53 protein-coding genes (2 of these 53 running past the window's edge) are annotated in these 56,441 nt (G+C 59.5%); 21 read left to right on the top strand and 32 right to left on the bottom strand.

All coding sequences use genetic code 11. The annotated features are described in order from the left end of the window. Window positions 1-164 carry the 5' portion of an NAD(P)H-dependent flavin oxidoreductase gene (locus ACTG2S_RS18100; RefSeq protein WP_274161890.1) on the bottom strand. Its footprint begins 883 nt before the window's first position, so the window shows 164 of its 1,047 coding nt (coding positions 1-164); its start codon is at window positions 162-164; the stop codon falls past the left edge of the window. A 131-nt stretch (window positions 165-295) separates the two neighbouring features. Next, window positions 296-937: a ribonuclease T2 family protein gene (locus ACTG2S_RS18105; protein WP_274161891.1), complete on the bottom strand. Its 642-nt coding sequence runs from the start codon at window positions 935-937 to the stop codon at window positions 296-298. 203 nt (window positions 938-1,140) lie between these two features. Between ACTG2S_RS18105 and ACTG2S_RS18110 the strand changes: the two genes are divergently transcribed. Then, window positions 1,141-1,701: a gamma carbonic anhydrase family protein gene (locus ACTG2S_RS18110; RefSeq protein WP_005343397.1), complete on the top strand. Its 561-nt coding sequence runs from the start codon at window positions 1,141-1,143 to the stop codon at window positions 1,699-1,701. Between the two features lie 71 nt (window positions 1,702-1,772). Here the strand turns inward: ACTG2S_RS18110 and ACTG2S_RS18115 are convergent, their stop codons facing one another. Next, window positions 1,773-4,811 (bottom strand): cytochrome c peroxidase, encoded by a 3,039-nt coding sequence (locus ACTG2S_RS18115; protein WP_274161892.1) that lies wholly within the window; start codon window positions 4,809-4,811, stop codon window positions 1,773-1,775. 191 nt (window positions 4,812-5,002) lie between these two features. Then, the gene (locus tag ACTG2S_RS18120; protein WP_429076094.1) at window positions 5,003-5,911 is read right to left on the bottom strand and encodes an SAM hydrolase/SAM-dependent halogenase family protein; all 909 of its coding nucleotides are present in this window, start codon (window positions 5,909-5,911) and stop codon (window positions 5,003-5,005) included. A gap of 198 nt (window positions 5,912-6,109) precedes the next feature. Here ACTG2S_RS18120 and ACTG2S_RS18125 point away from each other — a divergent pair, with 198 nt between their 5' ends. The 3 genes from ACTG2S_RS18125 (at window position 6,110) to ACTG2S_RS18135 (ending at window position 9,545) form a co-directional block, all read left to right on the top strand. Beyond that, on the top strand, window positions 6,110-6,574 hold the full coding sequence (locus ACTG2S_RS18125; protein ID WP_319919618.1) for a hypothetical protein: 465 nt from the start codon (window positions 6,110-6,112) through the stop codon (window positions 6,572-6,574). Window positions 6,575-6,700: 126 nt separating this feature from the next. Continuing rightward, entirely contained in the window at window positions 6,701-8,200 is a 1,500-nt protein-coding gene (locus ACTG2S_RS18130) for a GGDEF domain-containing protein (RefSeq protein ID WP_439983056.1), read from the top strand. A 97-nt stretch (window positions 8,201-8,297) separates the two neighbouring features. Beyond that, window positions 8,298-9,545 carry a DEAD/DEAH box helicase gene (locus ACTG2S_RS18135; protein WP_439983058.1) on the top strand — a complete coding sequence of 416 codons (1,248 nt, stop codon included), beginning with the start codon at window positions 8,298-8,300 and terminating at the stop codon, window positions 9,543-9,545. 84 nt (window positions 9,546-9,629) lie between these two features. Here the strand turns inward: ACTG2S_RS18135 and ACTG2S_RS18140 are convergent, their stop codons facing one another. Further along, window positions 9,630-10,901, bottom strand: a complete 1,272-nt coding sequence (locus ACTG2S_RS18140; RefSeq protein WP_274161896.1) for a hypothetical protein — start codon at window positions 10,899-10,901, stop codon at window positions 9,630-9,632. Window positions 10,902-11,189: 288 nt separating this feature from the next. Here ACTG2S_RS18140 and ACTG2S_RS18145 point away from each other — a divergent pair, with 288 nt between their 5' ends. Beyond that, window positions 11,190-12,614 (top strand): DASS family sodium-coupled anion symporter, encoded by a 1,425-nt coding sequence (locus ACTG2S_RS18145; RefSeq protein ID WP_274161897.1) that lies wholly within the window; start codon window positions 11,190-11,192, stop codon window positions 12,612-12,614. A 104-nt stretch (window positions 12,615-12,718) separates the two neighbouring features. Here ACTG2S_RS18145 and cphA read toward each other — a convergent pair whose 3' ends face one another. Continuing rightward, the gene (gene cphA, locus ACTG2S_RS18150) at window positions 12,719-13,483 is read right to left on the bottom strand and encodes a CphA family subclass B2 metallo-beta-lactamase (RefSeq protein ID WP_439983060.1); all 765 of its coding nucleotides are present in this window, start codon (window positions 13,481-13,483) and stop codon (window positions 12,719-12,721) included. A gap of 583 nt (window positions 13,484-14,066) precedes the next feature. Here cphA and ACTG2S_RS18155 point away from each other — a divergent pair. Beyond that, the gene (locus ACTG2S_RS18155) at window positions 14,067-14,900 is read left to right on the top strand and encodes a DUF2971 domain-containing protein (protein ID WP_234916198.1); all 834 of its coding nucleotides are present in this window, start codon (window positions 14,067-14,069) and stop codon (window positions 14,898-14,900) included. Between the two features lie 231 nt (window positions 14,901-15,131). On the opposite strand, the gene ACTG2S_RS18160 is transcribed toward ACTG2S_RS18155, so the two are convergent. Next, on the bottom strand, window positions 15,132-16,835 hold the full coding sequence (locus ACTG2S_RS18160) for an amidase (protein ID WP_274160881.1): 1,704 nt from the start codon (window positions 16,833-16,835) through the stop codon (window positions 15,132-15,134). Window positions 16,836-16,972: 137 nt separating this feature from the next. Beyond that, window positions 16,973-18,070, bottom strand: coding sequence for an agmatine deiminase (gene aguA, locus ACTG2S_RS18165; RefSeq protein WP_201973491.1), 1,098 nt, complete (start codon window positions 18,068-18,070; stop codon window positions 16,973-16,975). A gap of 155 nt (window positions 18,071-18,225) precedes the next feature. On the opposite strand from aguA, the gene ACTG2S_RS18170 reads away from it, so the two are divergent. Further along, window positions 18,226-19,179 (top strand): LysR family transcriptional regulator, encoded by a 954-nt coding sequence (locus tag ACTG2S_RS18170; protein ID WP_274160880.1) that lies wholly within the window; start codon window positions 18,226-18,228, stop codon window positions 19,177-19,179. A 106-nt stretch (window positions 19,180-19,285) separates the two neighbouring features. Here ACTG2S_RS18170 and ACTG2S_RS18175 read toward each other — a convergent pair whose 3' ends face one another. Beyond that, the gene (locus tag ACTG2S_RS18175; RefSeq protein ID WP_005335495.1) at window positions 19,286-19,852 is read right to left on the bottom strand and encodes a TetR/AcrR family transcriptional regulator; all 567 of its coding nucleotides are present in this window, start codon (window positions 19,850-19,852) and stop codon (window positions 19,286-19,288) included. A 199-nt stretch (window positions 19,853-20,051) separates the two neighbouring features. On the opposite strand from ACTG2S_RS18175, the gene ACTG2S_RS18180 reads away from it, so the two are divergent. Further along, the gene (locus ACTG2S_RS18180; RefSeq protein WP_439983063.1) at window positions 20,052-21,089 is read left to right on the top strand and encodes an alkene reductase; all 1,038 of its coding nucleotides are present in this window, start codon (window positions 20,052-20,054) and stop codon (window positions 21,087-21,089) included. 114 nt (window positions 21,090-21,203) lie between these two features. On the opposite strand, the gene rpoS is transcribed toward ACTG2S_RS18180, so the two are convergent. The 10 genes from rpoS to putP form a co-directional block, all read right to left on the bottom strand. Then, window positions 21,204-22,187, bottom strand: coding sequence for an RNA polymerase sigma factor RpoS (gene rpoS, locus ACTG2S_RS18185; RefSeq protein ID WP_005362773.1), 984 nt, complete (start codon window positions 22,185-22,187; stop codon window positions 21,204-21,206). A gap of 45 nt (window positions 22,188-22,232) precedes the next feature. Next, window positions 22,233-23,303 (bottom strand): LysM peptidoglycan-binding domain-containing protein, encoded by a 1,071-nt coding sequence (locus tag ACTG2S_RS18190; RefSeq protein WP_279498699.1) that lies wholly within the window; start codon window positions 23,301-23,303, stop codon window positions 22,233-22,235. A gap of 9 nt (window positions 23,304-23,312) precedes the next feature. Next, a complete protein-coding gene (locus ACTG2S_RS18195) occupies window positions 23,313-23,894 on the bottom strand; it encodes a YqaA family protein (protein WP_021229508.1) in 582 nt (193 codons plus the stop codon). Continuing rightward, window positions 23,891-24,508 (bottom strand): protein-L-isoaspartate(D-aspartate) O-methyltransferase, encoded by a 618-nt coding sequence (locus tag ACTG2S_RS18200; RefSeq protein WP_033138377.1) that lies wholly within the window; start codon window positions 24,506-24,508, stop codon window positions 23,891-23,893. Before ACTG2S_RS18200 ends, ACTG2S_RS18195 begins: the two co-directional genes overlap by 4 nt. A gap of 7 nt (window positions 24,509-24,515) precedes the next feature. Next, window positions 24,516-25,277 (bottom strand): 5'/3'-nucleotidase SurE, encoded by a 762-nt coding sequence (gene surE, locus ACTG2S_RS18205; protein ID WP_040068372.1) that lies wholly within the window; start codon window positions 25,275-25,277, stop codon window positions 24,516-24,518. Further along, window positions 25,258-26,316 (bottom strand): tRNA pseudouridine(13) synthase TruD, encoded by a 1,059-nt coding sequence (gene truD / locus ACTG2S_RS18210; protein ID WP_274160877.1) that lies wholly within the window; start codon window positions 26,314-26,316, stop codon window positions 25,258-25,260. The genes surE and truD overlap by 20 nt, the downstream gene beginning before the upstream one ends. Then, complete coding sequence (ispF, locus tag ACTG2S_RS18215; protein ID WP_005335518.1) at window positions 26,316-26,792, bottom strand: 2-C-methyl-D-erythritol 2,4-cyclodiphosphate synthase; 477 nt, start codon at window positions 26,790-26,792, stop codon at window positions 26,316-26,318. The genes truD and ispF overlap by 1 nt, the downstream gene beginning before the upstream one ends. Before the next feature lie 146 nt (window positions 26,793-26,938). Continuing rightward, on the bottom strand, window positions 26,939-27,631 hold the full coding sequence (gene ispD, locus ACTG2S_RS18220) for a 2-C-methyl-D-erythritol 4-phosphate cytidylyltransferase (RefSeq protein ID WP_274160876.1): 693 nt from the start codon (window positions 27,629-27,631) through the stop codon (window positions 26,939-26,941). Then, a complete protein-coding gene (ftsB, locus tag ACTG2S_RS18225; protein ID WP_005335520.1) occupies window positions 27,624-27,941 on the bottom strand; it encodes a cell division protein FtsB in 318 nt (105 codons plus the stop codon). Before ftsB ends, ispD begins: the two co-directional genes overlap by 8 nt. 208 nt (window positions 27,942-28,149) lie before the next feature. Continuing rightward, window positions 28,150-29,667: a sodium/proline symporter PutP gene (gene putP, locus ACTG2S_RS18230; protein WP_144714152.1), complete on the bottom strand. Its 1,518-nt coding sequence runs from the start codon at window positions 29,665-29,667 to the stop codon at window positions 28,150-28,152. Between the two features lie 326 nt (window positions 29,668-29,993). Here putP and ACTG2S_RS18235 point away from each other — a divergent pair, with 326 nt between their 5' ends. Beyond that, window positions 29,994-30,887, top strand: coding sequence for a VirK/YbjX family protein (locus tag ACTG2S_RS18235; RefSeq protein WP_201946614.1), 894 nt, complete (start codon window positions 29,994-29,996; stop codon window positions 30,885-30,887). A gap of 69 nt (window positions 30,888-30,956) precedes the next feature. Here ACTG2S_RS18235 and ACTG2S_RS18240 read toward each other — a convergent pair whose 3' ends face one another. From ACTG2S_RS18240 to ACTG2S_RS18275, 8 genes are all read right to left on the bottom strand, one after another. Then, window positions 30,957-31,883, bottom strand: a complete 927-nt coding sequence (locus ACTG2S_RS18240; protein WP_005354531.1) for a L,D-transpeptidase family protein — start codon at window positions 31,881-31,883, stop codon at window positions 30,957-30,959. 187 nt (window positions 31,884-32,070) lie between these two features. Further along, window positions 32,071-33,312, bottom strand: a complete 1,242-nt coding sequence (locus ACTG2S_RS18245) for a mechanosensitive ion channel family protein (protein ID WP_076492576.1) — start codon at window positions 33,310-33,312, stop codon at window positions 32,071-32,073. A gap of 143 nt (window positions 33,313-33,455) precedes the next feature. Beyond that, window positions 33,456-34,655: an acetate kinase gene (locus ACTG2S_RS18250; protein WP_274160875.1), complete on the bottom strand. Its 1,200-nt coding sequence runs from the start codon at window positions 34,653-34,655 to the stop codon at window positions 33,456-33,458. A gap of 221 nt (window positions 34,656-34,876) precedes the next feature. Then, window positions 34,877-35,347 (bottom strand): YhcH/YjgK/YiaL family protein, encoded by a 471-nt coding sequence (locus ACTG2S_RS18255; protein WP_274160874.1) that lies wholly within the window; start codon window positions 35,345-35,347, stop codon window positions 34,877-34,879. A gap of 314 nt (window positions 35,348-35,661) precedes the next feature. After that, a complete protein-coding gene (locus tag ACTG2S_RS18260; RefSeq protein WP_005362790.1) occupies window positions 35,662-36,768 on the bottom strand; it encodes a 1-acyl-sn-glycerol-3-phosphate acyltransferase in 1,107 nt (368 codons plus the stop codon). A 150-nt stretch (window positions 36,769-36,918) separates the two neighbouring features. Then, window positions 36,919-37,617, bottom strand: a complete 699-nt coding sequence (locus ACTG2S_RS18265) for an aspartate/glutamate racemase family protein (RefSeq protein WP_274160873.1) — start codon at window positions 37,615-37,617, stop codon at window positions 36,919-36,921. 126 nt (window positions 37,618-37,743) lie between these two features. Beyond that, window positions 37,744-38,334 carry a LysE family translocator gene (locus ACTG2S_RS18270; RefSeq protein ID WP_005335534.1) on the bottom strand — a complete coding sequence of 197 codons (591 nt, stop codon included), beginning with the start codon at window positions 38,332-38,334 and terminating at the stop codon, window positions 37,744-37,746. A gap of 125 nt (window positions 38,335-38,459) precedes the next feature. Next, window positions 38,460-39,056 (bottom strand): LysE family translocator, encoded by a 597-nt coding sequence (locus ACTG2S_RS18275; RefSeq protein ID WP_005335536.1) that lies wholly within the window; start codon window positions 39,054-39,056, stop codon window positions 38,460-38,462. Between the two features lie 116 nt (window positions 39,057-39,172). Here ACTG2S_RS18275 and ACTG2S_RS18280 point away from each other — a divergent pair, with 116 nt between their 5' ends. The 3 genes from ACTG2S_RS18280 to ACTG2S_RS18290 all read left to right on the top strand — a co-directional run bounded on the left by ACTG2S_RS18280 (window position 39,173) and on the right by ACTG2S_RS18290 (window position 42,901). Continuing rightward, window positions 39,173-40,549 carry a PLP-dependent aminotransferase family protein gene (locus ACTG2S_RS18280; protein ID WP_439983064.1) on the top strand — a complete coding sequence of 459 codons (1,377 nt, stop codon included), beginning with the start codon at window positions 39,173-39,175 and terminating at the stop codon, window positions 40,547-40,549. A gap of 54 nt (window positions 40,550-40,603) precedes the next feature. Further along, entirely contained in the window at window positions 40,604-41,071 is a 468-nt protein-coding gene (locus ACTG2S_RS18285) for a hypothetical protein (protein ID WP_439983065.1), read from the top strand. Window positions 41,072-41,239: 168 nt separating this feature from the next. Beyond that, window positions 41,240-42,901, top strand: a complete 1,662-nt coding sequence (locus ACTG2S_RS18290; RefSeq protein WP_421299492.1) for a hypothetical protein — start codon at window positions 41,240-41,242, stop codon at window positions 42,899-42,901. A gap of 117 nt (window positions 42,902-43,018) precedes the next feature. Here ACTG2S_RS18290 and ACTG2S_RS18295 read toward each other — a convergent pair whose 3' ends face one another. Then, window positions 43,019-43,432 (bottom strand): CBS domain-containing protein, encoded by a 414-nt coding sequence (locus tag ACTG2S_RS18295; RefSeq protein WP_439983067.1) that lies wholly within the window; start codon window positions 43,430-43,432, stop codon window positions 43,019-43,021. 154 nt (window positions 43,433-43,586) lie between these two features. Between ACTG2S_RS18295 and ACTG2S_RS18300 the strand changes: the two genes are divergently transcribed. The 5 genes from ACTG2S_RS18300 to ACTG2S_RS18320 all read left to right on the top strand — a co-directional run bounded on the left by ACTG2S_RS18300 (window position 43,587) and on the right by ACTG2S_RS18320 (window position 50,774). Next, window positions 43,587-45,497 carry an ABC transporter ATP-binding protein gene (locus ACTG2S_RS18300; protein WP_439983069.1) on the top strand — a complete coding sequence of 637 codons (1,911 nt, stop codon included), beginning with the start codon at window positions 43,587-43,589 and terminating at the stop codon, window positions 45,495-45,497. Continuing rightward, on the top strand, window positions 45,490-45,951 hold the full coding sequence (locus tag ACTG2S_RS18305; protein WP_005343337.1) for a DUF2390 domain-containing protein: 462 nt from the start codon (window positions 45,490-45,492) through the stop codon (window positions 45,949-45,951). Before ACTG2S_RS18300 ends, ACTG2S_RS18305 begins: the two co-directional genes overlap by 8 nt. Continuing rightward, window positions 45,945-46,799 carry a 23S rRNA (adenine(2030)-N(6))-methyltransferase RlmJ gene (locus ACTG2S_RS18310; protein ID WP_439983070.1) on the top strand — a complete coding sequence of 285 codons (855 nt, stop codon included), beginning with the start codon at window positions 45,945-45,947 and terminating at the stop codon, window positions 46,797-46,799. Before ACTG2S_RS18305 ends, ACTG2S_RS18310 begins: the two co-directional genes overlap by 7 nt. 711 nt (window positions 46,800-47,510) lie before the next feature. Then, a complete protein-coding gene (locus ACTG2S_RS18315; RefSeq protein ID WP_439983071.1) occupies window positions 47,511-48,140 on the top strand; it encodes a hypothetical protein in 630 nt (209 codons plus the stop codon). A gap of 150 nt (window positions 48,141-48,290) precedes the next feature. Further along, window positions 48,291-50,774 carry a hypothetical protein gene (locus ACTG2S_RS18320; protein ID WP_439983072.1) on the top strand — a complete coding sequence of 828 codons (2,484 nt, stop codon included), beginning with the start codon at window positions 48,291-48,293 and terminating at the stop codon, window positions 50,772-50,774. A gap of 262 nt (window positions 50,775-51,036) precedes the next feature. On the opposite strand, the gene ACTG2S_RS18325 is transcribed toward ACTG2S_RS18320, so the two are convergent. Then, window positions 51,037-51,243 carry a hypothetical protein gene (locus ACTG2S_RS18325; RefSeq protein WP_201995637.1) on the bottom strand — a complete coding sequence of 69 codons (207 nt, stop codon included), beginning with the start codon at window positions 51,241-51,243 and terminating at the stop codon, window positions 51,037-51,039. A 205-nt stretch (window positions 51,244-51,448) separates the two neighbouring features. Then, a complete protein-coding gene (locus ACTG2S_RS18330) occupies window positions 51,449-51,655 on the bottom strand; it encodes a hypothetical protein (RefSeq protein WP_110303509.1) in 207 nt (68 codons plus the stop codon). A 191-nt stretch (window positions 51,656-51,846) separates the two neighbouring features. On the opposite strand from ACTG2S_RS18330, the gene ACTG2S_RS18335 reads away from it, so the two are divergent. Continuing rightward, window positions 51,847-52,212 carry a DUF2061 domain-containing protein gene (locus tag ACTG2S_RS18335; RefSeq protein ID WP_042084552.1) on the top strand — a complete coding sequence of 122 codons (366 nt, stop codon included), beginning with the start codon at window positions 51,847-51,849 and terminating at the stop codon, window positions 52,210-52,212. Between the two features lie 131 nt (window positions 52,213-52,343). On the opposite strand, the gene ACTG2S_RS18340 is transcribed toward ACTG2S_RS18335, so the two are convergent. Next, window positions 52,344-52,724 carry a hypothetical protein gene (locus ACTG2S_RS18340; RefSeq protein WP_005335561.1) on the bottom strand — a complete coding sequence of 127 codons (381 nt, stop codon included), beginning with the start codon at window positions 52,722-52,724 and terminating at the stop codon, window positions 52,344-52,346. A gap of 293 nt (window positions 52,725-53,017) precedes the next feature. Here ACTG2S_RS18340 and ACTG2S_RS18345 point away from each other — a divergent pair, with 293 nt between their 5' ends. After that, window positions 53,018-53,614 (top strand): MliC family protein, encoded by a 597-nt coding sequence (locus ACTG2S_RS18345; protein ID WP_047439463.1) that lies wholly within the window; start codon window positions 53,018-53,020, stop codon window positions 53,612-53,614. Window positions 53,615-53,652: 38 nt separating this feature from the next. Here the strand turns inward: ACTG2S_RS18345 and ACTG2S_RS18350 are convergent, their stop codons facing one another. Further along, window positions 53,653-54,828, bottom strand: a complete 1,176-nt coding sequence (locus ACTG2S_RS18350) for an aspartyl protease family protein (RefSeq protein WP_439983074.1) — start codon at window positions 54,826-54,828, stop codon at window positions 53,653-53,655. Window positions 54,829-55,373: 545 nt separating this feature from the next. Here ACTG2S_RS18350 and ACTG2S_RS18355 point away from each other — a divergent pair. Continuing rightward, window positions 55,374-56,015 (top strand): hypothetical protein, encoded by a 642-nt coding sequence (locus ACTG2S_RS18355; protein ID WP_439983076.1) that lies wholly within the window; start codon window positions 55,374-55,376, stop codon window positions 56,013-56,015. A gap of 138 nt (window positions 56,016-56,153) precedes the next feature. Further along, window positions 56,154-56,441, top strand: the 5' portion of a protein-coding gene (locus ACTG2S_RS18360) for a GIY-YIG nuclease family protein (RefSeq protein ID WP_439983077.1). Its footprint extends 225 nt past the window's final position; 288 of the gene's 513 nt are visible here — the first part of the coding sequence; it begins with the start codon at window positions 56,154-56,156; the stop codon falls past the right edge of the window.

A 56,441-nucleotide genomic window follows, 5' to 3' on the forward strand; every position in this document is an offset into this window, starting at 1 on the left:
CGCCCCAGTTCGCTGCGCAGTTCCGCTGATGTGAGCATGGCGGCAGGCAAGGAGCCCAAGCCGCCCGCACGGGTCACGGCCAGCGCCAGATAGCTGCCCTGCACACCGGCCATCGGTGCCTGAATAATGGGATAACGCATCCCCAGCTCGGCAAACAGGCTCATCCGTTCACCCCGAGCAGCATTGCCCGCTCTTGCGGGCCAAACCGGTTGTTGCCATCCATCTGTCAGACTCCTTTCTGATAACCGTGGTTACACATCAGGCCCGCAAGGGGCCCGATGAAGAGAGTGGAGGCTTAACGCACGCTGCGCAGCAGGAAATCCGGCTGACCACAGGAGCGACGCTCACGCTTTTGCATCTCGGCGGAGCAGGTGACCGCATCCGTCCCCTCTTTATTGACGCAGATGTAGATCTCCCGCAGGAAGCGGCCACCATCGGCGCAAGCCACCGTGATGTTGTCGGGAGCCAGCCACTGGTTGGCGCTCGCCAGATCGGCCTTGAGCTGGAAACTGGTTTTGCGCAGAGGCTCTTCCGGGGATTGATAAGCCGCCGGGATCTTCACCTTCTGGCGCAGATCGCTCGCCAGCTGATGGAAGGCCTGCTGGCTCAAACCGGAGCAGGTACCGTGCTTCTCCCACTCATGGCGATAGAGGAAACGGCTGGGGTAGAGGTCGGCAAACTCGCTCTCCATATCGGGATTGAGCCGTTCGCGGGTGCAGCTGCTGGGATAACCGCGATCGTACTGGGGCCAAAGACCATGCAGCACGAACCCCAGCTTGCGGGAACACTGGTCCCGATCCGCCGGTTTGACGGCGCAATGCTCGGGCGACCAGGAGAGCGCCATGGCGTAATAGTCAAACTCCCCCGCCTCCCCTTTGGCCTGCACGGCCGAGGAGAGCAATAAACCACCCGCCAACAGGGCAATCATCTTCTTCATCTTTATATGTCCATCTAACGCGACTCGGGATAACAGCCATGCTCCCATATTCTGGCGACCGGAAACAGCCATGCCGAAACGGCATACGACAAGGGTCAGACCAGTCAGGGGTTTCACCAGAGGGCGAGCAGGGGTAAGCTGACCGACCGGTAGGCTCCTCGTCCACCACCAGATAATCCCTCTTGGCAACCACAGGATGTAACATGATCCGCAAGAATCCCTCCGGCCATCTGCCTGTCATCGACGAATCCGCCTATATCGACAAGACCGCCATCATCTGCGGCAAGGTGATCATCAAAGAGAATGTCTTTGTCGGCCCCTATGCGGTGATCCGCGCCGACGAAGTGGATGCCAACGGCGAGATGGAACCCATCGTCATCGGCGCCAACTCCAATATTCAGGATGGAGTGGTGATCCACTCCAAATCCGGTGCCGCCGTCACCATCGGCGAGTACACCTCCATCGCCCACCGCTCCATCGTCCACGGGCCATGCGAAGTGGGGAACCGGGTCTTTATCGGCTTCAACAGCGTGCTGTTCAACTGCCATATCGGCGATGGTGCCGTGGTGCGTCACAACTCGGTGATCGATGGCTGCGATCTGCCGCCGGAGTTCTACGTCCCCTCCACCACCCGCATCAACCAGCAGAGCGATCTGACCCATATTCCGCGGGTTTCAGTGGATGCCGCCGAATTCTCCGAAGACGTGGCCCATACCAATATCGATCTGGTCAAAGGGTACAAGGCGCTCTCCAACGAGTTCTGATCCCTTTCTTTATTACCAGAGAACAAAACGGGCGCCGAGGCGCCCGTTTTTCATCTGACTATCTATGAAGGCTAGATGGCCCTGACGCAGATGGCTGCATGAGCCTCATCCGCCAGATCCCACAGCGGATCACCAGTGCTCAGGTCGAGCAACGGCAGCTCACCATCGTCATTGGCAGTCGCATCGCTGCTCCAGTAGCGGTTGTAGAGCGGCCACCCCTGCTGCTGGAGCAACTGATCCGTCGCGCCATCCTTGTTGTAGGCGGCAAACAGCACCTCCAGCTCGGCCCGGGTCGGCAGACGCCAGTCATCATGACCGCGCGCCACCTGCTGCTGGCAGTAATCCCGCGCCCGCGCCTGACCCATGGTCACATACTCCAGCGGGAAGGGATTGTAGTCGCCATCGCTGTCACTGCTCACACCGTCATAGGAGATGGACAGACGATCCGCCTCGTCCCTGGTCAACTGGCAGACAAAGGCAAGCTTGCCCGCCACCAGCTCGGGTTGACGACAGCCCCGGGCAAAATCGGGCTGGGCATCGACCACCTGCACCGTCACGTTCAACGTGTGACGAGCCGTGGTCACCACCAGTCGTGCCGTACCGACCGCCACACCGCGCACCTCGCCCTGCGGACTCACGGTGGCGAACTCCGGCTGTTCGCTGCGCCACTCAACAGGCCCATCGAGCGGGCCGAGAGAGCCATCGCTCAGTTGCCACTGCAGTTGCAGAGGAAACGTCCGCCCCATTTCCAGCTGAGGCTGGGCAGGCAGTACCGCCAATCCGGTGATCACGGCTCCCACCGGAGTAGGGTCATCCACCTCACTCACCCCTAGCTCAGCAACCGTGGCCGGAGTGCGGCGCGGCTCGGCCGATGCGCTGCGCAAAAACTCGCCGATGGCATCCAGCTCGTCATTGCTGAGGCCAAGGGCATGCAGGTGATCGGAGGCTTTGGGGAAGAAGGGATCATATTGATCCGCACCGGTCGGGAAGCCGACCCCGCTGCTCCACTTGGTCACGCCAAAGTTGTACATGGCCACCACCCCCTGCACCGAGCTGCCGATACGCTGGGTCAGGATCGGGAAGATGCCGTTGTGCATATAGGGGCCGGTAAAGGCGACGTCCCGCAAGCTGGGGGTCTTGAAGCGACCGATATCTGCCTTATTGCGTGTCTGCAGGAAGCGCCCGCGATCTTCCAGCTTGCCACGACCGTAATAGGTGAGCCCCACACTCTCGAACCCGTACTGACTCAACAGCGGGCCGGAGTGGCAGTTCATGCAGCGGCCATCGGTGCGGTAGAGGTGCATCCCCCACAGCGCCTTGTCACTGAGTGCCTGACTATCCCCTTTGACGAAGCGCTCAAAATCGCTGTCTCGGCTGATGATGGTGCGTTCGAAGGTGGCGATCGCCTTGGCGATCCGCTCCAGCGTAATCCCCTGATCGCCAAAGGCGGTGGCAAAAGCAGCCTGATAGTCGGGGCTGGCCTGCAAGCGGGCCAGCAGTTCGTCATGACTCAGCGCCATTTCGATGGGGTTCTGGATCGGGTGAAGCGACTGCTCCTCCAGCGTGGCGACCCGCCCATCCCAGAACTGGGTCGAGCTGAAGGCGCTGTTGAGGATGGAAGGAGCGTTGCGATTCCCCTTCTGGCCCAGATGACCGACCGAGACGCTCAGGCCGTCGCTCCACCCCTTTTGCGGATCGTGGCAACTGGCACAGCTGATATCCCGCCCCTTGGAGAGCTGTTTGTCGAAAAATAGCTGCTGACCCAGCACCACCTTGGCCCGGCTATAGGGGTTGTCGGCCGGAAAGGGAACCGCCGGCAGCGGCCCCAGCTCCTGCCATTCCACCCCGTCATCCACCCGGGCGGCGGGCCATTGGGCTGACGCGCCGCTGTACTGGGCGCGCAGAACCGCCATGTCCGGCTTGCTGCTGTCGCGCACCACGGAGGGTCGCACCGGATAGGGTGCCAGCGCATACCAGAGCAGACTCCCCTCCCCCTCATCCAGCCAGGTTCGGGTCGCAAGTTGATAGAGACTAGGTTGACCCGCACCATCCTGCAGCCAGATCTGGGCGGGCAGGCCAACAGCAAAGGTATTGGGATAGCGCCATGCCGACTTGTCACTGCTCAGCAATCTCTCGAACTCGGTGAGGGTCGGCAGGCGCCAGTCGCTGCGGCCGCAAGCGGTCAGCCCCGCAGCCAGTTGTGGCTGGCTGGCAACCGCCAACGCACTGGTGTCACTGCCATAAAGCCAGTACTGGCTGCCCTTGACCCCGCCGACTGGGCGCACATCGTGCAGGCACTGCCAGGGGCCACGCACCACCAGCTGCCCCTGCTCATCGAGGCGCAGCAGATCTGCCGTCTCCGGCTCGTCCGGCTGGCTGGGGTTGGCGGGATAGAGCTGGGTGCGGGCGGACTGGATCTGGGCACTGTTGCTGCGCTGATACCAGCTGCGCGCCTGCTTGTCATCGCGCAGGGCCAACAGCATCTGCCAACTGTCGGCATAGTCGAGCACAGCGCCCGGCTGGCGCTGGGCCAGCAGGAAGGCAGCGTAATCCTCAATGGCCACCTGTTGCTGCACGCGGATCTCCTCTGCCCTGCCCCACTCGGCCTGACTGAGGGAGCCATCTCCGCTCTGATCCGCCAGCAGGAAGAGCGCCGTCTCCTCCTCGTTCAATCCCAGCCGCGGCACGCTGTTGCGGCGCGCCAGAGTGATCCCGGCCGAGAGATCCGCCACCCGCACCGATACCGCTCGCAGCAGATAGCCCTCGTCGCTGCCAAGCAGCTCCAGCGGCTGATCCAGTTGCAGACCTTCAGGCAAGGTGATGCGGGCAAGCTGGCCCGGTTCGATGGCCTGTTGCACGCGGATCCCGGTGGCGACCTGTCTCACCTCAAGCTGTGCTCCCGCCCCCAGTCGATCAGCCACATTGACCTCAATGGTCAGAGGAACCCGGGTATGAGTTTCCGGCGGCACTGTTGGCGGCGTGATGGGCGGTTCGGTCGGCTTGACGACCGGTGGGGTCACCTCGGGTGAGGGGGCCACAGACGTATTGCTGTGATTGTCATTGCATGCGGTCAGAGCCAGCAGGCTGAGCAGTAAAAGGCTGGTTTTCATTCGGTATGGTTGAGTGGTCAGACAAGTGCGCGATTATCCAGCCAAATACCAATCATTATCAATTGCATTCAATTAATATGCTTTTTGACAACAACTTCTTATCAGCAACGCCTTACCACCCGATGAGAGAGGGCAGCCTCTTTGGCTGCCCTCTCTTGCTTCAAACCCGCTTGTCGAAAGCCCGACAATCTTCAGGAGCACTTCTTCAGGCTGATATGCCAGTTGGCACCGGATTGCACCTGATGCTTGGCGGCAAAGCTGTCCATGTTCAGTGCCACCGACACCTGCAGCAGGCTGTTGAGGTAGACCAGCGGCTGACCTTCCGGCACGTCACCGAAGCTGCTGACGTAAGGGGCCTTGCCGTCATATTTGACCACATCCCCTTCGCGGATCTTGATGCAGGCGTTATCCCCCTTGTTGATCCCCGCCTTGGTCAGCAGGGCATCGTCGATATTGGTCCAGACGTTGCCGTACTGCACATCGAGGATCGGGATGGTGCCCTTGAGGGTGCCATCTTTCTCGGCGACCGCAGGCTGATAGGGGATCTTCACCACTTCGGCGGGCAGCAGCGGGCCAACCTGCTCATAGCTGATGGCACCGGAGGCGAGCCGTGCGCCAGTATAGGCGTACACATCGCGGCCGTGGAAGGTGTAGGACTTCTCGGAACCCTTGAGGCGATTGAGTTTCTCGTCAATCTGGCGCACTGCCTCGATACCAAAGTGCTCGGCCACCAGGGTCAGGGTGCCGTTGTCCGGGGTCACGATGTATTGGCCGCTCCTGGTCTTGAGCACTACTGATTTGCGCTCGGTGCCGACACCGGGATCAACCACGCTGACAAACACTGTGCCCTTGGGCCAATACTGCAAGGTCTGGTAGAGGCGGTAGGAGGCTTCCCAGATGTTGTAAGCCGGGATCTCGTGGGTCAGGTCATAGAGCGGCAGGGTGCGATCCACCCCGAAGGCAACCCCCTTCATTGCCGATACGGCACCATCTTTGAGGCCGAAATCGGTCTGGATCACCAGCGCTTCGTTGGCGGCGGCGATGCCGCTTGACAGCATGAGGGCGAGCGCGATGGCGCGGGGAGCGGTGCGAATATCCATATCTGAACTCCTGAATCATCTGAGGATAACGAAACGGCGACAGCCATTTAGACATCTAAACTGCCACCAATGGATTTTTTTGCAAGGGGTTTGCCACAAAGTGAGGGACGACTCGCAGAAATTGTGCTCGCCAAACGTCGGCGGCGGGGGTATCAAAGGCAGAATGGGAAAACGTTTACAATACAGGAGCTCAGCACCATGACACAACCCGAACCGGAGATGATGACCCTGCTGCTGGAGATTGGTGAACAGAGCAGCCAACTCTGGCTGAGCCAGCCAGATGCGGCCCCGTCACACTACCCGCTGGCCTTTGGCACCCACGCCATCCAGCCCGGGCCGTTTCGCAATGCGCCACCCACCCCGCTCGAACTGGAGCGGGCCATCATGGTGGTGGAAGATGAGCTGATGCGCATCGCCCCGCAGATCCCGCCCGGCTTGCAGCTGACCCTGCGCAGCCAGCCATCACTGGCCGAAGCGCTGGGGGACAACCAGATCGACCGGGATCTGGTGGAGCAAGCCTTTGGCCAGCTGGCCGCGATGGCGGAAGGGGATCCTCTCGCCGCCAGCTTGCTGCCCCGCGACGAGCACTTTGCCGCCGTGCTGCTGATCGTCAGGGAGTGGCTGCACCATCTGGCCAGCGAGAGCGTGCTGATCGTGGAGTAGGGATAAATAAGTGGTGAGGGCTTCAGCTTCTGGCAAGGTTTGTCGGTGGATCCTGTCGGGATTTCATTCGCGTATACTTTGCCCGTATGGCGCCCGCGCCCCTATCGGTACTGCACCCAGACACCTATGACCTTATTTTCAGGTAACCCCCCAGCCTTGCGCTGGCCACCGGCGTTTGCTCGCCAGTTCATCGTCAAAGTGGCCGGATTGGCCCTGCTCGCCCTGACCGGGTTGGGCACTGTCTTCTACTACACCTATCTCACTATCCAGCACGACATGGATCTCATCACCGCCAGACAGAAGAACGTGTTCGAGGTCTTCTACCAACGGGCCAAGATCCTCAAGGTGGAGAACATCACCAGCTATCTGGCACAACACCATCTGCTCGATCAGCCACCGCCCCCGAATAGCGTCGGCAGCGACTATCTCTACGGGTATGACCTCAAAAGCAAATACCGCTTTGCCGATATTCCGCTGCAATACCCGGCCGCCAACATCCTCAACACCTTCCGCTATGCCCTCTCCTACCCGGAGGTGATCAATATCTACACCATCTGGAATGACTACCGGCTGATCGGCATGGTGGCCGACAACAATGTGCTGCCCGCCAGACTGGCGCCGATCAAGGTGGATCTGATGACCCTACCCGCCTGGTATCACTACTTCGGTTGCGCCAGCTTTGCCCCCGGCCGCCCTTTGTGCAGCGCCGATGAGGCCTTTGTCTCCGATATCGAGATCGACAGCTTCAGCATGCGCAACACCATAGTGATGTACTTCCCCTTCATTCATCAGTCGGGGCGCGGCGGTTACAAATACGGACTGCTCGGTATCGACATCGCCGTCGATGAAGCATTTAACGATGTGCTGCGCCCCTTCGACACCATCAACCCGACCCGCACCAACATATCGTTTGAAGCCGCCGAGCCCTGCCGCCCGAGGCATCTCTGCCTGAGCAAACCCTTTATGCGCACCAAGGCGGGGGATGATCTCTATCTGAAGTGGTCCTACAGCTGGTTCGATTTCGTCAAGCTGGCCCTGCAAAGTGCGGCCTTCAAGGTCTACCTCATCGTGCTGTTGATGGGCATGGTGGCCTGGAAGCAGATCTACCTGCGGCTGCGCACCGTGGCGCACACCGACCACCTGACCCGACTGCCACGCCGGGATGTGCTCTGCCAGAGTCTGCTCCACGAGCACGACTACCTGATGATCCTCGATATCGACAACTTCAAATCGATCAACGACACCTATGGCCATGGCGTCGGGGATCTGGCACTGGTCGCCTTTGCCCGCCATCTCAGAAGCAATATCCGCAAGGTGGACAGCGCCATCCGTTGGGGCGGCGAGGAGTTTATCGTGCTGTTCAAGGGGATGGAGGATGACGAGATGATGATCCACTCCGCTGGTCGCCTGCTGGATCGGCCATTGGGGATCCCCGAGCTGCCCACCCCCATCACCTTCTCCGCCGGGGTGATCCGCATTCGAGACTACCTCACCGTCACCGAGGCGGTGCATCTGGCCGATGAGCTGCTCTACCACGTCAAACAGCACGGCAAGCACAACATTGCCTGCTACGAGGGCAAAAAGATCCGGCTGATCCGCCCGTTGCCGGACGACGAAGAGGCATAGCCGCCTTCTGCCGCTCCCCCTGCTTCTGTTACCATCGCGGCCACGATCACTCACTGCATCGTGGCCGCAGGCCGCGATAACCCCGACTGGTGCCCCTATGTCCACAGCCTCCTTTGCCGAACTGGCCCTCTCCCCCCGCTTGCAGCAGACCCTGATCGAACTGGGCTATGCCGCACCGACCCCCATTCAGGCTCGCGCCATCCCGGTCATTCTGGCGGGGCGGGATCTGATGGCGGGGGCCCAGACCGGCACCGGCAAGACCGCCGCCTTTGTGCTGCCGCTGCTGGAGCAGTTGCTACAACAGCCACAAGCAGAGCCCCGCCCGATCCGCGCGCTGGTGCTGGTGCCGACCCGCGAGCTGGCGGTGCAGGTCGCCGAGAGCGTGGCGCGCTACGGCCAGGGCACCGGTCTCACCAGCACGCAAGTCTACGGCGGGGTGAGCATCGCGGCTCAGGTAGATGCGCTGAAAAACGGCGTGGATCTGCTGATCGCCACCCCGGGCCGTCTGCTCGACCATCTGCGTCAGGGGGCCTTGAGCCTGGATAGCCTGCGCCATCTGGTGTTTGACGAAGCGGATCGCATGCTCGACATGGGCTTTATGGACGAGATCACCGCGCTGCTCAAACAGATCCCGGTGGATCGCCAGACCCTGCTCTTCTCCGCCACCTGCGACGACAACCTGTTTGCCTTGAGCAAGGTGCTGCTACGCGACCCCGAGCTGATTGAAGTGGCGCCTCGCAACACCACGGCGGCCGAGGTGGAGCAGCGGGTTTATACGGTGGACAGCGATCGCAAGCTGGCGCTGGTCGAACATATGCTGAAAGTGAAAGGGTGGGCACCGGCACTCATCTTCAGCCGCACCCGCCAAGGTGCTGACAAACTGGCCCAGCAGCTTGGCAAGGCGGGCATCAATGCGCTGGCCTTCCACGGCGATCTGTCGCAAAGCGCGCGTGAAAAAGTGCTGCAGGAGTTTCGCGCCGGCACCCTGCAGGCGCTGGTCGCCACCGACGTGGCGGCCCGCGGCCTCGATATCACGGATCTCAACTATGTGATTAACCTCGAATTCCCGTTTGTGGCTGAGGATTACGTCCACCGTATCGGTCGCACCGGCCGTGCCGGCAACAAGGGGCTCGCCATTACCCTGTTCAGCCCGGAAGATGCGCCGCTGCTGGAGAAGGTGGAAGCTGTGCTCGACACCCGTTTGCCCCAGCAGTGGTTCCCGGGCTTTGAGCCGGATCTCACCCGCTTCGAGCCCGAGCCGCGCCGCAACAGCAAGGCGGCCCAGAAGCAGCGCGCCAGAAAGCAGGCGCTCGCTGGCAACAAGGGTGGCAAGGGCAAGCGTTAAGCTTGCCCTGCACCGCCAATAAAAAAACGCCCGCATGGGCGTTTTTTGTTATCTGACAGGGGCCAGCTCTTGGCGAGTAACCCCCTAACGGGTCGCCAGCACCAGTGGCAGGGATCGCAAGATCTGCCGCTCCGCCAGGGTCGAGAGAATAAACATCACCATATAGCCGAGCCCCAGCGCCACGATAATCGCCACCACGTTGGCGGTGAACTCGGCTACCAGATAGTAGGCGGCGACCAGCGCCACTATGCCCGCCAGCCGGATCAACAAACTCCGGGTAAAGTGACCGTGAGCCTTGATATAGGCGAGCTGATAACCGTTAAGCATCATAAAGATGAAGAAGATGGAGAAGTGGAACAGTACAGGCACCGCCCCCACGTAGTCGGCGGGGAAGAACAGCAACACCAGCGGCTTGCCCGCCAGCAGCATCAAGCCAAAGAAGGCCAGACTGACGATGGCGGAGAGGCGGAAGATCCAGCGGCGAATAAGCCTTATCTGGCGATGATCGCCATTGCGCAGATTGACCGCCAGCTCCGGCAGCACAAAGCGGTAGATGGGGAAGACAAACAGGGTGGTCATATAGGTGAAGATGGGGCGCACCACCACCTGAAAATCCCCCAGCTCGTCGATGCTGAAGTGGCGGATGGTGAGCAGCACAGTGATGTAGATCATCAGGATACTGGCCCCCGCCTCCAGCGAGGCGGTAAAGCTCTTCTTCACATAGCTCACCATCTCGGGGCCGAGCGCCACCTTGGCGAGCGGCTTGGTGGCGATGGCCCGGCGGCGCGAAACATACATATAACCGGCGATGGCGAGCGACGAGAAGGTCAGCCCGTAGAAGAGCGAGGCAAGCGCATCCATCCCCAGCCCGAAATAGCAGGCCATAAACAGCAGACCGTTGGCCAGCGGCTCCAGCCAGGTGACTCGGTTGGAGAGCGCATACATCCGGTACATGGCCACCAGATTGGTGAAGTAGACCTTGAGCCCCAGCCCGAAGATGACCCCCACCAGTTGCAGATACTCCACCCGGATATGGAGCCCGTGCTTGATATAGGGGATCACCGCCCCCCAGGTGAGCAGCACGATGCCGATGAGGAAGTAGCGGAAGATATTGATGATGTCCCGATCGTTCTTGGTCTGGGAGTAGCTCACCACCATGGAGGAGCGAAAACCTGTCATCAGAATAAAGGAGAGGGAGATCAAATCCACCACGCTGTTGAACAGCGCCAGCTCCCCCTTGGCGACCCACTGCGCCAGCCACACCTTGAAGGCGAAGCCGATAATGATGCTGACCAGCGAGGCCCACATCCCGGTGATAAAGGCCTGCTTGAGGCGCGCGAGAGAGGCGTATTGCATAACGAAAATGGATAACTTTCAGGGAAAAGAGAGAGGGCCATCTTATGAAAGCCCCGCCCCCTTGAACAGCCTTAATCCCGCCAGCCCCCCAGGTCGCAACGACTCCTTCACTCACCCCCCTTCATCAACCCGAGCTCACAAAGCCAAAGACGCCGTTAAAAACAGCCGCAATTAATCGAATACTCATTTGGTGTAATTGATGGATTTGGCATCCACCATTACCCCTCTTATAGTAGGGCCGAAGCGGCCTCAATCGCTCCCTCCCCACTCATTCCGGACAGGAATCTTATGAACAAACTCACTCTCGCCCAGCTCGCCGCACTCGTGACCGTGCTGCTGGCTATCGTCTGCTGGCAGCTGCCAGCCCCAGCCGGACTGGCACCGGCGGCCTACCACACCGCCATTCTGTTTATCGCCACCATTCTGGTCATCGTCACCAACATAGCGCCGACCGGCTATATCGCCATCCTCTCCCTCGGGCTCTACGCCGTGCTCCATGCCGGTGGCGAAGCGACCCCCAAGGCGGCCATCGAAGGGGCGCTGGTCGACTTCAACCACCCGCTGATCTGGCTTATCGTCATCGCCTTCATGATTGCCAGCGCCTTTGCCAAGACCGGCCTTGGCAAGCGGATCGCCCTGCTGCTGCTCAGCCGCTTTGGCCAGTCCACCCTGCGCTCCGCCTACTGTCTGGCGGTTGCCGACTTTATTCTGGCCCCCGCCACCCCGAGCAACACGGCCCGCGCCGCCATCGTCGCCCCCATTGCCGACTCGCTGGCCAAGACCATCAACAAGGATGACCGCAAGCTGGGGCAGTTCCTGCTCTCCAGCGTCAGCGCCATGAACGACGCCTCGGCGGTCGCCTTCAGCACCGGCTTTGCCGGCAATCTGGCGCTGGTCGGCATTGCCGCCAGCGTCGCCGGGCTCACGGTCGGCTTTCGCGAATGGGCGCTCTATCTGCTGCCGCCCGCCATCGGTCTGCTGCTGATCATGCCGCTGGTGCTCTATATGGTGATCCGCCCCGAGACCCGCGACACGCCGGATGCCCCCCGCTTCGCCCGCGAGGAGCTGGCCAAAATGGGCCCCCTCTCCCGCCATGAGAAAAGCCTGCTCGGGGTCTTTGTCGGTCTGGTGGTGCTCTGGGTCGGCGGCAGCAATCTGGGGCTGGATGCCACCACGGTCGCCTTTCTCGGTCTGGCCGCCCTGCTGCTGCTCGGGGTGCTGAACTGGAACGATGCGAAGGGCAACAGCGCCGCCTTCGATACCCTGATCTGGTTCAGCGTGCTGATGGGGATGGCCGACAACCTGAAACGGGTCGGCTTTACCGGCTGGCTGGGGGATGAACTCTCCGGCTTTATGCACAGCACCCTCGGCGGGCTCGGCACCATTCCCATGCTGCTGGTGGTGATGGGGCTCTACCTCTTTACCTCCTACGCCTTCGCCTCGGCCACCGCCAAGGTGGTGGCGCTGGCACCGGTGATTGCCGGGGCCCTGCTGGCGGTCGGCGTGCCTGCCGAGCTCGCCATCTTCAGCATCGCCGCCATCACCAACGTCGGCTGCAACCTCGCCACCTACTCCCACGCCCGCATCCCGCTGCTGATGGGGATGGGCTATCACACCAGCGCAGAGTGGATGCGCATCGGTCTGGTGATCGCCATCGTGGGCTTTGCCGTGGTGATGAGCATTGGCCTCACCTGGTGGCAGTGGCTGATCTGATAACAAAAAGGGCCCGTAACGGGCCCTTTTGCATAGAGGGTGTGCAGCGTCCATACCGGCGCTGCGCTTGCCACAAGCTGCGGCATTGTTAAAAACAGCGCGGGTCAGCTCTGGGGCGCCGCCTTGATCAACTCCTCGTAGTGATCAATCAGCTCGGGGCCGTGCAGCGGTGAGTCGTGACCGCCGATCACCGTCTTGATCGGCAGCTTCATCGCCTTGAGCCGCTCGATGGTCTGCGGATACTCCTTCACATTGGCAAAGCTCAGGTTGCCCAGCTTCTCCTTGAGGATGCAGTTGCCATAGAGCACCTGCTCGTCGGGGAAGTAGACAAAGATGCCGTCCGGCGTGTGGGCCGGGCCCGCGTAGAAGGCGCGCACCTTGCCCTCTTGCACGGTGAAGTCGCCATCGTGCACCACGTTGGGCAACACCAGCGGCAGATCCGGATACTCCGGCAGCCCCTTGCGGGTAAAGGCGACAATCTCGGCCCAGTCGCTCTTCATCAGATCCCGGGTCTGGCGCGTCGCCACCACCTTGGCCCCGATGGACTTCCAGTAGGCGTTACCGCCCGCCCGATCGGTGTGGTAGTTGGTGTTGATCACCTCCAGCACCGGCTTGCTGCTGACCCGTTTGATCAGCTTGTGCAACTCGCGGGCGGTATCCGGCGTCCAGGTCGCCCCCACCACCGTCACCCCCTTGGCCCCGAAATAGACCATGGAGTTCTCTTTGACGTAGTAGTTGTCCTCCACCACATAGACAGGGCCGCTCACCTGCTTGAGGGAGATCCCCGCCGCCCGCACGCTGCCGCCCCAGAAACTCGCCATCAGCACCACGGCTCCGGCCAACCCGCATTTCATCCAACCTTTCATCATCTTGCTCCCTCGAACCAATCGCCCCCTCGCCACCCCTGTGGCAAGCCGGGCCTTTTAAGCAGTGAGCAGAAGATACGGGGGATTTGTGAGGGGAAAATGAGGTTGTGTGAAGTCTGAGTGAAGTCAGGATCAATCTGCAGCGACCCACTATTCGCGAACGTCCGAATACGCTGCGCCATTCGAACCTGTAACACAGATAGCGGCCCCTCACCCTAACCCTCTCCCGAGGGAGAGGGTTAGGCCCGTGCCAATTCCAAACTCTCATCCCCACCCGAACCTCGTACGTAAAGCACAATCAGCGGAGCCTATTTGCTCCCTTCTCCCCTTGCGGGAGAAGGGCTGGGGATGAGGGGGAGGTAACAATAAGCCACATCATGTAGGGTCGATTAGCGCAGCGTAATCGTCCGCATACCGCCACGCACCGAGTCATGGCAAGACCGCTAATAAATTCCAGATATCAGCAGCCTCTCGGCCACGACCTGTTCGCGATCGTCAGAATCCGCATCTCTAATCTACTGCCCTGCATCATTCCTGCATTATAATCCCCTTCATTAAACAATATTTGTAACTCGAAAGGCTGTATATGTTTCAACATTTGAGAGAGCATAATAAGTACTTGTATCACTACACTAGCACTCACACAGCTATAAATTACATTCTGAAAAATAAAACACTAATGTTTAACTCCCTACGAGGAACCAATGATCCCAAGGAGTCAAAAAATTGGAAATTTGATTTCCATATTTTAGAAAACATCTCGCCTTCTCATGATGAATCAATAGAGTTATGGCAAGAAATATCAAACGAGATAAAAACAAAATGTAAGGTTCTTTGCTTTACAAAAGACATGCCACATTTAGGAAAAGATTTCCTGAATGATATATACCTTAGAGGCTTTGCAAAACCAAGAATGTGGGCTCAATATGGGGATAATCATAAGGGGGTCTGTCTAATATTTGATAGGCAACGCATTGAAACTCTGTTAAAAGAACAATATAGCTCTATAGCAGATTTATATGCAAGTGACATTAAATACAAAAACACTTTATTGAAAGGGGATATATTTAAGAGCCCTTACACTTTGAACTATCCACTTCTAAAAGAGATTGGAATAACAGAGTATGTTCGTCAACACATTGACGAATACAACAACGAACTGATTTTTGAAAAATCTTTGGATTGGCGAGATGAAAATGAATTCCGCTACTTAATGTATATTGACTCTACAGAAAACCAATTCCTTAAATTTGGTAACGCTTTGAGTGGCATCGTTTTTGGCACTGATACCACTGAGGAAGATCAACGTTCAGTATTCCAGGCCACATATAAAGAGGGGATTCAATTTGAGCAAATCAGTTATTCTAACTCTACACCTTGGCTTTCGTATAAAGATTTTCGCATTTATAATAGAAAGTGAAACACCATACAAACATCGAGAGCTCAATTATCTTAAAAGCTGGATGAAATTCGTATTTCATCGTTATTTATATAAATATTGTCGGACGTTAACCATCCCGAAATTGAGCCAATTAGTCAATCACTGTCAGCTTTTAATTCTCCCTGCACTAAAAATAAAAAACCACCCGCATAACGGGTGGTTTTTTCATTATCTCAGAATGAACCCGAGAGATTTAACTCACACCAACAATCACCCCAACGGCGGCGTCCGCGGCGGCACCATACGCTTGCTGCCGGTGGACTCGAAGGCCGAGGCGAAACGCAGCAGGTTGTTGTCGTCATAGGCGCGACCGGCGAAGGTCAGACCCACCGGCATACCGATATCGGCCATCACCCCCATGGGGACGGTGACGGTCGGCACGCCGAGGTGGCGAATGGCGAGGTTGCCGTTGGCCACCCAGATGCCGTTGCTCCAGGCGATATCGGCAGAGGCCGGATTCACGTCCGCATCAGCCGGGGCGACGTCGGCGACGGTCGGGAACAGCACGGCGTCGAGCTTGAGCCCGTCCATCCAGTCCTCCAGATCCAGCTTGCGGGTCTTCTCCAGACCGCGCAGGCCGTCCGGCACTGTGGGGATCTCGTCAAAGCGCTTGATGCCGCGCTTGGCCATATTGACATACTCGTCCATGCCCGCCGCCAGATCGCCCTCGCGGTTAGGCAGGGTGCCCGGATCGTGGGGGAAGATCTTCGGCCCATCAACATCGGCCAGCTTGTTGAGCTTGGGATCGCCATTGGCGCGCAGGAAGTCGTCAAACGCCCAGCCGGATAGCTCCCACAGCTCGTCGTTGAGAAACTCCGGGCTCACGATGCCGCGATTGAACACGGTCGGCGCGCCGGGTCGATCCCCTTCGCAGTTGGAGACCAGCGGGAAGTCCACTTCGATAACTTCGGCGCCAGCGGCTTCCAGCGCCTTGCGCGCATCTTCCCAGAGGGCGATCACGGTCTCGCGGGTATGGATGCGCTGACCGGTCGGGCCGCCGATGCCGGGATTTTCGCTGGTGCCGGCCAGTTCATCCTTGTTGATAAACATGCGCGGCACGCCGAGGCGCTTACCCTTGAGGGCATCGGCCTTGGCAGCCAGCTCCAGATAGGAAGCCGGACGCACTTCGGACGCCTTGGGCAGCTGCACCCAGGGCTGCATGCGCCACAGATCGCCACGGGTATCGGCATCGTCAGCCACTACCACGTCGAGCACTTCCAAGAGGTCGTTCATGGTGCGGGCATAGGGCACCACCACATCCATGGTCGGGGTCAGCGGCCAGTTGCCGCGCACAGAGATGACGCCACGGGACGGGGTGTAGGCGCACAGGCCGTTGTTGGAGGCAGGACCACGGCCGCTCGACCAGGTCTCTTCCGCCAGACCAAAGGCAGAGAAGCTGGCGGCGGTGGCGGTACCGGCGCCGTTGGAAGAGCCGGAGGCAAACGGCGCGGTCAGGTAGTCGGCATTGTAGGGGCTCTCGGCACGGCCATAGACGCCGCGCTGCATACCGCCATTGGCCATCGGCGGCATATTGGTTTTGCCAAGGCAGATGGCACCGGCGGCGCGCAGCCGCTCAACGGTAAAGGCATCGCGTTGGGCCACCAGATCCTTGAAGGCCGGGCTGCCGGAGGCGGCTGTCAGCCCCTTGACCAGATAGCTGTCTTTGGCGGTGTAGGGGATGCCGTCGAGCGGCCCCAGGGTCTCGCCACGGGCGCGGCGGGCATCGGAAGCCTCGGCCTCTTTCAGTGCATCGGGATTGGCGACCACCACGGCGTTGAGTTTGGTGGCAGTCTCGGGGCCGTTGTAGGCCTCGATACGGGCCAGATAGGCCTTGACCAGTTCGACCGCGGTGGTGCGGCCTGATTCGAGCGCGGCACGCAGCTCGGCAATGGAAACCTCGGTCACTTCGATCATTTAGGATCTCCTGTAAAAGGGTGACTGTTTATCATGATGATCGCCGCATCTGCGCTGGCGCTCATCACACTATCAAGCGATAAAACCCCACTGAGTGGGGTTTTGAATACCAACCTCAGCTGGCTTGGAACAGGTTCTTATTTCCCTGAGGGGATTTGCTGAGTAATGCAGTGAATATTGCCACCGCCCAGCAGGATCTCGCGGGCCGGTACGCCGATCACGGTGTGCTCCGGGAAGATCTCTTCCAGAATGCGCTGGGCTTCGCCATCGGTGGCGGCATCCAGCAGCGGGTAGACGATGCGGTCGTTGGTGATCAGGAAGTTCACGTAGGAACCGGCCAGACGGCCTTCTGCCTCGCGCGGCACACCGCTGCCGCTCTCGACACCGGCAGACTCCTCTTCAGTGCAGAACAGCGGGCCCGGCTGGGGCAGCTTCCACACTTTCAGCTTGCGACCCTTGGCATCGACCGCCGCTTCCAGCACCTTGAGGGCGGCCACGGAGCGGGCGTACTGGGGATCGTTCTGGTCGTCAGTCCAGTGCAGGGCCACTTCACCCGGACGCACGAAGCAGCACATGTTGTCGATGTGGCCGTCGGTTTCATCCATGTAGACGCCTTCGTCCAGCCAGATAAAGCTGGTGACGCCCAGATAGTCGCGCAGGTGCGCTTCGATCTGCGCTTTGGTCAGGTGCGGGTTGCGGTTTTCGTTGAGCAGGCACTCGGCGGTGGTCAGGCAGGTGCCTTCGCCATCGACGTGGATGGAGCCCCCTTCCAGGATCAGCGGCGCATCGTAGCGAGCCATGCCGTGCTGGGCCAGCATCTGGGCAGCGACCTCTTCATCCTGATTCCACGGGTAGTAGAGACCACCCTTGTGACCACCCCAGGCGTTGAAGCCCCAATCCACCCCGCGGCACTCGCCGGCAGCGTTGGTAACGATGGTGGGGCCGGTATCGCGGGCCCAGCAGTCATCGCTGTTCATCTCAACCAGAGTGACGTGAGCGGGCATGATGGCGCGGGCCTGCTCCATAAACTGGGCCGGAACCCCCATAAAGACAGGAGTCGCGCCACCGATGGCATCGGCCACCTTGGCGAAGGTCTCTTGCGCGAAGCGACCAGCTACGCGCCAGTTGTCCGGACGAAACGGCCAGATCATCCAGACGGCCTGCTGGTGCGCCCACTCGGCGGGCATGGTGAAGCCGTCGGCGGCCGGCGTGGAGTTAATGGTCTTGATGCTCATCGCAAGGCTCCTTGCATGGATTGAGGCCCCCGTTTACGCCAGATACGGCGCGGGAACCCGGAAAAATAAGAGTGGGTCGCAGATTAAGACGTTGCGACCCCATCCATCAAATGAATAGGATGGATTGTCCCATAAACACGGCGAATAATCCCCCCATGAAACTGCACCAGCTCGACCTCAATCTGCTGCTCGCTTTTGACGCCCTGATGACGCAGGGCAGCGTCACCCGCGCCGCCGAAGCGCTCTTTATCAGCCAGCCCGCCATGAGCCACGCCCTTAACCGGCTGCGCACCTTTCTCGGCGACCCGCTCTTGGTGCGCACCCCGCAGGGGATGCTGCCGACCCCGCGCGCCCAACGGCTGCATCTCGGGGTGCAGCAGGCGCTGCGGCTGCTGGAGCAGCAGCTCAGCGAGGAAGAAGAGTTCGAGCCGAGCCAGTCGAAGCGACGCTTCGTGCTCTGCACCACAGATTACGTGGAGTGTGTGCTGATCCCGCCGCTTATTCAGCGGCTCAGACGGCTGGCGCCCGGGGTCACCATCGAGATCCGCATCCTGCGCGATACCCTGCCCGAAGCCGAGCTGGCGAGCGGCGAGATCGATCTGGTGCTGGGCTTTGACGAGTACATGCAGGTGCCGGGGTATCTCGGCAAGGAGACCTGGCTCACCGAGCCGCTGGCCGGGCTGGTGCGCGCCGATCTGCCGATTGCCAAATCGGCCCCCGCCGGCGCCGAGGATGACCCCTCCCAGTGGATGGAGCGCATCACCTTGCAGCAGCTGATCGCCATGCCCCATGTGTTCCACTCGCCCCTTGGCACCTCGGAGGCGAGCCTCGACCGCTATCTGAAGAGTCAGGGCTTTAGCCGCACCATCTCGGTCAACAGCCAGAGTTATATGTCCGCCGCCGCCATCGTCAGCCAGAGCGATCACCTGCTGGTGCTGCCCAGCATGGTGGCCGAGCTGCTCGCCACCCACTGGCCGCTGAAAAGCCTGCCGCTGCCCGCAGACGTGCCGGATTATCACCTCAACTGCGTCTGGCACCCCGTGCATGCCCAGCAACCGGCACTGGTATGGCTGAAAGATTTGATGAAAGAGCTGGTGGGGCCGAGATGAGGCCGCGGCGTCTGGCATCAGAGATTGATGGAAAAGCCGAGGAAGGGCTGAGACCAGAAACAACAGTGGCTCCCGAGGGAGCCACTGTTGTTTCTGCGGTATCGCGTTACGCCCGCAAGGCCCGCATCAGCTGGGCGACCACGTCGTCGAGCAGGGGGCGATCGGGGCGGCACTGGGCGAAGGTGACCAGCCCTTGCAGGTTGATCAGCAGCAGTGCAGTGAGGGTGTGGATATTGCTATCCGGGGCCAGTTCACCCTTCGCCTGCGCCTGTGTCAGCAACTCGGCCAGATCCTGCTCCAGCTCGCCATAGATCCCCTTGACCCGCTGGGTCAGCTCCTCATCCTGCTCGCTCAGCTCCATCATGGTGCGGGTCACCAGACAGGAGCCGCAGAGCGCCTCACCCACAATCCGGTCGAGATAGGCCGCAAGGCCCGCCAGCGGGCTCGGGTTGTCGAGCAATGAGCGGCGCAGGGTGCGTTTGCCCTCGACATAGTGATCCACCGCAGCCAGCAGCAGGCCTCGCTTGTTACCAAAGGCGCCGTAAATGCTGCCCGGGTGCAGGCCGGTGGCAGCCACCAGCTCCTGCATGGTGGTTTTGGCATATCCCTTGGCGCGAAACGCTTCCATGGCATTTCGCAGTACCTCGTCCCGATCAAACTCGGCTATGCGCATGGTTCCTCCCGTGGGAAATGGTTCACCGGCAAGGAGCAACAGGGCCCGCCGATAAAGAGTGGCTGGAAAGGGCGGCAAGTTTACCCCAGCCGCCCGCTCGGGCCAACCTTCTTGAACGTGCATTCAAAAAAAGCTTGCGCCCGACGCAAAAAACGTCTTGAATGCACGTTCAAGAATAACCCGTTCAGGACAACCTATCATGAATACCCTGTTTCAGCCGTATCGACTCAATGACACTCTGACCCTTGCCAACCGTTTCATGATGGCCCCGCTCACCCGCTGCATGGCAGGCCCAGGTCTGGTGCCGACCGAGCAGATGGCAGCCTATTACGGCCGCCGCGCCGACATCGGCCTGATTGTTTCCGAGGACGTCATCATCCGCCCCGACGCGCAGGGCTACCCCAATACCCCTGGCCTCTTCACCCAGGCGCAGATCGATGGCTGGAAGAAAGTGACCAGCGCCGTACACACCAAGGGCGGCAAGATCTTCGCCCAGCTGTGGCACGTCGGCCGCCTCTCCCACCCCTTCTTCCATCAGGCGGAAGTGCTGGCCCCCTCTGCCGTGGCGCACGAGGGCACTGTGCCCCGCATGCGCGAGCTGACCTATCAGGTGCCGCGCGCCCTGACCGAGGCCGAAATCGCCCAGCTGGTGCTGGATTACGCCCAGGCCGCAGCCAACGCCATCGAGGCGGGCTTTGACGGGGTGGAGATCCACGGTGCCAACGGCTACCTGATCGACCAGTTCCTGCACCACTCCACCAACCTGCGCAGCGACAACTACGGTGGCAGCCCGGAAAAGATGAGCCGCTTCGCACTGGAAGTGGTCGATGCCATCAGCGCCCGCATCGGCGGTGATCGGGTAGGTATTCGCCTCTCTCCGGGTGCCTATGTCCATCTGGCGGGCAGCCCGGAAGATCGCGCCGTGTTCGACTATCTGCTGGGCAAGCTCAACGATCGCCCGCTGGCCTATATCCACCTCGGCATCTTCGATGACAACCTCACCTTCGATTATCTGGGTGGCCGCGCCTCCGACTATCTGCGCGCCCACTACAAGGGCAATCTGGTCGGCGTGGGCAACTACGACGCCGAGCGCGCCGCCGCAGCCATCGAGGCCAACCGCTTCGATCTGGTGGCCATCGGCCGTCCGCTTATCGCCAACCCGGACTATCTCGCCAAGGTGAAGAAGGGCGAAGCACTGGTGCCCTACGCCGACACCATGCTGGCTGAGCTGGTATAACCACGAAGCCATCGCCAGACGACAGGCAATAAAAAACGAGGGGAGCTGTTGCTCCCCTCGTGCTATCTGGCTGATGCGCTGATCAGTTGGTGCGGGCTTAATTGGTGCGGATGCTTAATTGGTACGAAATAGCGCCTCGATGGAGAGCCCCTGGCTCAGCAGGATCTCCCGCAGACGGCGCAGCCCCTCCACCTGGATCTGGCGTACTCGCTCGCGGGTCAGGCCAATCTCGGCCCCCACATCCTCGAGGGTGGCTGGCTCGTAGCCCAGCAGACCAAAACGACGGGCCAGCACTTCCCGCTGCTTGGGATTGAGCTCCTCCAGCCAGTGCACGATACTGCTACGCATATCATCTTCCTGTGACTCCAGCTCAGGCCCCATGCCGCGCTCGTCGGAGAGCACATCCAGCAACGCCTTGTCGCGATCGCCGCCGATGGGGGTGTCCACCGAGGTGATCTTCTCGTTGAGCTTGAGCATGCGATTCACATCGTCCACCGAACGATCCAGTGCGAAGGCGATATCCTCGGCGGTCGGTTCATGATCGAGACGATGAGAGAGTTCGCGCGCGGTGCGCAGGTAAACGTTTAACTCTTTGACCACATGAATGGGCAGACGGATGGTGCGGGTCTGGTTCATGATGGCCCGCTCGATGGTCTGGCGGATCCACCAGGTAGCATAGGTGGAGAAACGGAAGCCGCGCTCGGGGTCGAACTTCTCGACCGCACGGATAAGACCGAGGTTGCCCTCTTCGATAAGATCCAGCAGCACCAGGCCGCGGTTGTTGTAACGGCGGGCGATTTTCACCACCAGTCGCAGGTTGGACTCGATCATGCGCTTGCGGGCGGCTTTGTCACCGCGCAAGGCACGACGGGCGTAGTAGACTTCCTCTTCGGCAGTGAGCAGCGGGGAGAAACCTATCTCCCCCAGATAGAGTTGCGTGGCATCCATCACCTTGTTCAGCTCAGGTGCCAGCAACTCATCGGAGATAATATCTTCCGCCTCGGCGGCTACCTCCTGCAGCTCTTCTACCTCGTGAGATTCGGGTTCAGCGTCAAACTCTAACTCTGCATCCTGCATTACCAGTTGTTCTTGGCTCATGGTGTGTCTCCCTGACGTTACCAGAGTAAGACGGTCTCTCTGGGGTTAACGCTTTGGCAAATAGCTCATCGGATTGATCGACTTGCCTCTGTACCGGATCTCGAAATGCAATCGCACATCCGGCGCGTCCGTGCTACCCATGTTGGCAATGACCGAGCCCCCCTTGACGCTGTCCCCTTCCTTCACCCGCAACTCGTCGTTGTGTGCGTAAGCGGAGAGATAGTCATCATCATGCTTGAGGATAATCAGCTTGCCGTACCCCCTTAAAGCACTGCCAGCGTATACCACTTTACCGCTGCTGGCGGCATAGACGGGTTGCCCCTTCTGGCCGGCTATGTCGATCCCCTTGTTACCCTGTTCTGCAACAGAGAACCCCTCGACAATCCGGCCTTTTGCGGGCCAGTGCCAAGCGAGTCTCGACCGGGGGTTGTTTGTTTTTTGTTCTTTGGACTGAGCGTATTCCTTCGGTGCTGCCGGAGCAACGGATTTCTGAGAGATGAACGGCGTGGTCTGACCAGATCCACTCGGCTCGGCCAACGGACGCGGACCGCTGCTCGGACGACTCACGGCCACCGGCGTCACGGTTGCCGGACGAGTCGCAGCCACCATCTGGGTCGAACCGCCGCCTGCGGTCTGGACATTGAGCACCTGACCCGGTTGCAGCGCATAGGGGGCACTCAGGTTGTTGCTCTGGGCCAGCGCCTGCGGCGTCATGCCGAACTGGCGGCCGATGCTGCTCAGGGTATCGCCGCGGCGCACCTCATAGGTACCGGCACTGCGGCTGCTGCCAACACTGGCGCTGGAACCATCGAGTCGCAGTCGCTGCCCCGGATAGATGTTGTAGGGCGGACTGATGTTGTTGAGGCTGGCCAGCGACGGCACGTCGTTGCCGGAGTTGAAGGCGATAGAGTAGAGGGTATCGCCCCGCTTCACCACATAGCTGCCGCCCTGAATGGGGGCGCTGACCTGGGCACCACTCTGGCGAGCCGGAATGGTCGAGACAAACTGCCCCTCATCAACACCATCTACCGGAGCTGCATTTTTACTGGAGGAGCAGGCAAGCAGCAGCCATGACAACACCACGACACTGCTTCCTTGCCAAATACGCGAACGCATAATGGATCCTTAACGACTAAACCAGAAATAGGCCACCACGGCCAGACCAATACAGAGCCAACCGAGCACATCTACGTAGTGCATCAGTTTGCGTTCCATCTTCTCGCCACCCCAGCGCATCAGGCCCGCAACCAGGAAAAAGCGCATGCCACGACCGATGAGGGAGGTGATGATGAAGGGCAGCAGAGCCATTTGCAACAACCCTGCCGTCACGGTAAACACCTTGTAGGGGATAGGGGTGAAGCTGGCAATGAAAATGACCCAGATCCCCCACTGCTCAAACCAGTTGCGAGCAATCTCGATCTTGTCCTGATAGCCCACAGACTCCACCAGTGGCAGCACGACCGGATCCCACAGGGCATAGCCAAGGGCGTAGCCAAACAGGGCGCCCAGCACAGAGAAAAGGGTGGCCAGCGTGGCGTAGTGCCACGCCTTGTGGGGCTTGGCGAGCGCCATCGGTGCCAGCATCACGTCCACCGGGATCGGCCAGAATACCGACTCGATGAAAGCGGTGATGGAGAGATACCAGGGGGCATGCTTGTGGCGAGCCCACTGCATCACCAGTACGTACAAACGGGAAAACAACTTCACTCAACATCTCCGTCAATCAGGGGAACAAAACGTACCGGCTCCAGAATACGGCTGGTCAGCTGGGAGCCGGATCGTTCGATCAGCTGCAGGGTCTGCTGACTGTCACCCACGGGCAACACCAGTCGGCCCCCTTCGGCCAGCTGATCGGTCAGTGCCGTAGGGATCTCGCTCGCCGCCGCCGTCACCAGAATCGCGTCATAAGGCCCCTTGTTGGGCCACCCCAGCCAGCCGTTGCCGTGCTTGGCCGAGACATTGTGCAGATCGAGCTGGCGCAGTCGGCGTCTGGCCTGGAACTGCAGCGACTTGATCCGCTCCACGGTATACACATGCTCCACCAGATGGGCGAGGATCGCCGTCTGGTAGCCCGAGCCAGTGCCAATCTCCAGCACATGGGCAGGATCATTTTGCATCAGCAACTCGGTCATTCGCGCCACCATATAGGGCTGCGAAATGGTCTGGCCGTGGCCAATGGGCAGGGCGGTGTTGTCCCACGCCTTGTGCGCCATGGCCTCGTCCACGAACAACTGGCGCGGCACTTTCGCGATGGTCGCCAGCACGCGAAAATCGCGAATATCCTGCGCAATGAGCTGATTTAACAGGCGCTGTACTATCACACCACCCTCATCCCTGCAGATCTAACCAGGCCCCCAGACCGGCGAGACTGTCATAGGCAGTCATATCGATGGTCAGGGGGGTAATCGAGACATAGCCCTGCTCGATGGCAGCAAAATCGGTACCGTCACCGGCATCCTGCTGGCTACCGGGGGGGCCGATCCAGTAGATGGGCTGGCCACGGGGATCCTCGGTGCAGATCACCGACTCCGCCCGGTGGCGATTGCCAAGGCGGGTGGTCTTGATCCCCTTGATCTGCTCGAGGGGCAAGTCCGGCACGTTGACGTTGAGGATCTGATCGGCAGGCAGGGGGTGTTTCATCAACCCCTTCACCAGCAGGGCCGCATAGTGGGCCGCCGTGGCGAAGTGGGTCTTGCCCACCAGCGAGATGGCGATGGAGGGGTAGCCAAGATGGCGCCCCTCGGTGGCCGCGGCGACCGTGCCCGAGTAGATGACATCATCCCCCAGGTTGGCGCCGTGGTTGATGCCGGCCACCACCATGTCGGGTTCAGGGCGCACCAGCTCGTTGACCGCCAGATGCACGCAGTCGGTCGGCGTCCCCTTCACCGCATAGCTCTCGCACCCATTAAAGCCGTTTTCTGCAATACGGGTAACCCGCAGCGGTACTTCCAGCGTCAGGGAGTGACTCGCGCCGCTACGGTTGCGATCCGGCGCCACCACAATGACCTCGCCGCAGGCGCGCAGCGCCTCGCTGAGGGCACGAATGCCCTCGGCATGCACACCATCATCATTACTGACCAGAATTCGCATCGGTCTGATTCCTGAAACCGTGATCGGCCTCTTCGGCCTGCAATAACTCGCGCACCACGCTGGTGGCAAACGCGCCCGCCGGCAGGAAGAAGGAGAGGGTCAGCGCCTCGCCGTCCAGCTGCCAGCTCATCTGCTCCGGCTTGAGCAGCAGGGGGCGCCTGTCCTGATCCAGCCCGGCTTTCTCCAGCCCGTCACACCAATCGCTGTAAGGAGCCAGCACGCCCTGTTCGAACTCGGCAGCGGCACCCTGACTGGCCAAGCGGCCACGGCCCCACTGGGGCGCGGTGAGCTGCACGTCGCCGGAGGCAAGACGCGCTTCCAGCTCGGGGGTCACGCTCTCTTCGCTGAAGATGGAGTGGCTGCCCTTGAGCATCACGCAATCACCGGCCAGCAGCTGATGAGCCAGCCCCTGCTCGATACGGGCGCTGACAATGGCGTTGAACAGCATGCTGCGGGCGGCAGAGAGGTAGAGTGAGCGCTTGTTGCGATCCTTGATCCGCTTGCCGGCAAACATCGCCTTGGCCGCTTCCAGGTTGTTGCCATCGCGGCCAAAACGCTGCTCACCATAGTAATTGGGCACGCCCTGAGTGGCGATGGCCTGCAGGCGCGCTTCCAGCCCGTCGGCCTGTTCCAGACCAGTGAGACGCAGGGTGAAGTGGTTGCCCTTGAGGTAGCCAACCCGCAATTTGCGGTTGTGACGCTTGGCTTGCAGGATCTGGATGCTGTCGCTCTCGATAACCGACAAGTCCGGTTCGGCCTTGCCCGGCAGGTGAATGCCAAACCACTGCTCGGTCACCGCGTGGCGATCTTTAAGGCCCGCCCAGGTCACCGCATTGCGGTTGACACCGGCCGCATCGGCCAGCAGACCCGCCACCCAGGCGGTGTTCTCGCCGGTTTTGCGCACCCGGACGAAGATGTGCTCCCCTTCACCGCAAGGCTCAAACCCGAGATCTTCATTGACCACGAAGTCGGCGGCCTCGGCCTTGAGGATACCGCGGGCAGTGGGCGCCCCGTGCAGATAGGCAAGTTGTTCCAGCATTATTGTTTCACCAGTAGGACGACGGCTTCGGTGGCGATCCCTTCCTTGCGCCCCGTAAACCCAAGCTGTTCGGTGGTGGTCGCCTTGACGTTCACCCGGTTCAAATCACATTGCAGATCGGCGGCCAGCACGGCGCACATGGCGTCGATATGGGGGGCCATTTTGGGGGCCTGGGCGATGATGGTCACATCCAGGTTGCCGATGGCATACCCCGCCTTCTGTACCCGGGCAAAGACATCACGCAGCAGGATGCGACTGTCGATCCCCTTGAACTCGGCAGCGGTATCGGGGAAGTGGCGACCGATGTCACCGGCACCGATGGCCCCCAGCAGGGCATCGCTCACCGCGTGCAGCACCACATCGCCGTCAGAGTGGGCAACCAGCCCCTGCTCGTAGGGAACCGGCACGCCACCCAGCATGCAGGGGCCAACACCACCAAATTTATGAACATCAAAACCATGACCAATGCGCATCATCAGCGGCAACCTCCCAACATGCTGAAACCAACCCCATCAATTTTGTGTACGTCCACACCATGTCCAATCCGGATCATGCTAACTCCTTGTTCGGGCCTGTTTGTTCGAGACACTCTGCTCTGAACGGTCTGTTCTGACTGAGGGGCTTATGCCTGCTGGCTTAAAAACAGCCCCGCCAGCGACAAGTCTTCCGGCCGGGTCACTTTGATATTGTCGGCGCGCCCCTCCACCATCCGCACCGTGAATCCGGCCCGCTCCATGGCGGAGGCCTCGTCGGTGATGGTGGCGCCCAGCAGTAGCCCCTCTTCGAGCGCCCGTTTCAGGGCACGGGTCGGGAACATCTGCGGCGTCAGGGCATGCCAGAGCTGCTCGCGCTCGACGGTAGCGATGATATTGCCCTCCCCATCGGAGCGTTTCATGGTATCGCGCACCCGACTGCCGAGAATGGCGCCGCCGCAGCCCATAGCCGCGGCAATCAGCGCATCGAGATCGCCGTGAGTCAGACAGGGACGGGCCGCATCGTGCACCAGCACCCACTCTCCTTGCGCCACATGGAGACCATTGAGGACGGAAAAGGCGCGCTCGGCGCCTCCCTCTACCCGCACAATGCGCGGGTCGGCCGCCACGGGCAGGGCCTCGAACCAGCGGTCATGGGGCGCCAGCGCCACGATCACCTGGGCGATGGCCGGGTGGGAGAGCAGCCGCTCCAGGGTATGTTCGAGAATGGTTTTACCCGACAGTTGCAGGTACTGCTTGGGGCAATCGGCCCCCATTCGGCTGCCGATACCGGCGGCAGGGACGATCGCCGTCAGGCCGGATACCCGGCTGGCATCAGTCATCGTAGGGCTCATCGTCCGGCGCTGTCTCTTTGTCTTTCTCTTTGGGGATGATCCGGTAGAAGGTCTCCCCCTGCTTGATGTAACCCAGATCGTTGCGCGACAACTCCTCGATGGCCTCGAGGCCAGAGGTGAGATCATCTATCTCGCGGTAAATGAGGTCGTTACGATCCTTGAGAGTCTGGTTGTCCCGCTGTTGCTGCGAGATGGCCTCCGACAGGTTCTGATAATCGGATAGCCCGTTCTTCCCCAGCCAGAGGTCATATTGCAGTCCCCCCAGCAGGAGGATCAGGATCAGGGTGAATAGCCGCATGCACTAGGTCTCCTTCAGGCGGCCTAGTGTCCCATATTCGGTGCCAAGACAAAAGAAAGCGAGCACCCGGGAGCCACCGGCCGAACATAAAAAAGTGCCCAAGAGTGAATCAGATAGCACAAAGCCCCGCCAAACCGGTGCAAGGATGGCCAACCAGGGCGCTCCTTGTCCGGGGGCGGGGCTCTCAATCAGAAAGCGGTAAGGGGGATCAGTTCACCGCGACCGGCTCTCCCGCGCTCTCGGCCGGAGTGTTGTACTCCTCCTCGGCATCGCGGAAACGCTCCAGCATCGCTTTTGAGGGCGCTTCGCCCATCAGGCTGCCCACCACGATGGCCAGCAGTGCGAACAGGAAGCCCGGGATGATCTCATACAGCCCAAGCCAGCCGAACTGCTTCCAGACGATGACGGTGATGGCACCGACCAGCATGCCCGCCAGCGCACCGTTGCGGGTCATTCGCGGCCACAGCACCGATAGCAGCACCACGGGACCAAAGGCGGCACCGAAACCGGCCCAGGCGTAGCTCACCAGCCCCAGCACCCGGTTTTCCGGATTCATGGCAACGGCGATGGCAATCACCGCGATCAGCAGCACCATCAGGCGACCCACCCACACCAGCTCACGCTGGGAGGCGTTCTTGCGCAGAAAGGGCTTGTAGAGATCCTCTGTGATGGCGCTGGAGCAGACCAGTAATTGACAACTTAGAGTGCTCATCACCGCCGCCAGAATGGCGGAGAGCAGCACACCGGCGATCCAGGGGTTGAACAGGATCTTGGATAGCTCGATAAAGACCCGCTCCGGGTTGCCGGTCACCCCAGCCGCCACTTCCGGGAAGCGGGCAAAATAGGCCAGACCGAAGAAGCCGATGGCCACCGCGCCTGCGAGGCAGAACACCATCCAGGTCATGCTGATGCGGCGGGCATTGGCCATGGAGTGGTGGGAATCCGCCGCCATGAAGCGGGCCAGAATGTGGGGCTGACCAAAGTAGCCAAGGCCCCAGGCCATCAGCGAGACAATGGCGATCACATCCAGATTCTTGAACATGTCGAGGTTGGTAGCGCTCTTGGCGGCCACCTCGATCATGGCGCTGTCCACCCCACCGACGGCGATGATGACGAAGACCGGGGTCATGATCAGGGCGAAGATCATCAGGGTCGCCTGTACCGTATCGGTCCAGCTCACCGCGAGGAAGCCGCCGAAGAAGGTGTAGGTAATAGTGGCGGCGGCACCGACCCAGAGGGCGGTGTTGTAATCCATGCCGAAGGTGCTCTCAAACAGACGGGCTCCGGCCACCACGCCGGAGGCGCAATAGATGGTGAAGAAGAGCAGGATCACCAACGCCGAGAGGATGCGCAGCACCTTGCTGTGATCTTCAAAGCGGTAGGTGAAGTAGTCCGGCAGGGTCAGGGCGTTGCGGTTCTTCTCGGTATGTACCCGCAGGCGACCCGCTACCCAGCGCCAGTTGAGGTAGGCGCCGATCACCAGACCGATGGCAATCCAGCTCTCGGAGATGCCGCTGACGAAGACGGCGCCGGGCAGCCCCATCAGCAACCAGCCGCTCATGTCGGAGGCGCCGGCGGAGAGAGCGGTCACCCAGCTCCCCATCCGGCGGCCGCCCAGAATGTAGTCATCAAAGTTGCGGGTGGCGCGATAGGCGACGAAGCCGATCAACACCATTCCGAGGATATACACCAGGAAGGTGATTAACATGGGTGTGCTAGCTGTCATGCAAAACTCCGTTTTGTGTCATTTTCTGCCCACTCTGTTGACGGGCTCATCCCTAAAAAACCGGCCTAGCTTAATCAGCCGTTCGCGCCAGCTCAACCACTTTTAACAAACACAAAACACAATAAAAACCTTTGCGCATCAAATCATCTGCCGCATCAAGAGGATGGCGCCAGATTTCCTGCCGTGGCCGTGGCTGCCATATCGCCGCAACGGCGGCTATTGAGCGTTATGTTTTCACACTTTGTTACTATCCATTTTTTTACAAGCCAGCGCCCCGCACCTACACTCCCCGCCCTGTCTCATTACACCAGTCAGAGGTCGGCACCATGTCATCTCATCTGTCACACCTGCGAACCCTCGCCCGCCGCCTTCATCCGGTGGAGGAGTCGGGTCATCTCATCCGACGGGCCAAGTATGTGGGGCGTCTCTGGCTCAATCCCGGTGCCCGCGCCCTCTACCGCCAGCAGCAGGAGCAACCGCTGCTGGCGCAGGCGATCAGCCGCTTTCCCGATATTCTGGAAAAGCCGATCCACCCCTATCGCCATAAGGGGCTCAGCAAGCACCTGCGAGCCGGGCTTATCAGCGGCCACTACCAGCAGCTGGCACGTCAGCTGCCCAAGGCGCAACAACTGGCAATCTACAGCGGGCGCGGCCTGCTGCTGGCCCAGTGGCAGAGCGACAAGCTGACGGCCCCCCTCACCCTGCAACTGGATTACCAAACCCACATGGGCAAAGAGGGGGAGATGAGCCTGACCCTCAAGCTGGGTGACGCGGCGCTCTATTACATGGCCCTCAATCTGCGCCCCGCGCCGAACCCGACCCTCGAGATCTGTTCGCTGCAGGGCGGCAAGGGGCAGAGCGAGGAGATCAAGCAGGTCACCAAGGCGTGCGGCGGGCTGCGCCCCATGTCCCTGCTGGTCTATATGGCCGCCGAGCTGGCCCGGGGGTTGGCGTGCAACACCCTGCTAGGGATCCGCACCCAAAGCCACGTCTATCAGAGCAGCAAGCGCACCGCCGATCGGGTCAAGTTCGATCTCGACGGCTTGTGGCAGGAGCATCAGGGCAGCGTGCAGGATGAACTCTGGATGAGCCTGCCGCTGGAGGTGCCCCGCAAGACATTGGAGGAGATCCCCTCCCGCAAGCGGGCCAGCTACAAGGCGCGCTATCAGCTGCTCGATCAGCTCGGCAGCGAGCTGCAGGCAAATCTGCTGCGAAGCTGAGTCAACGCAGCAGAAACAAAAAGGGCGAACAGCATGCTGTTCGCCCTTTGTCGTGACGGGGATTTGCCCTTAGCGGTTGATCGCCATCGGCATGCCGTTGCGCTGCTCCAGCGCCTGCTTCACCAGTTGGGAGTCGCTGTCGGCATGGGCAATGAAGCGGGTCACCGCCGGGGTCATCGGCAGCGGTGCCGGCAGCTTGGAGTTGAACTCCTCTTCGCTGCGCGACAGCGGCTGATGCACTTCCAGATAGCGGACACCGTTGGGCTCGAGAGAGGCCTTGATCGGCTGGTTGACGAACTGGACGCGGGTACCGACCGGTACCTGCTTGAACAGGTAGGCGATGTCGTCGTTGCGCAGACGCACACAGCCGTGGCTCACCCGCAGGCCGATGCCGAAGTTGGCGTTGGTGCCGTGGATGGCGTACATCTTGCCGATGTAGAGGGCAAACAGACCCATGGGGTTGTCCGGGCCGGCCGGCCATACCGCAGGCAGGCTCTCGCCACGGGCGGCATATTCGGCATGCATCTTGGCGGTCGGGGTCCAGGTCGGGCCCGCTTTCTTGCGCTGCACGCTGGTCACCCAGTTTTCCGGGGTGTCGGTGCCGAGCTGGCCGATGCCGATGGGCAGCACTTCCACCACTTTTTTACCCTTGGGGTAGTAGTAGAGGCGCATCTCGGCCACGTTCAGCACGATCCCTTCACGGGGTGCATCCGGCAGGATCAGTTGCTGGGGGATCACCAGCTTCTCGCCGGTCTGTACCAGCAGGGGATCTGCATCGGGGTTGGCTTCGGTCATGTTGGTGAGCCCCAGCTGGAATTTGGCCGCAATGGCCTCCAGCGGCTGGCCGTTCTCTTCGGCCGGAACCACGTATTCCAGATTTTCCCCTACCAGACGGCTGTTGGCCGCAGGCAGAGCATATTCAACAGCGAAAACCGGCGCAGCGGTCAGCAGCAGGCTGTAGCAGAGTGTTGCCACACTATTGCGAAGGAGCTTCATAACTTTCCCATGATGATGACTTGAAGTGACGTCTCTGGGCTGGCAGCTGATCAAGAGGGGATCAGGGGCGCGAAGAGAAGGCCGCCATTTTTCTCCTCTGCACGGCAAATTTCAACTGACAAGTGGCGACGGGTCAATGATTAATATACGGTTTTTTCCGCGTCCTCGACCCGCCCCATTTCCCTGTTTATCCCCGTTGCCAGGCACGCATATCGTAACCTGTGGGAGATTGATGCAACCGCAGATGAAATTGCTCAATGATGGCGAAGATATGGTCGAAAATATCGGCCTGGATCCCTTCGTAATCAGCCCATGCGGTCGTCGCGGTAAAGCAGTAAATTTCCAGCGGCAAACCGTCTGACGTGGGTGCCAGCTGGCGCACCATCAGGGTCATGTCCTTGCGAATGCCGGGGTGGGCGCGCAGGTAGGCATCCAGATAGGCGCGCAGGGTGCCGAGGTTGGTGAGGTGACGACCATTGATGGGACAACTCAATGCATCGCTCAGCTGCTGGTTGTAAGCGCTCAGTTCCTGCTCCTTGCGACTGAGATAGGGAGCCAGCAGTTGCGCCTGCTTGAGCTGCAACTGCTCCTCGGCCGTCAGAAAACGCACGCTAGTCATGTCGATATTGACGCTGCGCTTGATGCGGCGGCCGCCCGACTCGGTCATCCCCTGCCAGTTCTTGAAAGAGTCGGAGATCAGGGCATAGGTGGGAATGGTGGTGATAGTCTTGTCCCAGTTCGACACCTTGACCGTGGTGAGGCCGATGTCGGTCACCTCGCCATCGGCGCCGTACTTGTCCATCTGCAGCCAGTCACCGACGCTCAGCATCCGGTTGGCGGAAAGCTGGATCCCCGCCACCAGCCCGAGGATGGGGTCCTTGAATACCAGCATCAGCACCGCGGTCATGGCACCCAGACCGCTGAACAGGAACAGCGGCGACTTGCCGAGCAGCAGGGCGATCATCAGGATGCCCACCAGAATGCTGCCTACCAGCTTGGCCCCCTGGAAGATGCCGCGCAGGGGCAAATCCCGACCAAGACGGGTGTAACGGCTCACCGATAAAACGCAGTCAAGCAGAGCAAAGAAGGCCAGCAGCAGGAACAGCAAAATCCAGAGCTGGGCCACCATCTCGATAAGCTTGAGGCTATCCGATTGGCGGGGCAGCCAGATCTCCGCCTGACCGAGCAGCACGGCCCCCTGCAGCACAAAGGCGAGCCGGTTGAAGAGGCGCTGTTGCAGCTGGGGCGGCAGCCATACCTGCTTGGCCTTGCCGAGGATCCCCACCAGCCGGACCAGCAGCACCCGGTGCAGAGCCATGTGCAGCAGCAACGAGGTGATGACGATAAAGCCCAGCGCGATCACCAGCGCCATCATGCTGGTCACTTCCACCCCAAGGCCCGACAACCAGTTAAAAAACGCCTCTTTCATTGCTCTCTCCCGAACCGGGCAGCCCGCTGGCTGCAAAAACAGTGGTGGTCAGGGTACCGCTCCCCTCCCCCATGTCAAATCGGTGAACGCCAGAAACGACAACGCCCGGCACAGGCCGGGCGTTGTTTCAGAGCGAGGCTGACTTAGCAGACCAGGCTCAGGGCATCGCGAGCGATGACCAACTCTTCGTTGGTCGGGATCACCATGGCGCAACGGCTGTCGGCGGTGGTGATGCGACCTTCGCCACCCAGTACTGCGGCGTTGTTGGCATCTTTGTCCACCTTGAAGCCGAACAGGGCCAGACGCGCCAGCACCATCTCGCGCACCATGGCGGCGTTCTCACCGATACCACCGGTAAAGACCACTGCGTCCAGACGACCGTCCATCGCAGCGGCATAGGCGCCGACATACTTGGCCACACGGTAGGTGAAGACATCCAGCGCGCGCTTGGCACCGGCGTCGGTGGCGTAGTTGGTGGTGACGTAGCGGCAGTCGCTGCTCGCTTCGGTCATCCCCAGCAGACCGGACTCACGGGTCAGGGTGTGGTTGATCTGCTCCACGCTGTAACCGAGCTGGTCGTGCATGAAGAAGACTACGGCCGGATCGATATCACCGGAGCGGGTACCCATCGCCAGACCTTCCAGCGGAGTCAGACCCATGGAGGTGTCAACGGATTCGCCGTTCTTGATGGCGCAGACAGAGGCACCGTTACCCAAGTGGCAGTTGATGATGTTCAGTTCATTCAACGGCTTGCCCAGCTCTTTCGCGGCTTCTTCCGCGATGTAGCGGTGAGAAGTACCGTGGGCACCGTAACGACGGATGCCGTGTTCGCGGTAGAGCTTGTGCGGCAGCGCATAGAGGTAGGCCTCTTGCGGCAGGGTCTGGTGGAAGGCGGTGTCGAACACGGCCACGTTCTTCTCGGACAGCTGCGGGAACACTTTCAGCGCGGCGCGAATACCGATGAGGTGGGCCGGGTTGTGCAGCGGGGCGAACGGAATGGCGGCTTCGATACCGGCGATCACGCCGTCATCGATACGCACGGAGCGGGAGAACTGCTCGCCACCGTGTACGATTCGGTGACCGATGGCCACCAGTTGCTCGGCAAGAGTCGGATCCTGCGGCAGGATGTGACCCACGATATGGTCGAGGGCCTCCTGGTGAGCGGCACCCGCTCCCAGCATGGCTTCGCCCTTGACCCCGTGGAGTTTCCATTTGATACGTGCATCATCCAGATTGAAGCATTCGGCCAGGCCGGACAGCATGTCCTCACCTGTTTCGGCGTCCATTACGGCAAATTTCAGGGAAGAGCTACCGCAGTTAAGGATCAATACCAACTTGCTCATTTTCTACATCTTCCTGTGCTTCGGCTTTATGCCGACAGTGTCGTGTCATCCAAAAGAGGATGGGATTCCCCTGCCGGGGGCTTATGGTCGCAGGAGGGTGCGTCCAATTTTTCAATTCTTGCTCTTGAAAGAGTGATCGCAACTTGTGGTGCGTATCACTGGTTTCAATGCTTGCGAGTCTCAACGCATCAGCTGCGCAGGGCTCGCCTCAATGGGAATGCTCAGGCGATAGCCAGCAGATCCTTGTGTACCTTGACCACCAGCTTCTTCACCTTGGCGGGCTGGTTGAAGGTACAGAGCGGGCGGTGCAGCTCGCCCGGCCAGAAGATGGCGAAATCGCCTGGTTGCAGCGCCAGATAGCTGGTCTGCTCGTCATCGACAAACCAGAGGTCGGGATGGGGATGGTCGGCGCCGTCGCTCACGTAGTCGTGGGGGCCCACACCTATCCACTCTTCACCGCGCAGCAGCAACTGGATATCGAGATACTGCTGATGGAATTCGCCACGGCGATCCGCAGTTGGCTCGGTCAGATCCTCGCTCACCAGACAGAACAGGTTGAGGCCATCGATCTCGCTCTTGCCGAGCGGAGCGTCACCCCAGTGAGCCACGCTCTTCACCACCTCGGCCATGATGCGGGCCAGCGGGGCGGGCAGCGGCGTCCGCTGCAGGGTGTTCAGGCTACCGGTGATCATGGCGTCTGTTTCCTGTTAGGTATATCTGGGCGGCATCTTTGCCAGCCAATGAAAAAGGACCTGTGACAGGTCCTTCAATAATGCCGTCTGCAATCCGTGCAAACCGGTTTAGAGCTTTTGCTCATGTTCAGCTATATGGGCACTGTTACACACTCGTCAGCACCTTGCCAAGAGACATAATCCCATTTTCATAGTGATCGTACCAGCTGAAACCATATTATTCACCACCCTTTTCCCCTCGACTTTGACCAGACGCAAAAACGGGCGCATCAGCGCCCGTTTTTTTCGCAAAACCGTTTAGATACCGGTTTCATTCAAGCCTTTTTGGCGTTTTCCACCGGTTTGGCGTACATGGCACGCCAGATCGCCTTGTGCTCTTCCGGCACCTCAGACTGACGGGTCAGGAAGGCCGCCTGTTCGATGGTATTGGCCTTGCCGGAGACATCGGCCGCCAGATAGTTGCTGGGGAAGAGGTGGTAGCTGCTCCAGATCGCCTTGTCGATTAGCGCGGCCAGTTCGTCCGGATCGCTGAAGCCCTCGGTGATCGGCGCACCGAAGGAGACGTGTACCCGCCCCTTCATACCGACGATACCGGCGACGATACTCTCGATATCCTCGAACTCGCCCTTCTCGTAGCTGCCGTTGACCGACTTCTCGTAGAGCTCGCGCGCCTTCGCCTTGTCGGTCGGGTCCAGCTCGTAGCTGATGCTGACCGGCACGATATTGAGGCTGCGCATGTAGTCGACGAAGTCGATCTTCTGCTTCTTGCCGTCGACGTAGAACATCTTGAGGATGGCCGGATCTGTCTTGTCATCGCCATTCTTGGCGCGCCCTTCCTTCTGGGCAATCCAGATGGAGTGACCTTCGTGAACCGAGTTGCCAATATAGGCAGACAGCTCGCCGAGCGCCTTCATCATCTCCCGCGGCCCCTTGGCGGAGCGTTTGACGATAAAGCTCTTGTTGAGCTTCATCAGCTCGGTAGCGCAGGGTTTGCGCAGCAGGTTGTCACCGATGGCGATGCGCACGGTATCGAAACCGTGGGTGTGTAGCCCCCAGTTGACGAACGCCGGGTCCATGGCGATGTCTCTGTGGTTGGAGACAAACAGATAGCCCTGCTCTTTCTTAAGATGCTCGATCCCGGAGAAGGTCACCCCCTTGGTGGAGGTGGCGATCATGCGGGACATATACCGGGTAACCCCCATCTGGACCTGATGCACTGTGGTCACTTTTGACCATTTGCGGCGCAGGAACAGGCGGATCATCGGGCGGATGGCCCAACCCAGCCAGCTCATCAGGGAACCGAAACGATACTTGGCGATGGCGCCGATAAATTCATCATCCTGGATCAGCCGTTCGATGGCTGCCGGCACTTCTTCATCGCGGTAGGGGCGAATATCCGCGAATCTATCTACTTCAGTCACAATGTCAGCCTTGCATGCTAGGAAACCGCAGCCAACCCGCGTTGGCCGGGGAAAATTCAGGGCGCAATTTTACACGCTTTTATGGCAAGGGGTATGAGACAAGCATGAATAGTATGGCAAGGGGTATGAGACAAGCATCTGACCAGTTTATTAATCGGATGCCAGTGCCAGCGCGACCGCCGCTTCGGCATGGATGGCAGTGGTGTCGTAGAGCGGCACTGCCGCCCGGGCATCGCCCACCAGCAGGGCAATCTCGGTACAGCCGAGGATCACCGCCTCGGCACCCGCGGCCGCCAGCCCCTCGATAATGGCCAGATACTCGGCCCGCGATGATTCGCGGATCTCCCCCAGACAGAGCTCGTCATAGATGATCCTGTGTACCCGCTCCCGCCCGGCCTCATCGGGTACCAGCACCGCCAACCCGAAACGCTCCTGCAAGCGCCCCTTGTAAAAATCCTGCTCCATGGTGAAGCGGGTGCCGAGCAGGCCGACCCGGGTTATCCCGTCCGCCCGTAATTTGGCCGCGGTAGCATCGGCGATATGGAGCAGCGGGATATCGATGGCCGCCTCAATCTCGGGGGCCACCTTGTGCATGGTGTTGGTGCCGATCAGCAAGAAATCGGCGCCGCCATCCTGCAACTTGCGCGCCTCCGCCGCCAGCAGGCGGGCGGTAGCGGGCCAGTCACCGGCATGCTGCAACCGCTCGATACCGGCAAAGTCGACGCTGTTGAGCAGCACCCGCGCCGAGCGCAAACCGCCGAGCTGTGCCCGCACCCCGCGGTTGAGCGCCTGATAGTAACTGACGGTGGACTCCCAGCTCATGCCACCCAGCAGACCGATACATTTCATATGAACTCCTGTCATCCCAAGGGAGGGCAGAACCACGCCACCTTGCAGGCAAGGCCACGCGGACGAGATAAAAAAGGCCCCGCAGGGCCAACAAGACAGCCGGTAAAGGCCCGGGTCAACCCCGGGCTAAATCCAGATCATCCCGACACAGGCGGCCGTCGCCAGCCCCATGCCAAGATTGAAACGCCGCCAACCCCGGGCAGTGCGGATGATTTGCCGCACCTGGGCACCAAACAACACCCAGAACGCCCCGGTGTAGAGGCCGGTAATAAAGAAGATCACCAGCACCCAGAGCGCGGAGGGCCAGTAAGCCTCCCCCGCCAGGGTGAAACCGCTGATGGCGGAGAGCGCCATCATCCATGCCTTGGGATTGAGCAGTTGCAGCATGGCCCCCTGATGGGCGGGAATGAGCGGCCGGTTCCCCTCGGCCGGGCCGCTGGCGGTCGCCACCTTCCACGCCAGCCAGAGCAGATAGGCCGAGCCGATAAGCTTGAGGCCATCGTGCAGCAGCGGCACCTTCTCGAACACCACGCCAAGCCCCAGCGCGGTAGCGAGGATCATCAGATTGATCCCCCCCACCACCCCCACCAGCAGGGGAATCGTGCGGCGAAAACCCTGCGCCGCCCCGGCGCTGGTGAGCAACATATTGTTGGGCCCTGGCGTGCCGCAGGTAACCAGGGCAAACCCCGCCAGGGGCAGTAACCAGTTCAGATCCATCTCAACCTCTTGTCGATGCAACGCCCCCGTTATGGGGAAAGCCTTCTAATATGCAGAGCCAACCCCGTGGCGACAAGTCAGAAATGCCTCTTTCTAGGCCACCTCCCCCATCAGCACAACACGGCTCAATACCAGAGCATCACCACGCAGAGCGCCGTCAGCAGACCGAGGGATCCGTTGAGTCGGCGCCAGCCCCGATCCGAGCTGATCCAGTTGCTCAGCTGATGGCCGAACAGTACCCAGACAAAGCAGACCGGCAGGGCCACCAGTACAAACATGACCATCACTGCCAGCTGACTCGACCAGTAACTGGCGCCGGGCAGGCTGAACAGACTGATGGCGGAGATCCCCATCATCCACGCCTTGGGATTGAGAAACTGAAAGCCCAGCCCCTCCAGCATGGTTAGCGGACGGGCCCTCCGGGCCGGATCCCCCGGCGCCCCGGCCACCGCGATACGCCACGCCAGCCACAGCAGATAGAGGCTGCCGAAGATCTGCAAACCGAGGCGTAATAAAGGCCAGCGCTCGAACAGCGGATAAAGCCCCAGCGCCAGCACCAGTTGCAACACCGGCTGCCCCAGCCCCACCCCGAGCAGATGTGGCAGGGTGCGACGCACCCCGAAGTTGGCGCCGGAGGCCGTCAACATCAGGTTGTTGGGCCCCGGCGTACCGCAGGTGAGTACGGCAAAACCGAACAGGGTGACATACCACTCCATCGTCATATTGTGACTCCTTGCTCGCCACATTGTATCGATACAATGTGTGCTATTTGGTTGTTATCAGGTTGAAATTCACGCTATATTGACAACAAATTTTGATCAATGGATTTATTGTCACCATGACAATCTGGACACCCGACCTTGCTGCCTTCGATGGCCCCCTCTACCTCAAGCTGGTCAAAGCGATCGAACAGGGGATCGTGAATGGCGAGCTGCCACCACAGACCCGATTGCCTACCCACCGATCCCTGGCGGATCGTCTGGGTGTCACCGTCGGCACCGTCACCCGCGCCTACAGCGAGGCGGAGCGGCGCGGCCTGCTGGCCGCCCGGGTGGGTCACGGCACCTGGGTCAAGGGAGCGAACACGGATCCCGCCAATGAGTGGGTGATCCGCCAGGAGGAGGGGCACCGCATCGAGCTGTGGCAAAACCTGCCGGTGCAGCTGGATCGGGCGGCCATCATTCGCCCCATGCTGGGGGAAGTGGCGGACGGGGATCTCAACGCCCTGCTCGGCTACGACAAGGAGGCGGGACGACCGGATCAGCGCCAGCAGTTCGTCAACTGGCTGGCGGAGCAAGGGGTGGCCTGCAGTGAGGATCGCCTGCTGTTCAGCCACGGCGCCCAGCACGGCATCATACTGGCGCTGCTGGCGACCGGCTGCGTGGGGGAGACCATCCTGTGCGAGGGGCTGAGCTACCCCGGTATGCTGGGTAACGCTCGCCAACTGAAGAATCAGGTGGTGGGACTGGCGATGGATGAGGAGGGGCTGCTGCCCGAGGCGCTGGACGCCGCCTGCCGTACCCGCCGGGCCAAGCTGCTCTACCTCACGCCAACCCTGCAAAACCCCACCACCGCCATCATGAGTCTGGCGCGGCGGGAGGCCATCGTCGCCATCGCCCGTCGCCACGATCTGCTGATCATCGAGGATGACGTCAACGGCCTGCTGCCCCAGCAACCGGTGATCCCTCTGGTCAATCTGGCGCCGGAGCGGGTCATCTATCTGGGTAGTCTGGCCAAGATCGCCTGCGGCGGTCTGCGGGTGGGCTTCGTGCTGACGCCCCCCGCCCTGCGCAGCGCCTTCGCCCAGACCATGCGGCTGTCGAGCTGGATGGTGAGCCCGCTGCTGATCGAGCTCGCCTGCAAAATGGTCAGTCAGCGCCAGATCATGCCGCTGGTCGAGCAGCAGCGGGAGATCCTCAAACGCCGTGGCGAACTGCTGCGCCACCTGCTGCCCGCCGCCCGCTGGCAGCCGGGCAGCATGCACGCCTGGCTGCCACTGCCTGAGCCCTGGCGCAGCCAGCAGTTTGCTGCCGCCGCCGATGCCCTTGACGTTGGCGTGGCGAGCGGGGAACACTTCGCCGCCGGTCAGTTTGCCGCTCCGCAGGGGGTGCGCCTGAGCCTGAGCCAACCCGCCACCGACGCCCGAGTCGGCGAAGGGCTGGCCCGTCTGGCCCAACTGCTGCAGGGGACGCCCCCCAGCAATCCCCTGCTATAGTCAGGGCCAGCCGACCTGACCTTCACGCTTCATCGCCATAGCCAAGGAGATGCCGTGCCCCCCATCAGAGCCGCCCTGCTGCTTGCCACCCTGTTGTTGGGTGGCTGCGCCTCGTCAACGACCCACCAGCAGCTGGGGGCCGCGCTCAATGGACTGGAAGGGAAGTTGCAACGACTGGAAGAGGAGCTGGCGGCGATGAACGGCCTGCACTATCAAAAGGCGATCGATGCGCCGCTCAGTTTGCGCCGCGCACTCGGGGCGCCGCAGCCCACGCCAGAGGGGCTGGTGCCGGTGGCCAGCAAGCTGGAAGATGGGCCACTCCTGCGCTATCAATACCGTCTGCCAGCGGGGATGGCGAGCCTGCCCCAGGACAACCTCTGCCAGCGCTACGAGTTCGAGCTGCGCCATCTGGGTCGCCTCGGCAAGCTGGAATTAAGCTGGCTGGGGGAACAGGGCAAGGGGTCACGGCTGATCCGCCAGAGCGATTGCCCCTTCGGGGCACAGGCCCGCCCTCGGCAATAACAGGTTGCCACCCTGAGAGGAGGCATAACCGATTGAAATAACAGCCCATAGTGCGCCCTCCAGCACACTGCTGACTACTGTCAGCTTTTCACTCAGCGAGTGCTGTGCCTATGTTCCTCTTGGGTCTACCATAATCAACCTAATGGTTTGCTCACAGGAAGTACCTGCATGACGATACTGCTGCTCGAAGAGGATCCCCTGCTCCGTAGCGCCATCACCCGGGAACTGACCGAACAGGGGGTGCCCGCCGATCGGATCCACTACCACAGCCATCCAAACCACGAGCGCAGTGGCCTGCTGGCCCTGCTGCAACAGCACGCCTACGACGCCATCATCTGTCAGCAGGACAAACAGCAGGATCTTGACGGAGCCCGGCTGCTGCACGAAGCGCACTATCTCGGCCTGCTGCAACCCGGTTGCGTATTGCTGCTGCTCGATGCCGATCAGAGCGAGCAGGAGTTTCTCCCCTCGGATCTCTACTTCTCCCTCTATCTGCCCCTCCCCTTCATGACCCAGCAGCTCACCGCGGTGCTCGGCCAGCTGGTGAAGTTAAGCAACCTGACCCGCACGCTGGCCGCCCCCATTCTGCTGCGGGAGTGGCAACTGGCTACCGCCCTCTGTGAAGACCTGCTGTTTCAACGGGAGAATCGCTCGCTGACCCCCTGGCTGGATCGGCTCAAGGGCTATCTGCTGCTGCAATCAGCCGAGCGGATCACCGCCGCCCAGCACTATGCCCTCTGTGCCAACGAGTATCAGGCGAGCTGGCCAAGGGCCGGGCTCTTCTACGCCATGCTGGGGCTCGGCAAATTGCAAAGCGCCCGGACCGACTTGCAGCGCCATCAGGCCAGCGTCTCGATGGCCACCCGGCTGGAGCTGCAACTCGCCAGCCAGCTGCACCAGCATCACTGGCTGGCGGCCTGGGAGACCATGGGAGAGCTGCTGCAGATCCGCCCCCATCAGCCGCGCTGGCATCAGCTGGCGATGTTGCTCGGGCTGGTGCTGCAGGATGAGGAGAAGGTGCTGGAGCAGGCCAACAGCCTGACCCTGCGCCATTTCAGCGAGCAGCGCGTCCGGCTCGCCATCGACAGCTTCATGCTCAATGCCAGTCTGGCGGTGCTGTGGCACGCCCCTTCCAGCAACCGGATCCGCTCCCTGCAACAGGAGTGGGAGCACCTCAAGCGCACCGTCCACCTGCAACCCCACGAATATGAGCTGCTGCAAGCGTTGATGCTGGGGCTGGATTACCGCTTCGACGAGGCGCTGATCCTGATTGCCCACCACCAGCCAGATGAGGGGAGCGACAACCACCTCACCCTGCTGCTCGGCTTTGCGGTCAGCCAGTTCTGCGGTTTGCCCCACCACGCCCAGCGCTACCTGACCCAGCTGACCCAATACCGCGTCAGGGTTGCGCCCCACCCGCTCACCCGCCAGCTGTTCCACCATCTGGTGGCCGAGCTGGGCCAGCGTCTGACGGCGAGAGAACAACGGCTGAGCGAACTGCGCCAGCTGCGCCACAAGGCGATGCAGGCCAGCCAATATCAGACAGCCCTGCAAGCGGGCTTGCAGCTGCTGGAGGAGTTCCCCGCCCTGCCGGGCGATGCCTGGCAACTGCTGGAGCTGCTGCAACACTGCTGGCCTGCGGGTATGGCCGCACCCAGGGTGGCGCTGCTGGTCGATACCCTGGAGCGGCGCCTCAAGCACAGCCCCGCGTTTCTCGATCAGCATGCCCAGCAGTACCAGCGCACCCTGCAGGAGATCCGCACCCATCTTCAGCCGCACCTCTCCGGCAGCGGCCCCTCCTGTCTTGTCGCAGGGCAGCCCGAGCCATGATGATGCAAGCGGCGTGCAAACCGGCATTGTCGGCAAAGCCAATATAGAGAGAGGGGAGCCTTGGCTCCCCTCTCTCTATATTGGTTCTCTGTCAGCTGATGGCGATGAGCGTTGGGCTCAAACCAGCGCATCACTCTCCAGCGCCGCCTTGAGAAAATCCTTCCAGCTGATGATGCCGACCAGGGCGCCATTCTCCAGCACTGGCAGGCAGGAGACCCCCTTCTCCAGCATCAGCTTGACGCCGTCGCGCACGGTGAGATGGGGAGCGATGGTGACGAGCTGACGACTCATGATCTGGTGGGCCCGCTTGTTGAGGGTTTCGGTATCGCGGCTCATCTCGGCTTCGGAGTCGAGATAGGGGCTGATGGCACGGAACAGATCCCGATCCGAGATGACCCCCACCAGATCCCCCTCCTCCAGTACCAGCAGGTGGCGAAAGTGAGCCTGCTCGAAGATATCCTTGATGACACTGAGTCGATCATCCATTGAAACGGTGGCGACCCGGGTCGTCATAATATCCCTGATATGCATGCTAACCTCCCGTTACCAAACTGGTTTCTCTGTTATGGCATGTTTTTGCAGCGCCAGCCAGTGGCCAGCCCTTCGCTACAGTGCAAATCAGCGTCATTTCACGTAAGATCCGCGCCAGTTTTTCTCCTCCATTTTGAGCAAGCAGATCCCACCCATGATAGTTGCCAGTCAAATCGAACTGATCCGCGGCGGCCGCAAGCTGCTGGACAACGCCTCCGCCACCATTCACCCCGGCCACAAAGTGGGTCTGGTGGGCAAAAACGGCTGTGGCAAGTCCACCTTTTTTGCACTGGTACGGGGCGAGCTGGCCATCGACAGCGGCACCTTCAGCCTGCCCGCTGGCTGGCAGATTGCGGGCGTGGCGCAGGAGACTCCGGCGCTCGATTGCTCCGCCCTCGACTACGTGATCGACGGCGACAAGGAGTTCCGCTCGCTGGAAGCCCAGCTGGCGCAAGCCGAGAAGGATGACAATGGGCTGCTGGTGGCCGAGCTGCACGGTCGCCTCGATACCATAGGCGCCTACAGCATTCGCGCCCGCGCCGCCGAACTGTTGCACGGCCTCGGTTTCAGCGATGAGCAGTTGAGCTCGCCGGTGCGCAGCTTCTCCGGTGGCTGGCGCATGCGCCTGAACCTCGCCCAGGCGCTGCTCTGCCGCTCCGATCTGCTGCTGCTGGATGAACCGACCAACCACCTGGATCTCGATGCGGTGATCTGGCTGGAGAAGTGGCTCAAGGGCTATCAGGGCACGTTGGTGCTCATCTCTCACGACCGTGATTTCCTCGATTCGGTCATCAGCCGCATCATCCATATCGAGAACGGCAAGCTCAACGAATACACCGGCGGCTACTCCGACTTCGAACTGCAGCGCGCCGAACATCTGGCCCAGCAGCAGTCCATGTACGAGAAACAGCAGCGGGAGATGTCCCACATGCAGGCGTATGTGGACCGCTTCCGCTACAAGGCTTCCAAGGCCCGTCAGGCCCAGAGCCGCCTGAAAGCGATGGAGCGGATGGAGAAGATCCTGCCCGCCCACGCAGACTCCGAATTCAGCTTCGAGTTTCGCGAGCCGTCGGCCCTGCCGACCCCGCTCATCGCCATGGAGAACCTCTCTGCCGGTTACGGCGACAAGGTGATCCTGGAGAAGATCAAACTCAATCTGGTACCGGGTTCGCGCATCGGTCTGCTCGGTCGCAACGGCGCCGGTAAATCGACCTTTATCAAGATGCTGTCGGGCTCCAACCCGCCGCTGTCGGGCAAACTCGAAGTGAGCGCCGGGGTGAGCATCGGCTACTTCGCCCAGCATCAGCTGGAGACCCTGCGTCTCGATGATTCCCCGCTCGATCATCTGGCCCGCCTCGCTCCGGACAAGACCGAGCAGGAGCTGCGCAACTATCTAGGCAGCTTCGGTTTTCACGGTGACAAGGCGCTCGACAAGGTGGCGCCCTTCTCCGGCGGCGAAAAAGCGCGGCTGGTGCTGGCGCTGATCACCTGGCAAAAGCCCAACCTCTTGCTGCTCGATGAACCGACCAACCACCTGGATCTGGAGATGCGCCACGCCCTCACCATGGCGCTGCAAGGCTTCGAAGGGGCCATGGTAGTGGTCTCCCACGACCGTCACCTGCTGCGCACCACCACCGACGACTTCTATCTGGTACACGGTGGCCGGGTCGAGCCGTTCGACGGCGATCTGGACGACTACCACAAGTGGCTCGGCGAGCAGGAGAAAGAGGCCAACGCCAAACCGGCCGATGGCCCCGTCTCTGCCAACTCGGCGGTGGCGCGCAAGGATCAGAAACGGCGCGAAGCGGAGTTCCGCCAGCAAACCCGTCCCCTGCGCCAGAAGCTGGAAAAGCTCGAAGCGAGCATGGAGAAGCTGCAAGGCAAGCTTGGCGACATCGAGAGCCAGCTGGCCGACCCCGCCATCTACGAAGAGAGCGCTAAAACCAAGCTCTCCGAGCTGCTCAAATCCCAGGGCCCCCTCAAGGAGCAGCTGGAAGAGGTGGAGCTGGAGTGGATGAGCCTCTCCGAAGAGCTGGAAACCATGGAGCAAGCCTTCTTTGCGTGACGAACAGCTGATGGCTAGCGAGCGAGTCGCGGTCCACGAATTGCCGACGCCGATCGGCTTCTGGCACTGGAGCGGCAAGGTCTATGGTGAGCGCAGCCAGGATTGGCTCACCGTGCAGGAGCAGGGGGGCAACGTCAATCTGGCGCTGCTGCTGCACCGGCTCGATCAGCTCGGCATCGTGGTCGATCTCACCGACCTGCAACCGGCGCTGGTGCAGACCGAGGCGGTGCTGACCCCGTGGCGCGCCCTGCGCCAGAGCGCCAAGACGCGACTCGACGAGCAGCAGTATCAGTCGATGCTGGCCCACGAGCTGGAGCTGGAGCGGCTGCAACAGGGCGTCCTGTTGCAGACCCTGCGCAGCCTCTCCCTGTTTCGCGGCAACAGCCGCAATTTGTTGAACTATCTATCGTTACTGGGTGCCCAGCAGGGCCCCCTCAGAGATCTAATATGCTGAGTTATCGCCACGCCTATCACGCCGGCAACCATGCCGACGTGCTGAAACACGCCGTTCAGGCCCTGATCATCGAGTCCCTCAAGAAGAAGGAGAAACCCTTCATCGTGCTGGACACCCATGCCGGTGGCGGTCTCTACGACCTGCGCGGCGACTGGTCCCAGAAGAAGGCCGAGTATGCCGACGGCATCGGCCGCCTGTGGGACGAGCGGGCCCAATGGTCTGCCATGGCCCCCTATCTGGGTGTTATCGAGGAGATGAATCAGAACGGCGAGTTGCACTACTACCCCGGCTCGCCGGAGCTCTCTCGCCGCCTCGCCCGCGAGCAGGACAAGCTGGCGCTGATGGAGCTGCACAACAACGAGGTCGAAGATCTGCGCGCCAATATGGGTTACGACCCTCGCGTGGCCGTGCACCACCGCGACGGCTTCGAGGGGCTGATCGCCCTGCTGCCGCCGACCCCGCGCCGCGGGCTGGTGCTGATCGATCCGCCCTATGAGCTCAAGGAAGATTACTTCGCCGTGGTCGATACCCTGAAAAAGGCGCAGAAGCGCTGGGCGACCGGCATTTATGCCCTCTGGTATCCCATCCTTGGGCAAGAGGCGGACAAATCCCGCGACATGCTGCGCGCCATCAAGCGCGAAAACTTCGGCAACGTGCTGGTGGCCGAGCTGGAAGTGGCTGGTCAGACTGCCGACTGGGGCATGAACGGCTCAGGCATGCTGATCATCAGCCCGCCCTGGATGCTGGACGAGCAGATTGAAGCCTTCCTCAAACCCCTGTGCGCCAAGCTGGCGCAAGGTGCAGGCGCCCAGTACAAGGTGGAGTGGCTGAACAAGGCCGCAGAGTAGGCCCGCACCAGCTCGCTCCGGCGCCCGGTCAAGGCGCCAGCAAGTCGCTCACCCAAGCCGTTCACATTGGCGGCATGGCCAGCAAAGAGAAGCCCCGTTCAGGGGCTTCTTGTTTATTACCCACCAGCGCTTTTACCCACTAACTGTTTTCCCCACCAATGGCAGCACCCGCCCCATCTGCATACCAGATCAGTCGTTATTGACTAATTAGTCGATCTAGCTCAGAAATCGGCCATCTGGTCCTTTCCCTCCGCCTGCCCACCGCTAATATACCCGATTGGCAACACACTCCTCGTTGGAGCCACCCCATGAGCCATGCCAGCTACACCCCGTTGATTAAACGCAGCAGACTGGAGGCTGAAATTCAGGGGCGGTAGCCATGCCGGATGGAATGGGTAAGCGAACGTTGCCCACGACCACCCAGTCAACATAGTGACGGCCTTATGTTTATTTCTGACCTGCTCATGCAGGCGTGCTTTGGCGGCGCTTGCCAAGAGTGCGCTGAGAACTGATTTTTCATACAGTAGTAACGGTGGCGTAAAAAGAGGAAGTCAAGCGAATACACCTATTACGAAAAGTAAGCTGGTAACATTATGATGTAATGATGCTTTTAACTCGACGGCGGTGAAGATGTTACGGAGTTATATGAAATTCTCTGCTAACGGATTAATGCCGCCTTCCATCTAATCACTGTTATGCGAAAGGATACATATGTCAGACAAATTAACGAACAATGAGAAAAGAGATCTTGTGCTTCAAGCAGGAATGCAGCTGGTACCATATGTTGGCGGACCGATGGCATCTCTTTATTTTGGAACAAAGCAAGAAAAACGCTTTAAACGTCTAGAGTCTTTCTATCAAGAGTTAGCGCAAGAAGTTGAGCGAATGCGAGATTCTGTTCAGACAATGGAAAAGCAAGACCCCATTGCACTAGAAGCAATAATGGAATCTTTACATGAAAAGGTTGAGGTTGAGCCAACTCACGAAAAGCGTCAGTTTTTCAAAAATTACTTCAAAAACACTCTAAAAAGCCCTATTACTAATAACTATGATGAGCGAAAGTATTTTCTTGATTCTTTAGGAGATATGTCTCTTCTAGAGTGCGAAATATTGGCATTTATTAAAACGCAACCTCAACAAACTCAAGTAGGTGCCATTCATAAGCCTGGAGTTGACCAATATGCAATAGTCGGAGCAATAGGTCGCTTAAAATCCAGAGGCTTTTTAGTTGCAGCGCAAGGTTCATTTTCTATAGGTGGTGGTGCAGATAACTCTCTACAAGAATTGGTCACAATTTCACCATATGGCCAACGCTTTTGCTCATTCTGCTTAATCGCATAACAAATTGCTGCACACGGATAAATTACTCGCTGCGCTCCTAATTTCCCGGTGAGCAAAGCGTTATGTGCACGTAGGATGATGATTAAAACTTCTATCTTGAAGTGCAACCAGAATAATTAATGGTTTTATTTTTTACGATTTGGGGGAAAGATGCTGCATCTCTTGTTAGGGTTGGTCGTGCTGGTTGTCGGCATTGTCTTGTTGAAAAAACTGTTCAAATTCATAGTGGTAGTTGCCGGCGGCGTACTGGGTATGGTCGCTGCGGTGTTCATGGGGCCTGCCGCCTTGCTGGCGATTCTGCTGGAAAAGTTCGCCAACGCCCTGCGACTCAAGCTGGTTATGCCTTACCTGATGCTGAGTGGTTTCAGCCTGCTGGTTGGCTGGGTCTACCTGGAAGGGCGTTACTACGGGCTGCAGGATTCGGGCTTTGGCTACTACCGCAACCTGATCACGCTGTCGCTGGCGCTGGCGGTCATCGGTGCGGTGTTCAAGACCCGCGGGCTCAATGCAATCAACGCCAATCAGATCCTGCTGCTCAAGAAAGAGCGGCAAGGCTGGGCGCTGTTCCATGCCGCCCTGTTGCTGACCCTGTGCGCCATCATCTCACCCTGGATTGCCGCCGCGATCGAGCCACTGAACGGCCTGCAAGCTTGGCTGGGCGGTGCTTACTGGGTGGCTGCCTTGCTGGTACAACTGTACGCCCTGATGGACAGCCACGAACGCCGAACCTTCTGCACCCAGGCGTTTGCCGCACTGTCCGAAACCGAGCAACTCAACGCCCGGGAACACTGTAAAACGCTGGCCGATGAGCATCACTTGGATCAGGCCGATGCCGAGGCGCTGTATCAGGGCTGCATCGTCCTGCTGGTCGAGCGGGGCGTGCTGCACGAGTACGAGATTCTGTCTGACCCCTGGGTCTTCAAGGCCGAGTGGGACGCGCACAACCGCCGGCGTATCGAACATATGATCAACCCATCGGCCCGCCAGGATCTGGATGCCGTGGTACAACTGATCGGCCAGACCTACCGCCTGAATCAAGAACAGGCCCGGGATTTTCTCGAATTCAGCGCAGGGCTGGGCGTGATCTACGGCATTGGCACCGACGCCTTCTTCGTTCCGCTGAAACAGATCGACAACATCAGGGTATGCACCTCCTGCGGGCACGCCGAAGAGGGCCACGTGCCTGAGCAGGGTGAATGGTTCTGCTCCAGCACCTGCCGCGAAACCGAAAACCTGTGCCTGGAAATCAAAGACAAGCCCTATAAGGACTTTCTCGACAGCGCCGCCACCAGTGGTTTTGTGCTGATGGCCGGTGGCGCGGCGCTGGATGCCAACCACAAATTGTTCGCCACCGGCGGCCAGGGCCACGGCTTTGCCGCTGAAAACGCCAACCATCGGATCGACAAGCTGATGATGAAAAAGGCGGAACTTGTTGGCGGCGACAATGCCAAGAACGGCGCAGACCGCCTGGTCGATGGCGCCAGCCTGCAAACCAAATACTGCCAAACCGCCGCACGTAGCGTTGGGGCCGGGTTCGACGGGCAGAATGGCAGCTACAAATACCTGGACGCCCAGGGCAAGCCCATGCAGATCGAGGTGCCCAAGGACCAGTACGAACTAGCCGTGGAAACCATGAAAAACAAGATCAAGGACGGCAAGGTCCCGGGCGTCAGCGACCCCGAGCAGGCCAAAGACTTGGTGGTCAAAGGGCATCTGACCTACGACCAGGCCAAGAACATCACCAAGTTCGGTACCCTTGAATCGGTCACCTATGACATCGCCGAAGGGGCGATTGTTGGCGCGGTGGCCGGCGGCATCAGCTTTGCCCTGAGCGCCTGCGTCTACTACGCCTCCACTGGTGACAAGAAGCAGGCACTCAAGGTCGCCGCCATCCAGGGCGGCAAAACCTTCGGCAAAAGCCTGACCGTGTACGTTGGCGCCCAACAGCTCAACCGGGTCGCCGTGGTGCAGAAGGTGCTGAGCAAGATCGACGTCTCAGCGCTGTCGCACAGCAAACGCAGCCTGCTGCAAAAAGGCTTTGGCGTCAGCTCCAAGAACAGCCTCAACAAAGCCCTGCGCGGCACCGTGATCACCTCCATCGTGCTGATCGCCGTCACTACCGGCCCGGATATGGTCAAGATGGTCCGCGGCCGAATCTCCAAGGCCCAGTTCATCAAGAACCTCGCGGTGGTGTCGTCCGGCATTGCCGGTGGCACCATCGGCTCAATTGCCGGCGGCATCGTATTCAGCCCATTTGGCCCAGTCTCTGCCATGCTCGGCCGCACCGCAGGCGGCATCATCGGTGGGGTGATTTCCTCGGTCATTACCAACAAGATCGCCGGCAAGCTCATGGAAGAAGACCGCGTGCGGATGCTCAAGCTGGTACAGCGCCAGCTCGAATATCTGGCTGTAAGCTTTATGCTGACCAAGGACGAACTACAAAACTTGAACAATAACCTGGATGAAATCCTACAGCCTAAAACCCTGGAAATCATCCACGCGGCTAAATCTGAACAACGGGCTATGGCCAACTTCATCCTAAAACCGGTTGTGGTCAGCGTGGTCAAGCAGCGACCAGCTTTGCAGTATGATGGACATGAGATTTTCTTGGTGTGTGAAGAAATTGTTGCGTAACCGCTAAGGAATAAGCACATAACAAATCAATGAACTTCGCGCCTTCGGCGCCGGACGTAGCAAAGCTGCGCCAAACAAATCTAAACAAATCTGGGACACCCACCTTTTTGAGCAAGGCGTAGCATACCCCGAACCCAAAAGATGGGTGTCCAAGGTCTTCTCCCGCCCCTACGGCGCTCACCGAGTTAAAAAGCAAAAGCCCCATCACGGGGCTTTTGCTATTGGTGCGGCCGGTGTGTGCAGCAGCCTGAACCAGCACGCCCTATGAGCGGGCGGGCAGATCCTGTTTCAGCGCAACCAGCAACAGGGCCAGCGGGCCAAAGGGCGGAAACAGACAGAGTAGGGAGCAGATAAGGGTGACCAGCGCCGGATGCTCGCTCTTGCGGCGCGCCAGTCGCCAGGCGATGACGCCGACGATGACCATCAGCAACGCAATGAACTGGCCAAGCAGGGTGGCATTGATATTCATGAAAGATCCTTTTTCATGGGCAAGTGTGAAAAATCTGGGACACCCACCTTTTTGAGCAAGGCGTTGCATAGCCCTAACCCAAAAGATGAACCCAAAAGATGGGTGTCCAAGGTCTTCTGCTCACCGAGTTAAAAAGCAAAAGCCCCATCACGGGGCTTTTTCTATTGGTGCAGCCGGTGTGTGCGGCAGCCTGAACCAGCCCGCCCTATGAGCGGACGGGCAGATCCTGTTTCAGCGCCACCAGCAACAGGGCCAGCAGGCCAAAGGGCGGAAACAGACAGAGCAGGGAGCAGATAAGGGTGATCAGCGCCGGATGCTCGCTCTTGCTGCGCGCCAGTCGCCAGGCGATGAGGCCGACAATGACCATTAGCAACGCAATGAACTGGCCAAGCAGGGTGGCATTGATATTCATGAAAGATCCTTTTTCATGGGCAAGTGTGAAGAACCTGTACTTTATCGCCTTGGTTGCGATTGGCAACCGCTGAAGCGCACCGGCCACTCGCCCGTTGATAGGTTCTCTCTATTCTGGCAGTAGATGAGAATAGTTTTCATTTAATCTCATTTCGGCGGATACTCTCACCATCAACCAAGGGAGCCGCCATCATGAAAAAGACCATCAGCTTTGCCATCCTGCACTTCGGTGTCGCCTTTACCGTGGCCTACCTGCTGACCGGTGAGCTGCTGACCGCCAGCCTGATCGCCCTGATCGAGCCTGCCGTCAACACGGTCGCCTTCTACTTTCATGACCTTGGCTGGCACAAGCTCAAGCCAAATCACAGCCTGCAGGCCAAGACCAGCAGCTTCGCGGTGGTCCATTTCTCGGTGGCCTTCGGGGTTGCCTTCCTGCTGAGCGGCGAGCTGCTCACCGGCGGCGTGATGGCGATGATCGAACCGGCTATCAACACCGTGGTGTTCTTCTTCCACGAGCGGCTGTGGCGCGCCCGCAGTCAGCAACTGGCGCTGGCCTGATCGACCGGGTAACCCGCCTCCCCCTTTATCGCGGCAACAAAAAACCCGACATTCCGGCCAGGAGTGTCGGGTTTTTCACATCAGCAAAGATCTGTATCTGGATGCATCATCCGATGCCCCATCCATAACGATCAGGCTTTCTTGCAGATGGGGTCAACGATAAAGGCATTCTGATCAAACTTCTGCCAGGCGCCGGTGCCGACCCCATCGACCACCAGAATGGAGACCACGCCGAAATCGACAAAGATCCCGAGCAGAGTAGTGGCATCGAACGACTTGGAGACCGGCACTGTCACCGAGTAGCAATCAGCACGCTTGACCGTGATGGTGTAATTCTCTTTCTTCTTGAACGAGGTGATCACATTGCCGTGGCCCAGCAACATATCGTTGACGTAGATCTCCGCATCGGGATCCTGACTGCGAATGGAAACCTGCTGACTTGTGCCGTTAAACATGGCCGCACAACCGGACAGCATGATGGCCAGCAAGGCCCCCGTCATCAACCTGAACATAGCTAACCTTCTTGTTATTAAGAAAAGGCCACAAATCTAGCACGCCTTTCGAACAGGAGTGAAAGTACAATGCTGCTGGCCTGTCTGAATGCTCAAAATAGCGACCTCTCCTGACCAGTTTTCAAACAAGCCAGCCTCATCCAGCAACAGTTTCCTTCCCCACTGGAGTACCGCGGCAAAACCGGTCGCCAGCACATGCTGCAGAGCAAAATGCGCTCGGCTCCCCTGCTGCATTGCCCTGTAGAGTGTGCTGTAGTAGGCAGATATGCCCTCCTCATTGCTGGAATCTATCGATGAACAAGACCTTGCTTGCCACCCTGCTGTTTGCCCCTCTGCTGGCCAGTGCCGCAACCCCCTCCTTTGACTGCACCAAAGCCTCCGGGTCGGTCGAAACCCTGATCTGCAAGGATGCCGGACTGGCCGCCCTCGATAACGAACTGGCGGCCCTCTACCCCAAGGCGATTGCAGCGCTCTCTCCCGAACAGCTCAAGACAGAGCGCGCCATGCAGCGCGGCTGGATCAAGGGTCGCAACGACTGCTGGAAGGGACAGGATCTGCGCCAGTGTGTGGAAGATAACTACCTGCTGCGGATCACCGAACTGCAGATCAGCGGCGGCCAGCTGATGGTGCCGGCACCGGTCAACTACCAGTGCGGCAAGAGCGTCACACTCTCTACCTACTTCTATAACGATGCCAAGCTGCCCGCCGCAGTGATCAACCTGAGCGAGGGCGACAAGCAGCAACAAGTGCTCGCCTATGAAGCCCCCAGCGCCAGCGGCGCCCGTTATGAAGGGCAAAACCTCACCTTCTTCACCAAGGGGGACGACGCCACGCTGGAGCGTTACGGCCAGCCAACCCTCACCTGCATGGAAAATCCGACCAAGGGCTGAGGCTCATAGGGGCGGCTCGTCTTGCCGCCCCACCTTGACTAGATGGCGATATCCAGCGGTTTTCCTTCCCGCACAATCCGCAACTTGAGCGACCCCGGCTTGCTGGTGCTGAGCAGTTCACGCACCTTGTCGATCTCGAGGGGACGATAAGCCACCCCGTTGATCTGCTCCAGAATGTCGCCGTTGGCCAGACCATAGGGGGCAAGATCCCGTTCATCGCTGTAGTAGACCTGCAGATGCTCGCCATCAAAGCGCACCCCGATATTGCGCAGGATTGGCGGCACTTTGCGCGCCAGGCTGTCGGCATCGTAGCAGAGCATCATCCGCCCGGGCATGATCGCAAAGCGATTGAAGCGGTTAACAAAATCCAGCCCCAGACCATACTGCTCATTGCTGTTTTCCGACACGCGCAGTTCACCGAGCTGGCGCTCATCAAAGTGCAGGCCGGTGAGGATATGTTCACGCCCCTCCACCATACCGCTGGCGTCCACCCCTTTGCGTGGCATCGCATCTTCGCCAGAGATCGCCTTCTGGCTCGCCATAAAGTCGATAAAGGCATGGTCGGCATAGCTCTGATCGGCCCCGGTATCCAGATACATGCGCACGCTGCTCTCGCCGTGGGTCAGATACACGGCCGGGGAGCGGTTGTAGCTGTCTTCATAGCCGATGCAACGCTCGAACGTGGCTGCCGACGGTGCCGTCAGCGAAGCCGTGAGCTGATGCCTGTCTCGATCAAACACCCAGTTGAAACGGCGGATGGTGTCGATCCCGAGGATGCCATCGATACGGCTGCCAAGAGACTGGGAGAAAAGATCGAAATCAACGGTTGCCCACAAATCGCTGTCATCAATGGTGACCGACCCCACCGAGAAGGGTTGCGGCTCAACAAAGCCAAGCTGCTCGCTGCCCAGTTGGCTCGAAACGCTGTTCACACTGGCAAAATCAGCCTGATAGGCCCTGGGCAATTCGCTTAAGGTCAGCGCCTTGAAGCGGCTGGCCAGACGACGATCGATAAAGGTGATACTGGCCCCGGTATCGAGCAAAAACTGATACTGCTCACCTGCGATGGTGACGGGGATCAGGGGGGCGCTTTCGTAATGCACTGTCAGCACCGGACCGGGTGCATTGCGCTTGGCGGATGAATCCGGGGCTGTGCAGCCTTGGACGACGAACAGGGCCAACATGGCCAGCGCCACTTTGAACTGCGACTTCATAACTCTCCTTCCCGATAGCAGATGCCCCCGCAACGCCACCACATAATGCTATCTTGTTGATTTATAGATAAATAAGCTATTTCGGCGGGGGAGGCGGACAATAACAAAGAGTTTTATGCTGGTTCAAGCCGGATATGACCATGAATATTCTATGGAGATAGTTCAAGAATGGTTGTTCACGCTATCTCGGCGCGTCATCAATCGTGGGCGATATTTGATTAATTTATTGATCTTGAACAGAAATTCTCAATATTGAGTTTTCTATCCACAGCGCCATGGTTAATATTGCCATTTGGCAACACTTGCCTCGTCGGAGTCTCCCATGAGCCATGCCAACCCCATCCCGTTGGTGAACCGCAGCAGACTGGAGGCTGAAATTCAGGGGCGGTAGCCATGCCAGTGCTTGCCATGGTCAACATCACACGGCTTTTCTACACAGCCGCAATGGTTGTTTAAAAAGAAAAAGTCACGCGAATACGTCCAGTTTTATAGTAATGAAGATAAAACTATTATTTTAAACATGTCGGTAAAGTGGTTAGGTATTTATGAAATCAAGAGACTTAAAAACAATTTATGACGTTATTGTCACTGAGTACACGATGACGCATATCGGTGAAGGTCGGTTTTTGCACACATTTAAACCAAAAACGACTAATACTGTGTATCAGTTCGAGGCAAATGGAGTCGCCGAAATGGAAGAAGGCGAAAGATATAATATCGGCTTCCGCGAGGATAAAGATGGCCGTAAGATCATCGATCTGTCATGTATTTCAAAGTCAGACAGTGTAAACCCCATGTTATCCTATATGTATGCAAAAAAGTTTTCTCAAGATAGACACATAGTTAACAAACAAAAAAACGATGAAAGGGTCAGACATAAAGCCACTGATGGTTATTACTGGGGTAAGAAATATGCGTGGCGCGAGTTTGGCCTTGTCATTTCAAAAGATGCTTTTTATGCATACCTGAAGCAAATTGATCATCCTAAAGTTCCGTGCATAACGGCAAATCCAGATATGTTTTTTAGTAACGAGCCTTCTACAGCATACAAGGAAGAAGGGTTGGAAGAAGCTATGGAGCTGTTAATTACGACCGCTGAGAAAAAAACCAAGGCTCTATACCTATCACCTCATTACAGCAAACGCTTCTCTATTCGAGGCATTGAAGCTATTACGGACAAAAAATAAAATTAAAAACTGTTTAAGAGTGATTCGCAACGCGTGGCATTTTACCATGCGTTGCTTTTAGTGTTTAAGGTGGTATACAGTGGCATCGGTTTTGCGCTGATCACCCCTTCACAGAGTGTTAAATGCCAGGAGTAAAGATTGAGCCGTTGGTATAGTTCAATTCATTTCACAAAGGCGCATTTTCTAGAGATCGCAGCTCTGTTTGATTATTCGCAAGCAACAGAGAATGAGTTGAGCTTTGCGTACAAAAAATATAATAACTATTTGAAATATGACGATGCACCAAGATACTTATATATTATCCGCTGCGGAAGAAGTAAGTACTATAAAATTGGTGTTACAAACGATCTTGAAAAACGCCTTGCCACTCACCAGACAGGGTGTCCATATGAACTTAAGCTTATTTGCTACTTCGAAGCAGATTTA

It is taken from the genome of Aeromonas sp. 82P, assembly GCF_051919365.1.
Lineage (GTDB): Bacteria > Pseudomonadota > Gammaproteobacteria > Enterobacterales > Aeromonadaceae > Aeromonas > Aeromonas veronii.

Coding starts and splice junctions, on each gene's coding strand:
- ACTG2S_RS18105 (WP_274161891.1), bottom strand. CDS start 937: ATGAAGAAGATGATTGCCCTGTTGGCGGGTGGTTTATTGCTCTCCTCG.
- ACTG2S_RS18110 (WP_005343397.1), top strand. CDS start 1,141: ATGATCCGCAAGAATCCCTCCGGCCATCTGCCTGTCATCGACGAATCC.
- ACTG2S_RS18115 (WP_274161892.1), bottom strand. CDS start 4,811: ATGAAAACCAGCCTTTTACTGCTCAGCCTGCTGGCTCTGACCGCATGC.
- ACTG2S_RS18120 (WP_429076094.1), bottom strand. CDS start 5,911: ATGGATATTCGCACCGCTCCCCGCGCCATCGCGCTCGCCCTCATGCTG.
- ACTG2S_RS18125 (WP_319919618.1), top strand. CDS start 6,110: ATGACACAACCCGAACCGGAGATGATGACCCTGCTGCTGGAGATTGGT.
- ACTG2S_RS18130 (WP_439983056.1), top strand. CDS start 6,701: ATGACCTTATTTTCAGGTAACCCCCCAGCCTTGCGCTGGCCACCGGCG.
- ACTG2S_RS18135 (WP_439983058.1), top strand. CDS start 8,298: ATGTCCACAGCCTCCTTTGCCGAACTGGCCCTCTCCCCCCGCTTGCAG.
- ACTG2S_RS18140 (WP_274161896.1), bottom strand. CDS start 10,901: ATGCAATACGCCTCTCTCGCGCGCCTCAAGCAGGCCTTTATCACCGGG.
- ACTG2S_RS18145 (WP_274161897.1), top strand. CDS start 11,190: ATGAACAAACTCACTCTCGCCCAGCTCGCCGCACTCGTGACCGTGCTG.
- cphA (WP_439983060.1), bottom strand. CDS start 13,483: ATGATGAAAGGTTGGATGAAATGCGGGTTGGCCGGAGCCGTGGTGCTG.
- ACTG2S_RS18155 (WP_234916198.1), top strand. CDS start 14,067: ATGTTTCAACATTTGAGAGAGCATAATAAGTACTTGTATCACTACACT.
- ACTG2S_RS18160 (WP_274160881.1), bottom strand. CDS start 16,835: ATGATCGAAGTGACCGAGGTTTCCATTGCCGAGCTGCGTGCCGCGCTC.
- aguA (WP_201973491.1), bottom strand. CDS start 18,070: ATGAGCATCAAGACCATTAACTCCACGCCGGCCGCCGACGGCTTCACC.
- ACTG2S_RS18170 (WP_274160880.1), top strand. CDS start 18,226: ATGAAACTGCACCAGCTCGACCTCAATCTGCTGCTCGCTTTTGACGCC.
- ACTG2S_RS18175 (WP_005335495.1), bottom strand. CDS start 19,852: ATGCGCATAGCCGAGTTTGATCGGGACGAGGTACTGCGAAATGCCATG.
- ACTG2S_RS18180 (WP_439983063.1), top strand. CDS start 20,052: ATGAATACCCTGTTTCAGCCGTATCGACTCAATGACACTCTGACCCTT.
- rpoS (WP_005362773.1), bottom strand. CDS start 22,187: ATGAGCCAAGAACAACTGGTAATGCAGGATGCAGAGTTAGAGTTTGAC.
- ACTG2S_RS18190 (WP_279498699.1), bottom strand. CDS start 23,303: ATGCGTTCGCGTATTTGGCAAGGAAGCAGTGTCGTGGTGTTGTCATGG.
- surE (WP_040068372.1), bottom strand. CDS start 25,277: ATGCGAATTCTGGTCAGTAATGATGATGGTGTGCATGCCGAGGGCATT.
- truD (WP_274160877.1), bottom strand. CDS start 26,316: ATGCTGGAACAACTTGCCTATCTGCACGGGGCGCCCACTGCCCGCGGT.
- ispF (WP_005335518.1), bottom strand. CDS start 26,792: ATGATGCGCATTGGTCATGGTTTTGATGTTCATAAATTTGGTGGTGTT.
- ispD (WP_274160876.1), bottom strand. CDS start 27,631: ATGACTGATGCCAGCCGGGTATCCGGCCTGACGGCGATCGTCCCTGCC.
- ftsB (WP_005335520.1), bottom strand. CDS start 27,941: ATGCGGCTATTCACCCTGATCCTGATCCTCCTGCTGGGGGGACTGCAA.
- putP (WP_144714152.1), bottom strand. CDS start 29,667: ATGACAGCTAGCACACCCATGTTAATCACCTTCCTGGTGTATATCCTC.
- ACTG2S_RS18235 (WP_201946614.1), top strand. CDS start 29,994: ATGTCATCTCATCTGTCACACCTGCGAACCCTCGCCCGCCGCCTTCAT.
- ACTG2S_RS18240 (WP_005354531.1), bottom strand. CDS start 31,883: ATGAAGCTCCTTCGCAATAGTGTGGCAACACTCTGCTACAGCCTGCTG.
- ACTG2S_RS18245 (WP_076492576.1), bottom strand. CDS start 33,312: ATGAAAGAGGCGTTTTTTAACTGGTTGTCGGGCCTTGGGGTGGAAGTG.
- ACTG2S_RS18250 (WP_274160875.1), bottom strand. CDS start 34,655: ATGAGCAAGTTGGTATTGATCCTTAACTGCGGTAGCTCTTCCCTGAAA.
- ACTG2S_RS18255 (WP_274160874.1), bottom strand. CDS start 35,347: ATGATCACCGGTAGCCTGAACACCCTGCAGCGGACGCCGCTGCCCGCC.
- ACTG2S_RS18265 (WP_274160873.1), bottom strand. CDS start 37,617: ATGAAATGTATCGGTCTGCTGGGTGGCATGAGCTGGGAGTCCACCGTC.
- ACTG2S_RS18270 (WP_005335534.1), bottom strand. CDS start 38,334: ATGGATCTGAACTGGTTACTGCCCCTGGCGGGGTTTGCCCTGGTTACC.
- ACTG2S_RS18275 (WP_005335536.1), bottom strand. CDS start 39,056: ATGACGATGGAGTGGTATGTCACCCTGTTCGGTTTTGCCGTACTCACC.
- ACTG2S_RS18280 (WP_439983064.1), top strand. CDS start 39,173: ATGACAATCTGGACACCCGACCTTGCTGCCTTCGATGGCCCCCTCTAC.
- ACTG2S_RS18290 (WP_421299492.1), top strand. CDS start 41,240: ATGACGATACTGCTGCTCGAAGAGGATCCCCTGCTCCGTAGCGCCATC.
- ACTG2S_RS18295 (WP_439983067.1), bottom strand. CDS start 43,432: ATGCATATCAGGGATATTATGACGACCCGGGTCGCCACCGTTTCAATG.
- ACTG2S_RS18300 (WP_439983069.1), top strand. CDS start 43,587: ATGATAGTTGCCAGTCAAATCGAACTGATCCGCGGCGGCCGCAAGCTG.
- ACTG2S_RS18310 (WP_439983070.1), top strand. CDS start 45,945: ATGCTGAGTTATCGCCACGCCTATCACGCCGGCAACCATGCCGACGTG.
- ACTG2S_RS18315 (WP_439983071.1), top strand. CDS start 47,511: ATGTCAGACAAATTAACGAACAATGAGAAAAGAGATCTTGTGCTTCAA.
- ACTG2S_RS18320 (WP_439983072.1), top strand. CDS start 48,291: ATGCTGCATCTCTTGTTAGGGTTGGTCGTGCTGGTTGTCGGCATTGTC.
- ACTG2S_RS18325 (WP_201995637.1), bottom strand. CDS start 51,243: ATGAATATCAATGCCACCCTGCTTGGCCAGTTCATTGCGTTGCTGATG.
- ACTG2S_RS18330 (WP_110303509.1), bottom strand. CDS start 51,655: ATGAATATCAATGCCACCCTGCTTGGCCAGTTCATTGCGTTGCTAATG.
- ACTG2S_RS18335 (WP_042084552.1), top strand. CDS start 51,847: ATGAAAAAGACCATCAGCTTTGCCATCCTGCACTTCGGTGTCGCCTTT.
- ACTG2S_RS18340 (WP_005335561.1), bottom strand. CDS start 52,724: ATGTTCAGGTTGATGACGGGGGCCTTGCTGGCCATCATGCTGTCCGGT.
- ACTG2S_RS18345 (WP_047439463.1), top strand. CDS start 53,018: ATGAACAAGACCTTGCTTGCCACCCTGCTGTTTGCCCCTCTGCTGGCC.
- ACTG2S_RS18350 (WP_439983074.1), bottom strand. CDS start 54,828: ATGAAGTCGCAGTTCAAAGTGGCGCTGGCCATGTTGGCCCTGTTCGTC.
- ACTG2S_RS18355 (WP_439983076.1), top strand. CDS start 55,374: ATGAAATCAAGAGACTTAAAAACAATTTATGACGTTATTGTCACTGAG.